At 45.3% G+C, this 57,671-nt stretch carries 58 protein-coding genes and 1 tRNA gene (2 of these 59 cut by a window edge); 14 read left to right on the forward strand and 45 right to left on the reverse strand.

Going from position 1 to position 57,671, the window contains the following annotated elements; genetic code table 11:
• Window positions 1–213 carry the 3' portion of a protein YvfG gene (yvfG, locus tag MY9_RS17230; protein ID WP_003219905.1) on the forward strand. The gene continues 6 nt to the left of window position 1, outside the view, so the window shows 213 of its 219 coding nt (coding positions 7–219); the start codon falls outside the window, past its left edge; the stop codon is at window positions 211–213.
• A gap of 9 nt (window positions 214–222) precedes the next feature.
• On the opposite strand, the gene MY9_RS17235 is transcribed toward yvfG, so the two are convergent.
• The 15 genes from MY9_RS17235 to MY9_RS17305 all read right to left on the reverse strand — a co-directional run bounded on the left by MY9_RS17235 (window position 223) and on the right by MY9_RS17305 (window position 15,963).
• Window positions 223–1,191, reverse strand: coding sequence for a polysaccharide pyruvyl transferase family protein (locus tag MY9_RS17235; protein WP_014665444.1), 969 nt, complete (start codon window positions 1,189–1,191; stop codon window positions 223–225).
• Window positions 1,170–2,336 (reverse strand): DegT/DnrJ/EryC1/StrS family aminotransferase, encoded by a 1,167-nt coding sequence (locus MY9_RS17240; RefSeq protein WP_014665445.1) that lies wholly within the window; start codon window positions 2,334–2,336, stop codon window positions 1,170–1,172. The genes MY9_RS17235 and MY9_RS17240 overlap by 22 nt, the downstream gene beginning before the upstream one ends.
• Before the next feature lie 4 nt (window positions 2,337–2,340).
• On the reverse strand, window positions 2,341–2,991 hold the full coding sequence (locus MY9_RS17245) for an acetyltransferase (protein ID WP_014665446.1): 651 nt from the start codon (window positions 2,989–2,991) through the stop codon (window positions 2,341–2,343).
• The gene (locus MY9_RS17250; protein ID WP_014480945.1) at window positions 2,988–3,596 is read right to left on the reverse strand and encodes a sugar transferase; all 609 of its coding nucleotides are present in this window, start codon (window positions 3,594–3,596) and stop codon (window positions 2,988–2,990) included. The genes MY9_RS17245 and MY9_RS17250 overlap by 4 nt, the downstream gene beginning before the upstream one ends.
• A complete protein-coding gene (locus MY9_RS17255) occupies window positions 3,593–5,110 on the reverse strand; it encodes an MATE family efflux transporter (protein WP_014665447.1) in 1,518 nt (505 codons plus the stop codon). The genes MY9_RS17250 and MY9_RS17255 overlap by 4 nt, the downstream gene beginning before the upstream one ends.
• Window positions 5,107–6,141 (reverse strand): glycosyltransferase, encoded by a 1,035-nt coding sequence (locus MY9_RS17260; protein WP_014665448.1) that lies wholly within the window; start codon window positions 6,139–6,141, stop codon window positions 5,107–5,109. Before MY9_RS17260 ends, MY9_RS17255 begins: the two co-directional genes overlap by 4 nt.
• Complete coding sequence (locus MY9_RS17265) at window positions 6,138–7,214, reverse strand: polysaccharide pyruvyl transferase family protein (protein WP_014665449.1); 1,077 nt, start codon at window positions 7,212–7,214, stop codon at window positions 6,138–6,140. The genes MY9_RS17260 and MY9_RS17265 overlap by 4 nt, the downstream gene beginning before the upstream one ends.
• A 4-nt stretch (window positions 7,215–7,218) precedes the next feature.
• On the reverse strand, window positions 7,219–8,253 hold the full coding sequence (locus tag MY9_RS17270) for a glycosyltransferase family 2 protein (RefSeq protein ID WP_014665450.1): 1,035 nt from the start codon (window positions 8,251–8,253) through the stop codon (window positions 7,219–7,221).
• A 24-nt stretch (window positions 8,254–8,277) separates the two neighbouring features.
• A complete protein-coding gene (gene epsG / locus MY9_RS17275; protein WP_014665451.1) occupies window positions 8,278–9,381 on the reverse strand; it encodes a biofilm exopolysaccharide biosynthesis protein EpsG in 1,104 nt (367 codons plus the stop codon).
• Window positions 9,378–10,532, reverse strand: coding sequence for a glycosyltransferase family 1 protein (locus tag MY9_RS17280; RefSeq protein ID WP_014665452.1), 1,155 nt, complete (start codon window positions 10,530–10,532; stop codon window positions 9,378–9,380). The genes epsG and MY9_RS17280 overlap by 4 nt, the downstream gene beginning before the upstream one ends.
• Window positions 10,525–11,361 carry a glycosyltransferase EpsE gene (gene epsE / locus MY9_RS17285; RefSeq protein ID WP_014665453.1) on the reverse strand — a complete coding sequence of 279 codons (837 nt, stop codon included), beginning with the start codon at window positions 11,359–11,361 and terminating at the stop codon, window positions 10,525–10,527. Before epsE ends, MY9_RS17280 begins: the two co-directional genes overlap by 8 nt.
• The gene (locus MY9_RS17290) at window positions 11,358–12,503 is read right to left on the reverse strand and encodes a glycosyltransferase family 4 protein (protein WP_014665454.1); all 1,146 of its coding nucleotides are present in this window, start codon (window positions 12,501–12,503) and stop codon (window positions 11,358–11,360) included. The genes epsE and MY9_RS17290 overlap by 4 nt, the downstream gene beginning before the upstream one ends.
• A gap of 11 nt (window positions 12,504–12,514) precedes the next feature.
• Complete coding sequence (locus MY9_RS17295) at window positions 12,515–14,335, reverse strand: polysaccharide biosynthesis protein (protein ID WP_187360230.1); 1,821 nt, start codon at window positions 14,333–14,335, stop codon at window positions 12,515–12,517.
• A gap of 234 nt (window positions 14,336–14,569) precedes the next feature.
• A complete protein-coding gene (gene epsB / locus MY9_RS17300) occupies window positions 14,570–15,253 on the reverse strand; it encodes a protein tyrosine kinase EpsB (protein ID WP_040081747.1) in 684 nt (227 codons plus the stop codon).
• A 5-nt stretch (window positions 15,254–15,258) separates the two neighbouring features.
• Complete coding sequence (locus MY9_RS17305) at window positions 15,259–15,963, reverse strand: YveK family protein (protein WP_014665456.1); 705 nt, start codon at window positions 15,961–15,963, stop codon at window positions 15,259–15,261.
• Between the two features lie 245 nt (window positions 15,964–16,208).
• On the opposite strand from MY9_RS17305, the gene slrR reads away from it, so the two are divergent.
• From slrR to MY9_RS17320, 3 genes are all read left to right on the forward strand, one after another.
• Window positions 16,209–16,667, forward strand: coding sequence for an HTH-type transcriptional regulator SlrR (gene slrR / locus MY9_RS17310; protein WP_014665457.1), 459 nt, complete (start codon window positions 16,209–16,211; stop codon window positions 16,665–16,667).
• A gap of 75 nt (window positions 16,668–16,742) precedes the next feature.
• Window positions 16,743–18,212 (forward strand): carboxylesterase/lipase family protein, encoded by a 1,470-nt coding sequence (locus MY9_RS17315; protein WP_014665458.1) that lies wholly within the window; start codon window positions 16,743–16,745, stop codon window positions 18,210–18,212.
• Window positions 18,213–18,214: 2 nt separating this feature from the next.
• Entirely contained in the window at window positions 18,215–18,406 is a 192-nt protein-coding gene (locus MY9_RS17320) for a hypothetical protein (RefSeq protein WP_014665459.1), read from the forward strand.
• Window positions 18,407–18,432: 26 nt separating this feature from the next.
• Here the strand turns inward: MY9_RS17320 and padC are convergent, their stop codons facing one another.
• The 4 genes from padC to MY9_RS17340 all read right to left on the reverse strand — a co-directional run bounded on the left by padC (window position 18,433) and on the right by MY9_RS17340 (window position 21,582).
• Window positions 18,433–18,918 (reverse strand): phenolic acid decarboxylase, encoded by a 486-nt coding sequence (padC, locus tag MY9_RS17325; protein ID WP_003219868.1) that lies wholly within the window; start codon window positions 18,916–18,918, stop codon window positions 18,433–18,435.
• Window positions 18,919–18,940: 22 nt separating this feature from the next.
• Window positions 18,941–19,396 (reverse strand): DUF3237 domain-containing protein, encoded by a 456-nt coding sequence (locus MY9_RS17330; RefSeq protein ID WP_014665460.1) that lies wholly within the window; start codon window positions 19,394–19,396, stop codon window positions 18,941–18,943.
• A gap of 131 nt (window positions 19,397–19,527) precedes the next feature.
• Window positions 19,528–20,211, reverse strand: coding sequence for a broad specificity amino-acid racemase RacX (gene racX, locus MY9_RS17335; protein ID WP_014665461.1), 684 nt, complete (start codon window positions 20,209–20,211; stop codon window positions 19,528–19,530).
• A gap of 15 nt (window positions 20,212–20,226) precedes the next feature.
• Entirely contained in the window at window positions 20,227–21,582 is a 1,356-nt protein-coding gene (locus MY9_RS17340) for a serine hydrolase (RefSeq protein WP_014665462.1), read from the reverse strand.
• 538 nt (window positions 21,583–22,120) lie between these two features.
• Between MY9_RS17340 and sacB the strand changes: the two genes are divergently transcribed.
• The 6 genes from sacB (at window position 22,121) to MY9_RS17370 (ending at window position 28,256) form a co-directional block, all read left to right on the forward strand.
• Window positions 22,121–23,539, forward strand: coding sequence for a levansucrase (gene sacB / locus MY9_RS17345; RefSeq protein WP_014665463.1), 1,419 nt, complete (start codon window positions 22,121–22,123; stop codon window positions 23,537–23,539).
• 79 nt (window positions 23,540–23,618) lie between these two features.
• Complete coding sequence (levB, locus tag MY9_RS17350; protein ID WP_014665464.1) at window positions 23,619–25,169, forward strand: 2,6-beta-fructan 6-levanbiohydrolase; 1,551 nt, start codon at window positions 23,619–23,621, stop codon at window positions 25,167–25,169.
• 107 nt (window positions 25,170–25,276) lie between these two features.
• Window positions 25,277–26,839 carry an aspartate/proton symporter AspP gene (aspP, locus tag MY9_RS17355; RefSeq protein WP_014665465.1) on the forward strand — a complete coding sequence of 521 codons (1,563 nt, stop codon included), beginning with the start codon at window positions 25,277–25,279 and terminating at the stop codon, window positions 26,837–26,839.
• Window positions 26,840–26,934: 95 nt separating this feature from the next.
• Window positions 26,935–27,519, forward strand: a complete 585-nt coding sequence (locus tag MY9_RS17360) for a TetR family transcriptional regulator (protein ID WP_014665467.1) — start codon at window positions 26,935–26,937, stop codon at window positions 27,517–27,519.
• An 81-nt stretch (window positions 27,520–27,600) separates the two neighbouring features.
• Window positions 27,601–27,936 (forward strand): QacE family quaternary ammonium compound efflux SMR transporter, encoded by a 336-nt coding sequence (locus MY9_RS17365; protein ID WP_014665468.1) that lies wholly within the window; start codon window positions 27,601–27,603, stop codon window positions 27,934–27,936.
• Window positions 27,936–28,256, forward strand: coding sequence for a QacE family quaternary ammonium compound efflux SMR transporter (locus MY9_RS17370; RefSeq protein WP_014665469.1), 321 nt, complete (start codon window positions 27,936–27,938; stop codon window positions 28,254–28,256). Before MY9_RS17365 ends, MY9_RS17370 begins: the two co-directional genes overlap by 1 nt.
• 35 nt (window positions 28,257–28,291) lie before the next feature.
• Here the strand turns inward: MY9_RS17370 and MY9_RS17375 are convergent, their stop codons facing one another.
• Both MY9_RS17375 and MY9_RS17380 read right to left on the reverse strand, forming a co-directional pair.
• Window positions 28,292–28,804: a DUF3231 family protein gene (locus MY9_RS17375; RefSeq protein ID WP_014665470.1), complete on the reverse strand. Its 513-nt coding sequence runs from the start codon at window positions 28,802–28,804 to the stop codon at window positions 28,292–28,294.
• A 148-nt stretch (window positions 28,805–28,952) separates the two neighbouring features.
• Window positions 28,953–29,028: transfer RNA gene (locus MY9_RS17380), tRNA-Arg, on the reverse strand.
• Between the two features lie 269 nt (window positions 29,029–29,297).
• Here MY9_RS17380 and clpP point away from each other — a divergent pair.
• The gene (gene clpP / locus MY9_RS17385) at window positions 29,298–29,888 is read left to right on the forward strand and encodes an ATP-dependent Clp endopeptidase proteolytic subunit ClpP (protein ID WP_014665471.1); all 591 of its coding nucleotides are present in this window, start codon (window positions 29,298–29,300) and stop codon (window positions 29,886–29,888) included.
• Window positions 29,889–29,933: 45 nt separating this feature from the next.
• On the opposite strand, the gene pgmB is transcribed toward clpP, so the two are convergent.
• From pgmB to MY9_RS17435, 10 genes are all read right to left on the reverse strand, one after another.
• Complete coding sequence (gene pgmB, locus MY9_RS17390; RefSeq protein ID WP_014665472.1) at window positions 29,934–30,608, reverse strand: beta-phosphoglucomutase; 675 nt, start codon at window positions 30,606–30,608, stop codon at window positions 29,934–29,936.
• Window positions 30,605–32,290 (reverse strand): oligo-1,6-glucosidase, encoded by a 1,686-nt coding sequence (gene malL / locus MY9_RS17395; RefSeq protein ID WP_014665473.1) that lies wholly within the window; start codon window positions 32,288–32,290, stop codon window positions 30,605–30,607. The genes pgmB and malL overlap by 4 nt, the downstream gene beginning before the upstream one ends.
• A complete protein-coding gene (locus MY9_RS17400) occupies window positions 32,283–34,556 on the reverse strand; it encodes a glycoside hydrolase family 65 protein (protein ID WP_040081737.1) in 2,274 nt (757 codons plus the stop codon). Before MY9_RS17400 ends, malL begins: the two co-directional genes overlap by 8 nt.
• Window positions 34,534–35,418 (reverse strand): DUF1189 domain-containing protein, encoded by an 885-nt coding sequence (locus tag MY9_RS17405; RefSeq protein ID WP_014665474.1) that lies wholly within the window; start codon window positions 35,416–35,418, stop codon window positions 34,534–34,536. Before MY9_RS17405 ends, MY9_RS17400 begins: the two co-directional genes overlap by 23 nt.
• A gap of 4 nt (window positions 35,419–35,422) precedes the next feature.
• A complete protein-coding gene (gene mdxG / locus MY9_RS17410) occupies window positions 35,423–36,259 on the reverse strand; it encodes a maltodextrin ABC transporter permease MdxG (RefSeq protein WP_014665475.1) in 837 nt (278 codons plus the stop codon).
• Window positions 36,260–37,567: a maltodextrin ABC transporter permease MdxF gene (gene mdxF / locus MY9_RS17415; protein ID WP_014665476.1), complete on the reverse strand. Its 1,308-nt coding sequence runs from the start codon at window positions 37,565–37,567 to the stop codon at window positions 36,260–36,262.
• A 38-nt stretch (window positions 37,568–37,605) separates the two neighbouring features.
• Window positions 37,606–38,859: a maltodextrin ABC transporter substrate-binding protein MdxE gene (gene mdxE / locus MY9_RS17420; protein WP_014665477.1), complete on the reverse strand. Its 1,254-nt coding sequence runs from the start codon at window positions 38,857–38,859 to the stop codon at window positions 37,606–37,608.
• A gap of 95 nt (window positions 38,860–38,954) precedes the next feature.
• Window positions 38,955–40,724 (reverse strand): maltogenic alpha-amylase, encoded by a 1,770-nt coding sequence (gene mdxD, locus MY9_RS17425; RefSeq protein WP_014665478.1) that lies wholly within the window; start codon window positions 40,722–40,724, stop codon window positions 38,955–38,957.
• Window positions 40,725–40,836: 112 nt separating this feature from the next.
• Window positions 40,837–41,787 (reverse strand): LacI family DNA-binding transcriptional regulator, encoded by a 951-nt coding sequence (locus MY9_RS17430; protein ID WP_014665479.1) that lies wholly within the window; start codon window positions 41,785–41,787, stop codon window positions 40,837–40,839.
• A 199-nt stretch (window positions 41,788–41,986) separates the two neighbouring features.
• Entirely contained in the window at window positions 41,987–42,562 is a 576-nt protein-coding gene (locus tag MY9_RS17435) for a TIGR00730 family Rossman fold protein (protein ID WP_014665480.1), read from the reverse strand.
• Between the two features lie 116 nt (window positions 42,563–42,678).
• Here MY9_RS17435 and MY9_RS17440 point away from each other — a divergent pair, with 116 nt between their 5' ends.
• On the forward strand, window positions 42,679–42,999 hold the full coding sequence (locus MY9_RS17440; RefSeq protein WP_041521427.1) for a MazG nucleotide pyrophosphohydrolase domain-containing protein: 321 nt from the start codon (window positions 42,679–42,681) through the stop codon (window positions 42,997–42,999).
• 27 nt (window positions 43,000–43,026) lie between these two features.
• Here the strand turns inward: MY9_RS17440 and MY9_RS17445 are convergent, their stop codons facing one another.
• Together MY9_RS17445 and MY9_RS17450 are read right to left on the reverse strand one after the other, a co-directional pair.
• The gene (locus tag MY9_RS17445; protein ID WP_014665482.1) at window positions 43,027–44,619 is read right to left on the reverse strand and encodes a SulP family inorganic anion transporter; all 1,593 of its coding nucleotides are present in this window, start codon (window positions 44,617–44,619) and stop codon (window positions 43,027–43,029) included.
• Between the two features lie 18 nt (window positions 44,620–44,637).
• A complete protein-coding gene (locus MY9_RS17450; RefSeq protein ID WP_014665483.1) occupies window positions 44,638–45,231 on the reverse strand; it encodes a beta-class carbonic anhydrase in 594 nt (197 codons plus the stop codon).
• Between the two features lie 382 nt (window positions 45,232–45,613).
• Between MY9_RS17450 and MY9_RS17455 the strand changes: the two genes are divergently transcribed.
• The gene (locus MY9_RS17455) at window positions 45,614–46,591 is read left to right on the forward strand and encodes a 2-hydroxyacid dehydrogenase (RefSeq protein WP_081483646.1); all 978 of its coding nucleotides are present in this window, start codon (window positions 45,614–45,616) and stop codon (window positions 46,589–46,591) included.
• 36 nt (window positions 46,592–46,627) lie between these two features.
• Here MY9_RS17455 and psdB read toward each other — a convergent pair whose 3' ends face one another.
• The 4 genes from psdB to psdR all read right to left on the reverse strand — a co-directional run bounded on the left by psdB (window position 46,628) and on the right by psdR (window position 51,182).
• A complete protein-coding gene (gene psdB, locus MY9_RS17460; RefSeq protein WP_014665485.1) occupies window positions 46,628–48,568 on the reverse strand; it encodes a lantibiotic ABC transporter permease PsdB in 1,941 nt (646 codons plus the stop codon).
• Window positions 48,543–49,322 (reverse strand): lantibiotic ABC transporter ATP-binding protein PsdA, encoded by a 780-nt coding sequence (gene psdA, locus MY9_RS17465; RefSeq protein WP_014665486.1) that lies wholly within the window; start codon window positions 49,320–49,322, stop codon window positions 48,543–48,545. The genes psdB and psdA overlap by 26 nt, the downstream gene beginning before the upstream one ends.
• Before the next feature lie 82 nt (window positions 49,323–49,404).
• Window positions 49,405–50,475: a two-component sensor histidine kinase PsdS gene (gene psdS / locus MY9_RS17470; protein ID WP_014665487.1), complete on the reverse strand. Its 1,071-nt coding sequence runs from the start codon at window positions 50,473–50,475 to the stop codon at window positions 49,405–49,407.
• Window positions 50,469–51,182, reverse strand: coding sequence for a two-component system response regulator PsdR (gene psdR / locus MY9_RS17475; RefSeq protein WP_014665488.1), 714 nt, complete (start codon window positions 51,180–51,182; stop codon window positions 50,469–50,471). Before psdR ends, psdS begins: the two co-directional genes overlap by 7 nt.
• 146 nt (window positions 51,183–51,328) lie before the next feature.
• Here psdR and MY9_RS17480 point away from each other — a divergent pair, with 146 nt between their 5' ends.
• A complete protein-coding gene (locus MY9_RS17480; protein WP_014665489.1) occupies window positions 51,329–51,538 on the forward strand; it encodes a hypothetical protein in 210 nt (69 codons plus the stop codon).
• Between the two features lie 35 nt (window positions 51,539–51,573).
• On the opposite strand, the gene MY9_RS17485 is transcribed toward MY9_RS17480, so the two are convergent.
• From MY9_RS17485 to cwlO, 8 genes are all read right to left on the reverse strand, one after another.
• Window positions 51,574–52,338 carry an arylamine N-acetyltransferase family protein gene (locus MY9_RS17485; RefSeq protein WP_080487939.1) on the reverse strand — a complete coding sequence of 255 codons (765 nt, stop codon included), beginning with the start codon at window positions 52,336–52,338 and terminating at the stop codon, window positions 51,574–51,576.
• Window positions 52,339–52,596 carry an HPr family phosphocarrier protein gene (locus MY9_RS17490; RefSeq protein ID WP_003219835.1) on the reverse strand — a complete coding sequence of 86 codons (258 nt, stop codon included), beginning with the start codon at window positions 52,594–52,596 and terminating at the stop codon, window positions 52,339–52,341.
• A 23-nt stretch (window positions 52,597–52,619) separates the two neighbouring features.
• Window positions 52,620–53,570 carry a DNA-binding protein WhiA gene (gene whiA / locus MY9_RS17495; protein WP_003243775.1) on the reverse strand — a complete coding sequence of 317 codons (951 nt, stop codon included), beginning with the start codon at window positions 53,568–53,570 and terminating at the stop codon, window positions 52,620–52,622.
• A gap of 22 nt (window positions 53,571–53,592) precedes the next feature.
• Window positions 53,593–54,546, reverse strand: a complete 954-nt coding sequence (gene mgfK / locus MY9_RS17500; RefSeq protein WP_040082505.1) for a gluconeogenesis morphogenetic factor — start codon at window positions 54,544–54,546, stop codon at window positions 53,593–53,595.
• 1 nt (window position 54,547) lies between these two features.
• A complete protein-coding gene (gene rapZ / locus MY9_RS17505; protein WP_003235371.1) occupies window positions 54,548–55,435 on the reverse strand; it encodes an RNase adapter RapZ in 888 nt (295 codons plus the stop codon).
• 24 nt (window positions 55,436–55,459) lie between these two features.
• Window positions 55,460–55,936, reverse strand: coding sequence for an 8-oxo-dGTP diphosphatase (locus MY9_RS17510; protein ID WP_080478281.1), 477 nt, complete (start codon window positions 55,934–55,936; stop codon window positions 55,460–55,462).
• Between the two features lie 318 nt (window positions 55,937–56,254).
• Entirely contained in the window at window positions 56,255–57,205 is a 951-nt protein-coding gene (trxB, locus tag MY9_RS17515; RefSeq protein ID WP_003228139.1) for a thioredoxin-disulfide reductase, read from the reverse strand.
• A 205-nt stretch (window positions 57,206–57,410) separates the two neighbouring features.
• Window positions 57,411–57,671 carry the 3' portion of a peptidoglycan DL-endopeptidase CwlO gene (gene cwlO, locus MY9_RS17520; RefSeq protein WP_014665493.1) on the reverse strand. 1,149 nt of this gene lie beyond the right edge of the window, so the window shows 261 of its 1,410 coding nt (coding positions 1,150–1,410); its start codon lies off the right edge, out of view; the stop codon is at window positions 57,411–57,413.

Here is a 57,671-nt window from a genome sequence, read left to right on the forward strand (position 1 = left end):
GAACTTTTTTCCGTCCCTTATTTTATTGAGAATTTAAAACAGCATATTGAAATGAATCAGTCTGAGGATAAAATCCACGCGATGAACAGCTACTACCGTTCCGTCGTCTCAACGCTCGTGCAAGACCAGCTGACGAAAAACGCTGTCGTCCTGAAACGGATTCAGCATTTAGATGAAGCATACAACAAAGTCAAACGTGGAGAATCAAAATAAACCTTCCGCTCACACGTGAGCAGGAAGGTTTTCCTTCTTTGAGGCGTCATGGATGAGCCGGGTGCTTGGCACTCCTTCCATCCAGGTATGAAAGTAATTGGCGTTTTTCCCATAGGAATTATCAATGACCGTGTTTTCTTTTTGAAGAAGAGAAGACAAGATGTGGCCGTGCAGCCTTGATGTTTCCACCGATTTGTAACGGCTGAAAAACCGAATGGCTTTTTTGACGATGTAATCCGAGTATTTTCCCCATATATACGCAATAGGCAAAGGGTTGCCCGCTTTTTTGTTCAGGACGTTGAGCGTTTGCAGAAAAGCGATCGTCCGGCGGTCTGAAGCTGACAGGACCGTGCGCCAGTCGTAGCTCTCCGCTTTTGCGTGTTCCTGAAGCTCCTGGTTTGCTTCATGATCTGTTCGGATAAATCTCAGCTTTTGATTAGACGGCTGCTGCGTGGGAATGACGGGAAACAGCTGATGAGCCATATCAGGCAGAAGCTGAATGTGATTTCTTGAAAAATAAGCCTGTGCCGTAGCATAGGAGGCTTTTTCCCTTGTCATGATGTGGAGATTCGCATGCTTAGAAAATATCTCCGCCGTCCGCTTGAGGTTGTCTTTGTTTTGAAAATAAATCGATTGCGGCAGGATCACAATTTTGTGGTTTGGATAGGTTTGGATAATTTTCTCTCTAAAGCCTTGATAATACGGATACAGATCCCCGAAGTTTCCGCCTCCCTGGCAGACGATGATAAGATTAGGGTCCAGCTTTCGCCCGACTGGAAAATTGTCGGGATTCCAGCGTTTTCTGACCCGAATCCCGTGTTCTTGAAAGAAGGCTTCTGTTCCTTTCATAATAAATAAATCCCCTACATTCCCATATAGAGGATAGTCCGCATATACGATCTCAGATTGTTTCGGAATGACGTCGAGCAGCCCGGACAATTTCTGTTTGAGGCTGATCATCGAATGCTTGCTGTCCATTTCTTCACCTCGGCATTTTGGAATAAGTGCAGTAGCACGTCAATGACCCGATCTTGCTCATCTTCTGTCATATTTGACCCGGATGGGAGACAGATCCCTTGCTTGAAAAGCTCTTCGCATACGCTTCCTGTATCTTCATGGGAATAAAACAAAGCAGGATCGAACAGCGGCTGGGTATGGAGCGGCTTCCACAGCGGACGGGCTTCAATGTTTTCTTCAGCAAGATGTTGAACTACGTCATAGGGGCTGAGCCCGTTATCAAGCGTGAGCGTGGTGAGCCAGCGATTGGATATGCCTGCTGCGTACTCCGGCATAAAGCGGACGCCGTCTAAGTGACCGAGCGCATTTTTGTATCTCGTGAAAATGGTCCTTCTTTTCTCTACGCGCTCATCCAGCACCTCAAGCTGAGCAATGCCGACACCGGCTAAAATATTGCTCAGCCTGTAATTATGCCCCATTTCACTGTGCTGATAATGAACAGCCGGCTCTCGAGCCTGCGACGCGAGAAATCTTGCTTTTTCCATTGCGGCTTCATCATTTGAAACGAGCATCCCTCCGCCTGATGTGGTGATGATTTTGTTCCCGTTAAATGAATAAATGCCGAAGCGCCCGAATGTCCCGCTTTGCTTCCCTTTGTAGACTGTTCCGAGAGATTCGGCTGCGTCCTCAATGACAGGAACTCCGTATGCATCACACAGGCTTACAATGTCATCCATTTTCGCGCTCTGCCCATATAGATTGACGGCAATAACGGCTTTTGGCAGAGTTCCGTTTCTTTTCGCTTCCTGCAATGCTCTTTCAAGGGCTTTCGGCGACATATTCCATGTGTCAGGCTCAGAATCAATAAAGACGGGCACCGCTTTTTCATATAAAATCGGATTGGCGGTTGCTACAAATGTGAAGGACTGGCAAAACACGCTTTCTCCTTCTTTTACGTCAAGCAAACGCAGCGCCAGATGAATCGCAGCCGTTCCAGAGCTGACCGCAGCTGCTGCTTTTACACCGACGCGTTCTGCCAGCTGTTCTTCAAATAAATTCACGAGCGGCCCAAGCGGCGCGATCCAGTTTGAGCGAAAGGCTTCCGAAATATAGTGCTGCTCCCTGCCGCTCATGTGAGGGGGAGATAAGTAGATTTTTTTATGCATAGAATCATCCTTTGTTTGATGTTTGAATGGAAGAAATGATGCGTGCCGGTGCCCCGGCCGCCGTTACCCTATCCGGTATGGAACGGATTACCGCAGAGCCGGCGCCGACAATGCTCCAAGCCCCGATTGTGATCTGCGGTATGACGGACGCACCGGTTCCAACGTGAGCGCCTTCCTGAACGGAAACCGCTCCTGACAGTGTGACACGCGGGGACAGATGAACGTAATCGCTGATTTGATTGTCATGCTCTGCCACTGCGCCCGTATTGATGATGCAGTGGGCGCCGATTCGCGCATCCGCCTGAATGATTGCGCCCGCCATAATCACTGTCCCTTCCCCGATAGCAGCCGATTTGCTGATAATGGCTGACGGGTGAATCAATGTAATAAAATCATCTTTCTTCAGTCCCAGTCGTTCAGTCAGCTGTTTTCTGACACTGTTATTTCCAACAGCAATCAAAAACAGCACATCGGGAATGAGCCTGCGCAATTCACTAATAGCTTCCGGCGGGCCTGTGTACCATTCTTTTCCGCCTTCGAACGTTTTGAATTTATCATCCAGCACCGCGGCTAAACGCGTATCTGCGCGGGCGTTAATCAGCTCTCTGATCACCTTTCCGTGTCCGCCGTCACCCACAATGGCCACGTTTTTCATGAGGACACATCTCCGCTTCCGGTAAACCGTTCCGCGGTCACATGATTGGTTTGCTGAATCCCTTCTGAAACAAGAACCTTTCGCACCGTCAAACATAGAATTTTCAAATCGAGAAAAAATGATCGGTTGTCAACGTACCAAACATCTAATTCAAATTTCTTTTCCCAGGAAATCGCGTTTCTGCCATTGATTTGCGCCCAGCCTGTGATACCCGGCTTCACCTCATGGCGCCGGGCCTGTTTTTCTGTATAAAGGGGCAGATAGTCCATCAAAAGCGGCCGCGGCCCGACAAGGCTGAGATCGCCCTTCAGAACATTCAGAAGCTGCGGAAGCTCATCAATGCTTAGCTTTCTGATCAGCCTGCCTGTTTTCGTCAGCCTAACTTCATCGGGCAGCAGATTTCCTTCACTGTCCCGTTCATCCGTCATTGTCCGGAACTTATACAGGGTGAACGGTTTGCCGTGCAGGCCCGGCCTTACTTGCTTAAAGAAGACAGGTGATCCTATTTTCAGCCTGACAACGGCGATGGTGAACAGAATGATCACACTCGTACAGCACAACAAAAAAATGGCGGCCGTCAGATCAAAAAGTCGTTTCAGGATCAAAGATTCACAGCTCCTTTCGTTTTTCGAAACCGTTTTAGTACCAGCTGTCTTTCCTCTTTTGTACAAACGAGCATAAAAGCGAAAACAGCGTAGCAGAAGCTGACTGTCACTCCCGTCGCTATCAGTGACGTCCAGCCGTCAATCTTCACAACAAATTGCATGGCCTTACAGACCGTCCAGGCAAACACAGCGGCTGAAAGAGGCCCGATGATGCCTTTAAAGAACACGTGCTTTTTACAGCCTGTAATGCGGGATACAAAAAGCGGCGTGAAGACGGCATTTTTTAAAATAAGGGAAATCGCCCCGGCCAATGTTATGCCGTACAGACCGAGATGAGCCGGCCCGCTCAGCGTGACGGCCAGCACCACATTCACTGCGCCTAACAGCAGGGTAACAATCGCCGGTGTTTTTTGTTGATTAAAAGCGGTCCAAATATAAAACAGCGGCATAAAGGCGAGGCTGATCACCAAGTATCCGGCATGAATAAATAAAAGCGGTGCTATCGACGAAAAGGACGGTCCGAGCCAGATTGTCAGAAAAGGCCCCGCCAACCCGCCCAATAAGGCAGCAGGAAGTGCAAGCAAAAGGCCATTCAGCCTCACTGCCTTATTGGCGTAATTCATCAATCCGTCCATATCGCCTTTTGAATAATATGAAGTCATGATAGGCGCAAACAGGGATGCGACCGTTCCTGCCAAGCTGCGCAAAAGCAGCGGAAACTGGATAATCGCCGCGTATTTCCCGGATGCGGACGCTCCAAGCATCAAATTGGCGGTTAACAGATCAATCTGCAAAAAAAGCAGGACGCCGATTTGATTGACGGAGCTCCATGCGCCCGCTTGAAACAGCTCCTTGCTTGTGCGGAATGAAAGATCCTTCATACGGAACGAAAACCATGGAATCAGCTTTTTAAAGAAATAGAAAGACAGCACAGACGCGATGACAGCACCAGCTAAAGCGGCAAGCTGGATCTGCCAGATTTTTGGCGCAAAGCATGCAAACAGGAGCAGCACAGACAGCACGCGTACAAGCATTTGCACCGCCTGAATGGAACTGGTGATGTAAAGGCGGTTGGCATAAAATGGTGCAGCCCCGAAACCAGCCGTCAGAAACGTTAAGATAAACAGCAGACTGCCGATCAAAATCGACACACGCACATCAGCCAAAAGCGCTTGCGGCACATTCATGACGCGGTCAACAAAAAAAGCCGAGCCCGCAAGCGGCAGCAAGAGAAGCAATGAAATCAAAACAGAGGCCGCTAAATAATTGCTGATATACGCATTTGCTTTCTCCCGCTCTCCCCTGTGGGCAGCAACAGAAAAGAAGCGAACGACAACCGAGCTGAGAGCCACGGTGATAATCGAAAAGTAATTAATCACATTTTGTGTCAAGTGAACAAAGCCGAACGCTTCCACACCGAGCGTTTTGACAATAAAAGGCGTCATCCAAACCGACAGGAAAACAGACAAGAGAAAAGCCGTGAGATTCGCGCTGAAGTTTATCGTGAATTTCATGCCTGCTTCGCACTGCCTTTCATCGTCCCCCGCTGCTCGAAAAACAGCTTGATGAGAAAAGTGAGCCGCCATTTACACAGTGCTAATATCAAACGCTCTCCTCTTAATAATTTCTCATGCTGAAACGGTGTATGTCTGACAGCCTGCCGCACCATGTCATAGGACAAAATCTGTCTGATCTTCTTTTTGATGTCTTTCGGCGAATTCGGAGAAGCACAGGCATTTGCCAAAAGCATCGGAAGCTGGTGCCTGCAAATGTACACATTCAAATCTTCTTGGCATGCGCCTGCTAAGCCATAGTGATTGTAGAATGCGATTTTAGCCTGATATTGTTTTTGAAGATGTTCATCCATCGCCGGCTTATAAGGAACTTCTGTCAGGCTGTTCGGGTTTTCACGATAAATGTAGAATCCTTCATCAAGCATTTTCACCCGCTCCGCTTCGCGAAAAGCGGACAAATTGAAGGGAGAGTCTTCAGCAAAACGGATGTCTTCCTCAAACATCAGGTTCGCCCTATCAAAAAGCTCACGGCGGTAAAGATAACGCCATACATACCAGATAAATCTCGTTTCGTGAGCATATTTAAGCCATTCAGTCATTTCTTTTTTTGTCAGCACGCGGTTTGCCTCGAGCTGCGGCGCCACATATGTCCGCCTGTCCGGTGACTGCTTGTAAAAACCGCATCCGGCGATGTCGAGCCGATTTTGCTCCGCTTCTTCAGCCAGTCTCTGGAACATGGCGGATGATACATAATCGTCTCCGTCGACAAAGCCGATGTAAGTGCCCCGCGCGGCCTTTATTCCCGTATTTCGCGCTGAACTAAGCCCGCCGTTTGCCTGATGAATGACCCGGATTCTCGCATCCCGTTTTGCATAGTCCTCTGCAATTTCGCCTGACCGATCCGGTGTTCCGTCATTCACGAGGATGATTTCAATATCAGAAAGCGTTTGGCAACGCAAAGAATCAATGCACTCCCCTATAAATGGTTCAACATTATACATCGGGACAATAATGCTGACGAGCGGGGTCATTGCGCTTCACCGCTGATTTTGTCACGCAGACCTTTAAAATACACATCTCTCGGAAAGCCGGCACGGGGTGTTTCTTTTGTTAAAAGCTCATTGACTGCGGCTGTTACACGCTCCGGCTCCGGATGTTCAATCAGCTTCATGAATGGGATGTCTTTGAGCCATTGATAGCCTTCCATCACCTTATGGTCAAAGGAGCGAATAACAACACACGGTGTTCCTGTCAGCGCGCAAAAAATCATGCCATGAAGCCTGTCTGTGACGACGGCTTCTGCGCTTTGCAGCTTAGACCACAGTGCTTCAAGCTCTTGTTCCCGTGTATCGCGGCTGACTCGGCGCCCAATCGTTGTCGTAAAGGATTTGATCTCGCCGAATTCCTCATATAGCGCAGCCTTGACCCGGATTCTCTGATCCTCCTGAAGCACGCTTTCCTGGTCCTCGCGCAAACACATATAAACCCCTTCGCGCTCTGCGGGGGCCTTGCTTCTGTCTAAATACAGCACCATATCCGGCTGCTTCAGAATTGTTTTTTCTTGAAAATGCTGTTTCATAAATTGATACGTTGTTTCATCCCGTGCCATCAGCAACAGGCCCGGGTGCGAATTATAAATTTTCTGTGCCCGCTTCAGCTCTTTGCGCCCTTTTTTCGTGTCGGAAAAATGAGCCGTTGCCGGAAGCTGGACAACCCGATAGTCATGAAATGTTTTAATGATGAAGCGGCGCGTCCACTCCTCATAACGGTATAAATCCCCCATGTTTCCGCCGCCGATGATAAAGACCATATCCTCCGGATGGCGCGAGCGGATCAGGTTTTTTGCTGATTTGTAAATGTCCTTCATATCGACCTCGATGATGTCAAAGTCCGGGTATTCTTGCTCAAGAAATGTCTTGCTGGCATAAGCAATTGCGTGATCTCCCAAATTATCATGTGACGGCAGCAGGGTCAGTATGATTTTTTTCTGATGTGCTGCGGCCTTTACCGGCTGGTCTGCCGCTCCCAGCCAATATTGGGACGGGTATTTGACCTTAAGCAGCAGCCATTCTGCAAAATTAATTTTCAACGATTGTAACGACATGTCCTCACCCTCTGTTTCTCATTTTGTACTCGATCACCCGCTGATACACAGCCGATGCCATCGCGACGAACGGAATCATTCTGTATTTCGCCATCAGAAGCAGGCATGACCGTTTTGCGTCAAAAGGCGCTGTTCCCGTTTTTGAAAGACTTTCTTGAAACACCGGGTCCGCGCATATCACGCCAACATTTCTAAGCTTTTCAAACAGCCGGCGGCTGCCGCTCGTTTTCCATTCATTCAGCATACAGATGCTGCTGTGAAGAACGATAAAGGTATCAAGCTCCTTGCGGTACTCCTCCAGTTTGTTGTTCTCCTGTAAAAACGCCGCATTCGCCTCATACAGCGCAAGCCCTGATTCAAACAGTTTTTTCTGATAGCGCTGCACAATGGAGGAAAGGTGAATTCGGTAATGATAGAGCGGCGCTTTTACATAGGATACCGAGCGGGCGAAAAAATGAGCCCTGAAGCTGAAAAACTGATCCTCGACATGCTCCAGCTCGCCTCGGAGCGGAAACGACAGCCGATGGGCTTCAATCATGCTTCTTCTGTACAGTTTGTTCCATGAAAACCCTCTGACCTTCCCTTCGAATAATGCCTTGATATAATGCTCCTTCGGCTGATCCTGATAGGTTTGGGCAATGTCTGAGTCCATGGTTTTGCCAGTGTCCTCAAACTCTGCGGCGTAATTGCAAATGACCAGATCAGTTTCATCGCCTGCTGCCCGGAGCATCTGCTCGCAATAATCAGGCTCGATCCAATCGTCTGAATCGATAAACGCGATAAATTCGCCGCGTGCAGCTTCAATGCCTTTATTCCGAACCGCACCGAGCCCCTGGTTTTCCTGATGAATCACCTTAAACCTGTTGTCCATTTTGGCGTATTCTTCCGCGATATCCGGGCTGGCGTCAGCTGAACCGTCATTGACGATGATGATTTCAATATTGTCCACTGTCTGGTTCCGCAGTGATTCGAGACACGTTCTGATATATGTTTCTGTGTTATAAACAGCGACTAACAGACTAACCGCAGGTGTTTCCATAATGACCGGCTCCTCGTGCATAAATTACCGGGAAAAAATCGTTCTGTAAGGCAGAACCGATGAATCAACCGGCATAAGCAAATAACTGTAAAGAAAATAACAAACAACGATAGCAATATAGATAAGAGCGTTCGATTTTTCATCAAATATCCTGACGAAATAAGGGACTAGGATCATTTGATACAGGCCGAAATAAATATTGAATCTGGCAAAAATCACGTCCTTTGTGGCCAAAAGGCCGAACAAAAAACCTAGCAGGCACAAATTGACGACAATATCAATTTGCGGCCACAGACTCCGCAGTCGTTCTTTATAGCAAAATGCAAGGAACAGCGGCAGAACCAAAACAGCGATTTTGATCACATTCATTCCATTTGTGTTTGTCATGAGCCATTTTTCATAATGGCTGTATGAGCTGTTTTCAAGTACAACGACAAACACAGAAATAAATTTTTGATATAAAAAGGTCATGCCGAGAAATAAAGCGGATAGGCCGAATATTGCCGGAGACCAGGCTTTTCTTCTGACAATAAAGTACACTGGAATCATAATCAGCGCGGACGAATGAAAGAGCGAGCTGACCAGCACAATCAGGAAATATCGCTTCCAGTTCCCGCTGATGATATAACGGAGCGCCCAAAACAAAACAGCTGCCACCATGTATTGCCTGATGCCGTTAAAAGACGCGTAATAATGAAAGGTTCCCAAAAATAAAAAGACACTCAGCTCAAACGGCCTGCCATAGTCGGCGAGTGTCTTCATAATAAAGCTATAGGTCACGACCGCAACCGTAATATACATGATTTGCGGATCTTCTGTGATAAAATTCATCAGCCAAAGGAGTGCGGTAAACCCCGGATCTGTCGCTGTTTTCGCTGTGCCGAAACCGAATATCTGCCACACATTTTGATAATCGCCCGCCAATTCGTACAGCAGCGTGTACGTCTGAAAATCCGTGCCAACTCGATAGCGGAGGCCTGACACGACCACAAGTGAAGCGAGCGGAATCCAGATCAAAAGCTTATTCGGCCGATACCCCGTGGCAAGCGAATCGTCACGGCCGCCGCACATTTTAGCGAACCAAGACCAAACAAAGACAATCCCCATATTGACGGCATATACAATCATCGGTTATTGTCCTTTTCCGTGCGGATGTTGTATACATTCAGCAGCGCTCCTACATTTTGCTGTGCATCGTAGCCAAGTTGGGCGAGTGTTTCCTTGATGAGCTCGCGCTTCGGCCTGCCTGCGGCGGCCGCTCTTGCAATGGTTTCAGCCCAAACGCTGATCGGCTCAGAGAGACTTAATCTTGTGACAAGCCCGAGCCCGGCGTCGACTTTTTCTGTAATGCTGTCTGAAATGATGCATGGAAGCCCCGATGCCTGCGCTTCCACAAGCACAACCGGCAAGCCTTCGTACAGAGACGGCATGACAAATACATCGAATGTACGCATCAATTCATGAATGCGGTCTTCAGTGCCTAAAAAGAGAACCTCTGACAACAGATCCTGCCGCCGCGCCTCCTCCTCTATCTCCCCTCGCAACGGCCCGTCTCCTGCGAGAACAAGCTGAAAGCGAACGCCTCTTTCTTTGAGATGTGCGGCAAGCTTCAGGAGAAACGCATGGTTTTTCACTTCATGAAACCGGGCCACATGGCCAATGATGAGCCGGTCAGCTGCAATACCGCGGGCTGTTTTTTCTTCATCAGCCGCCTGCCCATTTGGGGCGAACAGCTCAAGATCAATTCCGTTCGGAAGGAGGTGAACACGCTCCCGCTCCATGTTGGACTGTCCAAATAAAAACCTGCCCGCATCCTCTCCGCAGGCACACAGCGCTGTCGCATTCGCCAAGATGAGCCGCCTGAACACCATCAGCTGCAAGCGATCCTTCCAATTGAAGCCGGTCTTCCAAGACGTATTGTGGGAATGGCAGACCCTGATCGGCACTCCGGCGAGCCTTGCCGCAAGGGCGATAAAACCCGTTTGGAAATCTGTATGCGCATGAACGGCGCTGAACGGCCCGTTTTCTTTTATCGCGTTACTCACATTCCTCACAAATGTAAGGGGATTGCTTTGCCCAATGCTCGGGACATAAAAAAGCCGCCCGCCTAAGGATAAAATCTCTTCATCGTAAGCGCACGGATCATTTCGATACGTTAAAAAATCAAATTGTACTTTGCTTCTGTCCATTTTCCGATATAAATTCATCACCATGGTTTCCGCGCCGCCCCTGTTCATGCCGCTGAGAACATGGAGCACGCGTTTTTGGCCGCTATTCATGCTTGACAAGCCCTTCCTTTTGGTTCATTACTCTTTTTTTGTGGTAGCGATTCATCACGGCTGCGGGCATAAACGCGCGGATTAACGGTTTTGCGATATATATGTAATCAGATATAGGAAGCTTCAAGCGTCTGCACGCCTCATAGACAAGAATGGCATTGTCAATCGAATACGTAAATGACCGCCGTTTGAATGCATCGCTGTCTTCCCTCACTTTATACAAGGCTTCCTGAAGATTATAGCCCCTGAAGCCCTCTTCAAAAAAGCGAAGCCACAAATCGATATCCTCCATTCGTCTCGTCCTGCGCACCGATCGGTAGCCTTTCAGCGTGCGGTAGGCACTCGCTCTCATCATAATCGTGCCGTGGCAAAATGGGGTCCCTTTTGCCATGACGCCCGGCTCCGGAACAGAAGGCAGGATGCGGGTGCCTCTTACGCCAAATTCATCAAACACAAGCATGCCGGTGCCAACCACCTGATAGTGGCGGTGTTTTTCTAAAAACGCGACCTGCTTTTCCAGACGGCGCGGAAACGAAAGGTCATCTCCGTCCTGACGTGCGATATAATCGCCTGTCGCATGCGAAAGACAATGATTTAATGATGCGGCAAGCCGCTTGTTTGTTTTGTTTCGAATCAGTTTGATGCGGTCGCTATAATGAGCGGCATACTGCTTCGCGATGCGGAGCGTGCCGTCTGTTGACGCATCATCGCACAAAATCAGCTCCCAATTTTTATAGGATTGGCTGAGTATGGATTCTATGCTTTCTGCCAACGTGCGCTCGCAATTATAAATGCCCATAATGACAGAAACTTTCGGTCCTGAGTTCATACGCTTTTCTCCTTTGTATCCATATCCATGTACGCGGAATAAATATCTGCCATTTCTTCCACCGTTCGCGCCTCCGAAAAGCGCAAGGCTGTTTTTCGGCCTTCCTGTCCCAGCTTTCGGCAGAGTTCCGGCTTATGGTAAAGCTGTTCAATCCGGCGGGCAAAAGCAGCACTGTCACCGATTTTGACCAGAAAACCGTTTTCTCCGTCGCGGATGATTTCCCGATGCCCGCGGTTATCTGTGGCGATCGCCGGTTTTTCCGCCGCCATTCCCTCAAGCACATTCATGCCGAGGCCCTCTCTCATGCTGGATGCCACAGATACATCCGCAAGCTGAATCAGCTCATGTATGTCACGGCAAAAGCCATAAAAACGGATATTGGCGGAAGCGCCAAGCTTTTCAGCTAACGTTCGATACGTTTGTTCCATTGCCCCTTCCCCGGCAAACACAAGGCGGAGCGAAGGAATGTTTTCTTTCAGCAAGGCTGCGGCTTCAATTAACAGCTTCTGATTTTTGTTCACATTAAGCTCAGCCGGATAAACCAATATAAAATCATCTTCACGGAATCCGTGTTTTTCTCTGAGTCTTTGCTGCTCTTTCGGGCTAACAGGCCGGAAACGCTCAGTATTGACGCCAATGCCGTGAATTTTCTGCGTCCTTCCGCCCGGCCTTTGAAGTCCTTTCGCCCGTGTGTAATCCTCTTCATTGATCGTGATCAGGCAGTCCGTATATGCTGAAAGCCACTTTTCGACCGGATAGTATAGAAGCCAATTTTTCATCGGTGCCCCTTTGCAGAAGTGAAAGCCGTGCGCTGTGTACAGCACCTTCGTTCCGCACCGCCGCGCCTGCCGCGCCGCCAGCCTGGCGAGAACGCCGCCTACCGGTGTATGGCAATGAACCATGTCGTATTCATGGGTGTCGATCACTTTCTTCAGCTGCCTATAAACGGACAGATTCTGAAGGTGAAAAGGTGACCTGCGAATCGGGATGGAGAATTTCTCATCCACATACGGCAGCTTGGTTTGTCCGCTCGCGGCGACATGAACCTCCCAGCCCATTCGCTTGAACCATTTAAAATAAGGGAGGTGAAAGGCCTTAAAATGATAATCAACAGTCGCGCAAAACAATATCTTTTTCGTCATTTTCACTCCCCCTAATGAACACTGGCAGCCGTCATGTTGTCTGATGTATTGATTGCCGCAAACAGCCTCGCTCTCAGGTCGGCTTCCGACAGTTCAGTGAAATCCTCGATAAAGCGCATCAGCACCGGCCAGTCGCCGTCTACCGCTTTGCCGATATGAATTTTTGGAAAGACTTGTTCAGCGTGGACTTCATTTTTGTTCAGTAATTCTTCATACATTTTTTCGCCGGGACGAATGCCTGTGAATTCGATTGGAATCTGCTCTGTCGTGTAGCCTGACAAATGGATGAGGTTTTTGGCCAGATCCACAATCTTTACGGGCTCCCCCATATCGAGAACGAAAATCTGGCGCCCTTTCGCCAATACCCCAGCCTGAATCACAAGCCTTGATGCCTCGGGAATCGTCATGAAATAGCGGGTCATTGCCGGATGTGTTACTGTCACAGGGCCGCCTTTTTCAATTTGTTTTTTGAAAATCGGAATGACGCTGCCGCGGCTCCCGAGTACATTGCCGAAGCGGACAGCGACAAATTTGGTACTGCTGACTTTTCCAAGATTCATAATAATCATTTCCGCGAACCGTTTTGTCGCCCCCATTACATTGGCTGGGTTCACCGCTTTGTCTGATGAAATCAGCACGAATGTCTCAGTTCCCGACATATCGGCTGCTTCCGCGACATTTTTTGTTCCGATAATATTGTTTTTGACCGCCTCTTCAGGATTGTGTTCCATTAAAGGGACATGCTTATGGGCAGCTGCATGGTAGACAACATGCGGCTCGTACTTTTTCATCAAGGTAAACATTTTATCGCGGTCCTGCACATCAGCGATTTCCGTATGGAGCACAATGTGTTTGCCGAATCGTCCATTCAGCTCTGTATAAATCGAATGAATGCTGTTTTCCCCATGGCCGAGCAGAATGATTTCCTTAGGCAAAAACGCGCTGATCTGCCGGCAGATTTCCGAGCCGATTGATCCGCCCGCTCCCGTGACGAGAACTGTTTTTCCTTTGATGCGGTTTGAAATTTCGCTAGTGTCGAGGGTCACCGGCTTTCTGCCGAGCAGATCCTCAGCTTTTACATCTCTGATTTGTCCGGCAGTTCGTGTGCCGAGCAGCATTTCCTCAAAATGAGGCATAATTTTAATGCTTACTCCGGTTCGCACACATTCTTTATATAACACCTGAAGCTCATGGGTGCGGAGTGAAGGAATGGCAATAATAATATAGTTAATTTTGAGCTTTTGCACCGCAGGCATGATACTTTCTTTTCCGCCGATTACGGGCAGCCCCATGATTTCTAATTTATGTTTCGTTTGATCGTCATCAATAAAAGCAACAGGTATGATATCAGGTTCATCTTTCGAAAGCAGCTGCCTGACCATCAGAGTCCCACCCGAGCCCGCCCCGATAATCAGCGCGCGGGACGAGGCGCAGCGTTTTTTTCTAATGCTTTCGTTTAATACTCTGGATAAAATACGGGTCCCTCCAATGGACAAAAGCTGAAGCACCCAGCACGCGGTTAACAGACGAAAGAACATCGTATGATACACAGCATACTGAATGACGCCGGTCACAGCGGCGGAAAGCGTAATGCCTTTAAGCAGGACAAGCAGCTCGCCGAGCCCGGTGTATGTCCACACCTGTTTATACTGATTGAACAGGAAAGCACACACATGATAGCTGAGGAGCAAGCTGACAGCGGTAAGCAGTAATGCTCCGGAGTCATAAAATTGATAGGAATCTTTTAAAAATTGATATCCTGCAATAACTGAATTTAAAACGAGGTAAGTATCCAGCGCAATAATCATTGACAGTCTTCTCCGGTAACTCAACCTATTCCCCCCTAATTCTTTTATCGGTTTAGCTGCGGCGGTTTTCGTCTCTCCAAAACATCGGCAGCAGCTAAACCGACAACACGTCCTATGTATATATCAGATAAGTGGGCATTTAACCCATCCTCACGCCCCGCCAGCGACGACCAGCATCTAAGGCAGCAACTTCAGCTGCCCACAGCAGAGCCGAGTGCCTCCATTGATACAGGTCAGGAGACATCACCTTTCCAAAAACTAGTAGGAATAGTGTTCCGATTTTTTCATTTTCTTTTTGTTTAAAAGAGCGCCTAACAGCTTCGCATTGGATTGTTCCAGTGCATCTTTTGCTTTCAGGACGGTATCGGTTTTTGTTTTTCCGCTTAAAACGACGAGCACGCTGCCGTCTGTCTGATTTGCCAGAATCTGAGCATCGGCAACAGCCAAAAGCGGAGGGGAATCAAAGATGACGAGGCTGAATTGTTCATAGATGTCAGATATTAAATCTCCCATTGCTTTTGAAGACAGCAGTTCTGCCGGATTTGGCGGGGTCGGCCCGCTTGTCAGGATGTATAAGTTATCGATCGGCGTCTTTTGCACCGTCTCACTGAGTGAAGCATTACCGACCAGCACATTTGTCAGCCCGGTTACATTCTCAACCTGAAACGTCTGATTGATGGTCGGCTTTCTTAAATCGGCATCCACCAGCAGTACTTTCTTTTCCTGCTGCTGCGCAAAGACAGCTGCAAGATTCGCTGCACTGAACGATTTACCTTCACCAGGCACAGAGGAGGTGACGAGGATGGATCGCAAGTTGGTCTGGACAGATGAGAACTCAATGTTTGTCCGGATGGTGCGATATTGTTCCGCAACAACTGATTTATTGTGTAAAACAGATATTTGAGCCAAACCTCGCCTTGCTTTCTTTTTTCTAAAGATCACTCGCTTCACTCCCCGAAATGTTTTATCCCGCGATTCCGCCCTTTTTGAACATCAGGAACGGAGCCTAAGCATGGCAATCCGGTTCTCTCGCTGAGCTGCCGTGCGCTTTTGCACGTATCATCGAGAAAATGCAGAAAAAATGCCAGTGTAATGCCGCCCATGACAGCAGCGCCAAGAGCCATGACCATATTTCGCAGCCGGGCCGGCTTGATCATCGGGCTTTCCGAAGCCTTCGCCTCTGATAATATATGTACGCCTTGTACATTCATTCTTTCATCTACTGCTCTTTCAAACTTGTTCACTAATGTGTTCGCAATCTCAGCCGCTTTCGCCGGATCGTGATCCTGGACGGCAACGGTGATAATTTCTGATTCATTTTCACTGCTGGTGATTACTTTTCCTTTCAGCGAGGAAGCCGATTCAGATAGGTGCAATTCCGCCTTGACCTCTTCCATCAAGGCAGTGCTTTTCATAATCGATTGGAACGTGCTGCTATACTGAAGATTTCGCTGGATGTCACTGAGATTCGAGTTTTCTTCACCGTCTGATTCATGAATCAGCACCTGTGTCGACGCCTGATAGGTCGGTGAAATAACCTTAAATTGCACAAAACCCGTAATCAGGGTAACGCCGATTGTGATGAGCAGAATCAGCACGAATCTGTGTCTGACAATCGCATATAATTCTTTAAAACTCATATTCTCATTCATGTATTCATAGCCTTCAGCCTTCCCGCGGCTGGCTTCCCGCGCCCCTTTCTGTTAATGATTGGATTATAAAAGAAAATAGTATTATTTAAAAATTGCAAAATAAGCCAATAAGTTCTCTTTAGAGAACAAAATCATGATTTTCCTCTAATTTACTGCACTTCCCTTATTATTTTAAATTTTATAAAGAACGAATAATTCCTTATAATGAACAAAATAACGACAGGAATAGAGGAGAATTTCACATTATGATTGGAAGAATTATCCGTTTATACCGTAAAAGAAAAGGCTATTCTATTAATCAGCTGGCGGTTGAGTCAGGCGTATCCAAATCCTATTTAAGCAAGATTGAAAGAGGCGTTCACACGAATCCATCCGTTCAATTTTTAAAAAAAGTTTCGGCGACACTTGATGTGGAATTAACAGAATTATTTGACGCAGAAACCATGATGTATGAAAAAATCAGCGGCGGTGAAGAGGAGTGGCGCGTACATTTAGTGCAAGCCGTACAAGCCGGAATGGAAAAGGAAGAATTGTTCACTTTTACGAACAGACTCAAGAAAGAACAGCCTGAAACGGCTTCTTACCGCAACCGTAAACTGACGGAGTCCAATATAGAAGAATGGAAAGCGCTGATGGCGGAAGCAAGAGAAATCGGCTTGACTGTCCATGAAGTCAAATCCTTTTTAAAAACGATGGGAAGATGATGATCGGCTAGAGGGCTAACGTTCGCACCTTCAGGGTAAATCTGTTTATAATGGGTGAAAAAGGGAGAGGACACAATGACTCATCAAACAGTAACGACTCAATACGGCAAAGTAAAAGGCACAACGGAAAACGGCGTACATATATGGAAAGGCATCCCCTTTGCCAAACCGCCTGTCGGACAATTGCGTTTTAAAGCGCCTGAGCCGCCTGAAGTGTGGGAAGATGTGCTTGATGCTACAGCCTATGGCCCTGTTTGCCCGCAGCCGACTGATTTGCTTTCACTATCGTATGCTGAACTGCCGCGCCAGTCCGAGGATTGCTTGTATCTCAATGTATTTGCGCCTGACACTCCAAGTCAAAACCTGCCTGTCATGGTGTGGATTCACGGCGGCGCTTTTTATCTTGGAGCGGGCAGTGATCCATTGTATGACGGATCAAAACTTGCGGCGCAGGGAGAAGTCATTGTCGTTACACTGAACTATCGGCTGGGGCCGTTTGGCTTTTTGCACTTGTCTTCATTTGATGAGGCGTATTCCGATAACCTTGGGCTTTTAGACCAAGCCGCCGCACTGAAATGGGTGCGGGAGAATATCTCAGCGTTTGGCGGTGATCCCGATAACGTAACAGTATTTGGAGAATCCGCCGGCGGCATGAGCATTGCCGCGCTGCTCGCAATGCCGGCGGCAAAAGGCCTGCTCCAGAAAGCCATCATGGAAAGCGGCGCTTCTCGAACGATGACGAAAGAACAAGCGGCGAGCACCGCGGCAGCCTTGTTACAGATCCTTGGGATTAACGAGAGCCAACTGGATCAATTGCATACGGTTTCTGCAGAAGATTTGCTAAAAGCGGCGGATCAGCTTCGGATCGCAGAAAAAGAGAATATCTTTCATCTGTTTTTCCAGCCCGCCCTTGATCCGAAAACACTGCCTGCTGAACCAGAAAAAGCAATAGCAGAAGGGGCTGCTGCCGGCATTCCTCTATTAATCGGAACAACCCGTGATGAAGGATATTTATTTTTCACCCCTGATTCAGACGTTCATTCTCAGGAAACGCTTGATGCTGCACTCGAGTATTTATTAGGGCAGCCGCTGGCCAAGAAAGCCGCCGATCTGTATCCGCGTTCTCTGGAAAGCCAGATTCACATGATGACTGATTTGTTATTTTGGCGCCCGGCCGTTGCCTATGCATCCGCACAGTCCCACTACGCCCCGGTTTGGATGTACAGGTTCGATTGGCACTCGGAGCAGCCGCCGTACAATAAAGCGTTTCACGCATTAGAGCTTCCTTTTGTCTTTGGAAATCTGGATGGGTTGAAGCGGATGGCAAACGCGGAGGTTACGGATGAGGTGAAACAGCTTTCTCACACGATACAATCAGCATGGATCACGTTCGCTAAAACAGGAAACCCAAGCACCGAAGCTGTGAATTGGCCGGCGTATCACGAGGAAACGAGAGAGACGCTGATTTTCGATTCGGAGATTGTGATCAAAAACGATCCGGATTCTGAAAAAAGGCAGAAATTATTCCCTTCAAAAGGAGAATAAACATGAGGAAAACAGGATATATTGGTGCTGTCATTGTTGTGGCAGCTTGTATCATTATTTTATCGGCCGTGTTATGTTTACGGGACACAGCCTATTACCAGCCTATGCGCTGGACTGGCATCACACTGTTTTTCACGGGAATTATGATGGTTCCCACATACTCAGCAAAAAGAAAACCCGGAAAAGAGAAGTAAATCTCTTTTCCGGGTTTTGATGTTTCTTATAATTTTCCCGCGCGAATATCGTCTGTCATTCCTTCATAAGGAGCCTTCGAAATCACTTCTTCATTGTCGACTCCCTCATTTTTCAGAAATGTAATTTCCGCAAATTCAGGTACAACGTATTTTGGATACGTTTCATATTTTTCGCGTGATTCTTTCATCAAGTCAATGTGGTCATTTTGGTAGCACACTGTAATTTCAGGATGTTCATGCACCCATTTCGGGAAGAAAATAATGCCGTGCATGCGTTTTTCATTTGGCATAAAGTTTAATGAAACATCCGTACCAGTCGGCTCTGTCCAAGACACTTTATATACGCCTTCTGTCAGTTTGACAATATTCACTTCCTGATCCCGAACCCAGCGTCCGGCAACCATTCCGCTATGAATTCTATAATCAATTGTATGGTCGTTTTTAATATAAATCTCGTATTCCCATCCGTTTTCATACGTATAAATCATGTGGCTTCCGATAAAGTTTTCCATCTTTCACACTCTCCTTAGTCTTTTACTGTACTTCATAAATGTCTAGTCGAACGTAATCAGGGGTTCTTTCTGCGGAACCGATAAACAAGCGGTCATGCAGCCATTGATAGGCTTCACTGCCTGTTTCAAACGTCGGTACCGTACGAAAATAAACATGCTCCGGATCAATGATTTCCCCGGCTGCCGCTTGTTTTCGAAACGGCTCGCTGACTTGCCGTATTCCATTGTTTTCAATGTAAATCAGTTCATGATCTACTGTTTCGATTACATACCTGGCAGATAAATCGGTTCTGCCGTCAGCACGAATCATTTGCGAATCGGCGCCGCCCGGCAAAATACGTCCCTTTACTTTCCCGGTTATTGTTCCCGAACGAATCGAAATAAATCGTCTCAGCCCCAGGCCTGTCTCACCAATTGTGATAGGCGGATCAACCTTGATTTCTAAAGAGGCGAATGGTTTTAAAACCGGCTTCTTCAAGAGCACCACCTCACCTTCAGAAAAAAATCATGTAACTATTTACATGTTTACTTTAACACCATTGCAGTTAACTGTCAAACAATAGGAACATAAAAAAACAAGGACTGTTTGAAGACAGTCCTTGTCTGAAGCTAGCTTTGATACGCAAGATATGTGCTGACAGTGCTTTTTGCAAGACAGGCAGAGGAATCTATCATCGGAATCTCACTTTGAAAATGATCTAACACCGCATTTAAATCCGTGCAGGCTGAAATGATGATGTCTGCATGCTGACTGATTTCTTCATATAGCGTCTGCCACAATGCTTGTGTATGCTGCATATGATTTGGCTGTTTGATTGCGGCAATAAGCCGGTTCACAGCGTGCTGCCAATGGTCCTTGTGAACAACTTCTTGTCCATTTGCCTTCAGCCCATTTTGGTAGATGGCGGATTGGATGGTTGGCTCTGTTCCTAACACCACCGCTTTTTTTGCAAGATGCGGAATCTCTTTTATCGTTTCCTCAACGATATTTAACAAAGAAACCGACAATGACTGCTGAATCTCTTCATAGTAGACATGCGCCGTATTACAAGGCAGCGCAATGAAATCAACGCCTGTTTTCTCAAGCTTTACCGCTCCGTCGATAATCGCTTTCTTCATCTCATCATGGTCAATCGGACGATCTGCATAGAAGGGAGTCGGGCATGAATAGATCATCATGTGCGGATAGTCAATATCGTTTGAAGCCCCATACAGCTTCTGACAGTAATCAATCACCTTATCAATAAACGGCGAGGTCGATTTCGGCCCCATTCCGGCTAATATTCCGATCATCAAATTCATTCCTTTCTAATTCGTACGGACCGCTTCTTCCTCTGAGCCATCCTCATAGAGGATAAAGCTTTTCGCAGCATCCTCGCCTAACATAAACTCGACTTCAACAGACAATGCTCGCAGAAAAAAACGCGTTTCCGAGGAAGGGAATAACTCCAGTCTCAGCTGCCCGGTGATCTCCAAATAAAGCCGTTCATTCTCGGCTGTCACCTGTGCAGCCGTCCCATCCTGAAACAAGTAGCTGCCAACATAGCGGCTGTATATCGCCGTATCAATTGCTTTTTTCTTCTTATCAGCAGGACGTTCGGGGACCTCATATGGCTGGCCAAATAGAATATGTTCCGCCGCCTTCAGAATCGCTTGTTCATATTCAGTATCCTCTTCCTTATTACTCAAATAGATCAGCGTTTTACGATGATCGATATATCGGATCATCATCGTCGAATAGCCGGGCCATCCTCCGCTGTGGCTGACAACCCGCCCTTTTTCAGGACTGTTTTGCAGTACCCAGCCAAACCCATAATCAATTGTTTTTCCACTGTTGAGGCGCACTGGAGAAAACGCGGATTCCTTAGAAGCCTTGCTGATGAATTCGTCCTGGTATAAAGCCTGATCAAAACGAAATAAATCGCTTGTGACAGAGTTCACCGTCCCATCCCCTTGTATGCCATCAAGGTACACAACATAGTTCGTTTCCTCCAGGTCGTCTGGAAGGACGTATGTTTCGGAGTGTACATCATACACATATCCATATGCATAATGATCAATTCGCTCAGGCAAAAGCCTCCTGTTATACACTCTTGTTTCATTCATGCCGATCGGTGAAAAAATACTTGTTTTCATAAAATCCGCATAACTCATGCCAGATGCTTTTTCAATGATAACCGCCAGCAGAACATACCCTGTATTGCTGTACAGCCAGCCTTCATTCGGTTCAAAATAACCGGGCAGCCCCTCATTCATCAGCATATCGACAATATCCTGATTCACCGCAATCTTGTTTTGATCCCAATTGGCAAAAAACCAACCTATATAATCAGGAAGCCCCGACGTATGGTTCAATAAATGCCGAATCGTTACGCCCTGATACGGAAAGCCAGGCAGCCAGCGACCCACTTGGTCTTCATAGCTGAGAATCCCCTTCTCCTCCAGCAAGATGATTCCCAAAGCTGTAAAAGGCTTCGACAGAGACGCTAACTCAAACAAAGAGTTGGTTTGCAACGGGCGTTTTTCCGTCATTTCCGCATAACCAAAAGAGTGATGATATAAAATATCGCCACCCTCCGCAGCCAGAACCGTCCCGTTAAACTGATGTTTTTCGCCTAATGTCTCAAATAACGTCTGAAGATGCTTTCTTTTATTCTGCTTCATTTCTCCACCTCCCATAGCTTTGTACGTTACCAGGCTATGAACGTTTCAAATATTTTGAAATATCCCTCAGTTAGAGATCCTTTTTAATCGATCACGTATACACGCTGTATACTTTTATTTAGTGGAATGAAATCTTGTGCAATTTTCTGAATGATTATAAAAAAGGCAACTTTATGCCTATGCGACAGAGGCAATAAAAAATGCAGAGAACGAAAAGAAATTGATAGATATTTTAGTTCCTTAGACCTGTAATCTTTACATCCGTTTATGTTTTTCTATCAAACAAAAGAGGAAAATAGACCAGTTGCAATCCAAACGAGAGTCTAATAGAATGAGGTCGAAAAGTAAATCACGCAGGTTTGTTACTGATAAAGCAGGCAAGACCTAAAATGTGTAAAGGGCAAAGTGTATACTTTGGCGTCACCCCTTACATATTTTAGGTCTTTTTTATTGTGCGTAACTGACTTGCCAACTTCAAACAGGAGGGCTGGAAGAAGCAGACCGCTAACACAGTACATACAAAAAGGAGACATGAACGATGAACATCAAAAAGTTTGCAAAACAAGCAACGGTACTAACCTTTACTACTGCACTGCTGGCAGGAGGCGCGACTCAAGCGTTTGCGAAAGAAGCAACTCAAAAACCATATAAAGAAACTTACGGCATTTCCCATATTACACGCCATGATATGCTGCAAATCCCTGAACAGCAAAAAAATGAAAAATATCAAGTGCCTGAATTCGATTCGTCCACAATTAAAAACATCTCTTCTGCAAAAGGCCTTGACGTTTGGGACAGCTGGCCATTGCAAAACGCTGACGGCACAGTCGCAAACTATCACGGCTACCACATCGTCTTTGCATTAGCCGGAGATCCTAAAAATGCGGATGACACATCTATCTACATGTTCTATCAAAAAGTCGGCGAAACTTCTATTGACAGCTGGAAAAACGCTGGCCGCGTCTTCAAAGACAGCGACAAATTCGATGCAAATGATTCAATCCTGAAAGAACAAACACAAGAATGGTCTGGCTCAGCGACATTCACATCTGACGGTCACATCCGTTTGTTCTACACTGACTTTTCCGGTACACATTACGGCAAACAAACACTGACAACTGCACAAGTTAACGTATCAACATCAGACAACTCTTTGAACATCAACGGTGTAGAGGATCATAAATCAATCTTTGACGGCGATGGCAAAACGTATCAAAATGTACAGCAGTTCATCGATGAAGGCAACTACAGCTCAGGCGATAACCATACGCTGAGAGACCCTCACTACGTAGAAGATAAAGGCCACAAATACTTAGTATTTGAAGCAAACACTGGAACTGAAGATGGCTACCAAGGCGAAGAATCTTTATTTAACAAAGCATACTATGGCAAAAGCACATCGTTCTTCCGTCAAGAAAGTCAAAAACTTCTGCAAAGTGATAAAAAGCGCACTGCTGAATTAGCTAACGGCGCACTCGGCATGATTGAGCTAAACGATGACTACACACTGAAAAAAGTGATGAAACCGCTAATTGCATCTAACACAGTAACAGATGAAATTGAACGTGCAAACGTCTTTAAAATGAACGGCAAATGGTATCTGTTCACTGACTCCCGCGGATCAAAAATGACAATTGACGGCATCACGTCTAACGATATTTACATGCTTGGCTATGTTTCTAATTCTTTAACTGGCCCATACAAGCCGCTGAACAAAACTGGCCTTGTGTTAAAAATGGATCTTGATCCTAACGATGTAACCTTTACTTACTCACACTTCGCTGTACCTCAAGCGAAAGGAAACAATGTCGTGATTACAAGCTACATGACAAACAGAGGATTCTACGCAGACAAACAATCAACGTTTGCGCCAAGCTTCCTGCTGAACATCAAAGGCAAGAAAACATCTGTTGTGAAAAACAGCATCCTTGAACAAGGACAATTAACAGTTAACTAATAAAAACGCAAAAGAAAATGCCGATATCCTATTGGCATTTTCTTTTATTTCTTATCAACATCATAAAGGTGAATCCCATATGAACTATAAAAAAGCAGGCAAATGGCTAACCGTATTCCTGAGCTTTTTAGGAATATTGCTGTTTATCGACTTATTTCCAAAAGAAGGACATGACCAAAAAACAAAATCAACACAGAAGCCGGACTACCGGGCGGCATATCATTTTACGACGCCGGATAAATGGAAAAATGACCCTCAAAAACCGATCTATTTTGATGGCAAGTATCATTATTTCTATCTATATAACCGGGATTACCCAAAAGGCAACGGCACAGAATGGCGCCATGCCGTCTCAGAGGATTTGGTGCACTGGACCGATGAAGGCGTGGCGATTCCGAAATATACAAACCCGGACGGTGATATTTGGACCGGTTCCATCGTGGTGGATAAAGAGAACACAGCCGGCTTCGGGAAAAATGCGCTTGTCGCGATTGTGACACAGCCCTCAGCCAAAGACAAAAAACAGGAACAATATTTGTGGTACAGCACAGACAAAGGAAAATCATTCAAATTCTACAGTGGCAACCCCGTTATGCCTAATCCGGGCACAGACGATTTTAGAGATCCGAAAGTGATATGGGATGACCAGGATAACAAATGGGTCATGGTCATGGCTGAAGGATCAAAAATCGGCTTTTATGAATCCGATAATCTTAAGGACTGGCATTACACAAGCGGATTCTTCCCAGAGCAGGCGGGAATGGTCGAATGTCCTGACCTCTACATGATGCGGGCAAGCGACGGAACGAATAAATGGGTTCTCGGTGCGAGCGCGAACGGTAAACCGTGGGGCAAACCAAATACGTACGCCTACTGGACCGGAAGCTTCGACGGAAAAGAATTCACAGCGGATCAGACTGAAGCCCAATGGCTTGACTATGGTTTTGACTGGTACGGCGGTGTGACGTTCGAAGACAGCAAAAGCACAGATCCATCAGAAAAGCGGTATGCGCTTGCCTGGATGAACAATTGGGATTATGCCAACAACACCCCGACAATGAAGAACGGCTTTAACGGCACAGATTCTGTCATACGCGAACTCCGGCTGCAAGAGCAGGACGGAACATACAGCCTCGTCTCACAGCCGATTGAAGCTTTGGAGCAGCTGACTGTTTCAACTGACAAAATAGAGGATCAGGATGTGAACGGATCAAAAACATTGCCGATAACAGGTGATACGTACCAGCTTGATACGGATCTTTCTTGGTCAGAGCTAAAGAATGCAGGCGTCAGGCTCAGAGAATCTGAAGACCAAAAACGCCATATTGATGTCGGCATTTTCGCTGAAGGCGGCTATGCATATGTCAATAGAGCAGCCACAAATCAGCCTGACAAAAGCAATACCTATGTCGAAAGCAAAGCTCCTTATGATGGAAGCAAACGTAAGGTGCATTTGAAAATACTTGTTGATAAAACAACGATAGAAGTATTTGTTGGCGACGGGAAAACCGTTTTTTCAAATGAAGTCTTCCCAAAGCCTGAAGATAAAGGCATTACTCTTTTTTCTGATGGCGGCACAGCCTCCTTCAAAAATATAACAGTGAAACACTTTGATTCAATTCATGAATAAAAACAGGTGCAGCGCAGGCTGCACCTGTTTTTTTATTAAGGGCGGTATTCTCTGTTACATATTGGGCATTGTAAGGAATATAAGGCTGGTTTCGAAGGAGGAAGCGAATGTCTAAACAAGGAAATTTTCAGAAATCAATGTCTCTGTTTGATCTGATTTTAATTGGGATGGGAGCCATCTTTGGATCAGCGTGGCTGTTCGCTGTCAGTAATGTCGCTTCAAAAGCTGGGCCCTCCGGCGCTTTTTCCTGGATCCTCGGAGGAGCCATTATTTTGTTAATCGGGCTCGTATATGCAGAGCTCGGAGCCGCTCTGCCCCGTACCGGAGGCATCATTCGATACCCCGTTTATTCACATGGCCACCTTGTCGGCTATTTAATTTCGTTTGTCACGATTGTCGCTTACACAAGCTTGATTTCCATTGAAGTGACCGCTGTGCGCCAGTATGTGGCTTATTGGTTTCCCGGCCTGACCATTAAAGGATCTGATTCACCGACCATTTCCGGCTGGATCTTGCAGTTTGCCTTATTATGCTTGTTTTTCCTGCTGAACTATTGGAGCGTCAAAACCTTCGCTAAGGCGAATTTCATCATATCGATTTTTAAATATGTCGTGCCAATTACCATCATTATCGTGCTGATCTTTCATTTTCAGCCGGAGAACTTATCCGTTGAAGGATTTGCACCGTTTGGATTTACAGGTATTCAGGCCGCCATCTCGACAGGCGGTGTGATGTTTGCGTATCTCGGCCTGCATCCGATTGTATCTGTCGCAGGTGAAGTGCAAAATCCAAAGCGCAATATCCCGATCGCTTTAATCATTTGCATCATCGTTTCAACCATCATTTACACTGTCTTGCAGGTCACCTTTATTGGGGCAATTCCGACAGAAACGCTGAAAAATGGCTGGCCGGCAATAGGCCGTGAGTTCTCATTGCCGTTTAAGGATATTGCGGTCATGCTCGGGTTAGGCTGGCTTGCAACGCTTGTCATTTTAGACGCCATTCTGTCTCCCGGGGGAAACGGAAATATTTTTATGAATACGACATCTCGGCTCGTTTACGCCTGGGCGCGCAACGGGACATTATTTGGCATATTCTCAAAGGTCAATAAAGAAACGGGGACACCGCGCGCTTCACTTTGGCTTTCGTTTGCCCTGTCCATTTTCTGGACACTTCCCTTTCCTTCGTGGAACGCGCTCGTCAATGTCTGTTCAGTCGCGCTCATTCTTTCATATGCGATTGCACCTATTTCTTCTGCTGCGCTGAGGGTTAACGCGAAGGACTTAGACAGGCCGTTTTATTTAAAAGGAATGAGCATTATCGGTCCGCTTTCCTTTATATTTACAGCGTTTATCGTGTACTGGTCAGGATGGAGAACAGTCTCCTGGCTGCTCGGTTCACAGCTCGTGATGTTTTTGATCTATCTCTGTTTCAGCAAATATACGCCTAAAGAAGATGTCAGCCTCGCTCAGCAGCTGAAATCAGCCTGGTGGCTTATCGGGTTTTATATTATGATGCTGATCTTTTCCTACATCGGTTCTTTCGGACATGGTTTAGGGATCATCAGCAATCCCATCGACCTCATTTTAGTCGCGATCGGCTCACTGGCGATTTATTACTGGGCCAAGTATACCGGGCTCCCAAAAGCCGCCATTGATTATGATAAATAAAGAAGCAAGAGGTTTTCTTGCTTCTTTATTCTTTACAAACACATATACACGCGATAAAATGAATGAGAGTCAGTCATTTCTAGGAGGTGTTCCTCTTGCCAAAACAAACATCGGGCAAATATGAAAAAATTCTGCAGGCAGCCATAGAAGTCATTTCTGAAAAAGGCCTGGATAAGGCTTCTATTTCTGATATTGTCAAAAAGGCCGGCACTGCACAAGGAACATTCTATTTGTATTTCTCATCTAAAAATGCCCTCATACCGGCTATTGCAGAAAATCTTCTCACCCATACACTTGATCAAATCAAAGGCAGGCTGCATGGGGACGAGGATTTTTGGACCGTTTTAGATATATTAATTGATGAGACATTTCTCATTACAGAACGCCATAAGGATATTATTGTCCTCTGTTATTCCGGGCTTGCGATCGACCACTCCATGGAAAAATGGGAAACGATCTATCAGCCTTATTATTCCTGGCTTGAAAAAATCATCAATAAGGCCATTGCAAACCATGAGATAACGGAAGGAATCAATTCAAAATGGACGGCCAGAACGATTATCAACTTGGTCGAGAACACTGCGGAACGATTCTATATCGGATTTGAACAAGATGAAAATGTTGAAGTGTATAAAAAAGAAATCTTTACTTTCTTAAAACGAAGTTTAGGTACTGCTTAAAAAATGACTGGGTAACACCGCTCATTTTTTAACGCCCTAAAAATGACTGACGTTCATTCATAAATTAGAGAGGTGTTTCATTTGAATTGGGTTCTTGTTTTGATTGCAGGACTTTTAGAAGTTGTTTGGGCCTCTTCCCTCAAACATGCCGATTCGCTTTTGGATTGGGTCATCATTTTTATCTTGATCGCGATCAGCTTTCTCCTGTTGATCCGCTCTTATCGAAAAATCCCCATGGCCGCGGCGTACACTGTGTTTGTCGGAATCGGAACCGTCGGAACATATATGACCGGAATTGTTCTGGGCGAATCCTTCTCAGCAGCCCAGATGTTCTTTTTAGCTTTGTTGCTGGCTGGCATTTTAGGAATGAAATTATTTACGAAAGAAAGCAAATCTCAGCCGGGAGGTGAACAATAATGGCATGGTTTTTATTAGTGATTGCCGGCATAGAAGAAATTATAGCTGCCGTTGCCATGAAATATATTGATGGGACAAGAAAAAAATGGCCGATCATTGTGATGACGCTTGGATTCGGCTTATCCTTTTACTGCCTGTCCCAAGCGATGATCGTCCTGCCTGCCGGAGTCGCTTATGCCGTCTGGACCGGCATTGGCAGCATTGGCGTTTCGGCGATCGGGCTCATTTGGTTTAAGGAGCGGTTTCAGCTCTCACAGGTGATTTCTCTTTGCCTTATCCTAGCCGGAGTTATCGGCTTGCGTCTTACGTCTTCTTCATAAAATAAAGGCATATACAGCTGTATATGCCTTTGCCATTAAGCGTCGTGATGTTTTTGAAGATGAAGCGGCGGCGGGATGAGCCAGCCTTTGTTTTTTAGCAGCCTTAAGTATTTTGCGCCGGTTGCCGCTTTTGATATATGAAATTGCCCAAACATCATGGCAATATCCTCACGAATCGATTGCCCCATCATTTTGCTGCATGTCACAAGACCTGCAGCATTTTCCGCTGCCGCGGAGGCCGCCACATCCGGATCGAGAAACCGTGCACCAGGCGGAATATCGTTAAGATCTGCTGTCGGCGGTTCAGGAGAAGCCGGCGGCAGCGCCACCCCGTTTTCTTTCAGGATCGTGCTGACCTGTTTGATTTCATCTTGGCATTTCTCAATAGACTCACGAAGCAGCTTCTTCAGGTCGTCATCACCGACATGATTCAATAGCATCTGGTAATTGCCGACCATTTTATTGCCCGCCATCACATAACTCCACAAGCCGAATATCTCACCATAATGCATCGGTTCATCCTGCGGGTTTCCGCTTAAAATACCCATGTTCATCCTCCTCGCAAATTCAATATCGCACATCTCATAAACTGCCCGAGAGGAGGAAAATATATGTTGCAGCAAGAAAGATTTATGAAACAAAAAAGACAAGAGCGGCAAAATGCCAAACCCTTGTCTTTCCTGTTGTTCTATTGGACGCGCTCGGAGGGATTCGAACCCCCGACAGACGTGGTACCGGAAACCACCGCTCTATCCAACTGAGCTACGAGCGCATATGGACTGCGTTATGAGAACGTCAGCACAACTAATTATACGATAATTCCATTCAAATAACAACCCTCTATTTCGAGACACCACTTTTAAAATAGACACAGCATCTTAATTGGCAATTTGACATAAGATGGTTTGAACCCCTGTATTTTTGGGGAAAATGGGAAAAAGAGACGACTTTGCATATCAGGCCAGCTTTTTGTTTGACCTTTATTGACCAAAAATGTATCATGTAACTACATACTTACCTAAAAGGTGAAGGAGGAGCATTATGAATTTAATACCTACAGTCATTGAACAAACGAACCGCGGGGAAAGAGCGTATGACATTTATTCTCGTCTATTAAAGGATCGTATCATCATGCTTGGATCTGCGATTGATGACAACGTTGCGAACTCCATCGTGTCACAGCTTTTATTCTTAGCAGCAGAAGACCCTGAAAAAGAAATTTCTCTTTACATCAACAGCCCGGGCGGCTCTATTACAGCCGGTATGGCGATCTATGATACCATGCAGTTTATTAAACCGAAAGTATCTACAATTTGTATCGGTATGGCTGCGTCAATGGGCGCGTTCCTGCTTGCAGCCGGTGAAAAAGGCAAACGCTATGCGCTTCCAAACAGTGAAGTCATGATTCACCAGCCTCTTGGCGGTGCGCAAGGTCAAGCGACAGAAATTGAAATTGCCGCGAAACGCATTCTCTTGCTTCGCGACAAATTAAACAAAGTCCTTGCTGAACGTACTGGCCAGCCGCTTGAAGTAATCGAGCGCGACACAGACCGTGATAACTTCAAGTCTGCTGAAGAAGCGCTTGAATACGGCCTGATTGACAAAATTTTGACTCACACAGAAGACAAATAGTCACAACAAAACCTGCAGGAGCTGCGTCTCTTGCAGGTTTTTTATTTAAACACTTTTGATTCTATACTGCTCCCATTCCCCGTGTAACAGCTCAAGTGTCAGATCACTCGTCTGCCTCACAACCAGGTCAGCACCAATCATCGACTGTTCTTGACCGACTCCAACCGCAAACATCCCTGCGGATTTGATTGCGGAAATGCCTGCTTCTGCGTCTTCTATTGCCGCGCAATCAGCCGGGGAAACATCGAGCAGCGCTGCAGCTGTTAAAAAGATTTCAGGATCGGGCTTCCCCTTCGCAAGAGCTGCCGGGTCAACAATGGCATCAAAATCATCAATAATTGCCAAATGTCTTAAAATCTCGGGGGCATTGCGGCTAGAGGATGCTAACCCGATTTTTATATTTTCGTTTTTTAATTGACATAGAAGCCTGCCGATCCCCGGCAAAAGATCTTCCGGCGTCAATTTGCTGATCAGCGTTTGATAATATTGATTCTTTTGATGCATGAGTTCTTGTTTCTCAGCATTTGTATACTTTTTTTCCGCTCCGCCAAAAATAAGTATCCTTTCAAGTGACGCTTCTCGGCTGATTCCTTTTAGCCTTTCATTCATGTCTCTGTCAAAGGGGATATCGATTTGTTCTGCGATGTGCTTCCAAGCAAGAAAATGATATTCAGCTGTATCTGTTATCACTCCGTCTAAATCAAAAATGACAGCTCTCATATGCTAATGCCCATCACAGCTTCATAAGGTTTGAGGCTAATACTTTTCAAGTCAGCCGGCTCCTGCGGATAGTTCGAAATCAACACTTTCCAACGCTCATGAATCAGTTCCGGAGGCGCTTCGAACAGCGCCTTTTCTTCCGACAAATTCACAACGACGAGAAGCTTTTCCCCTTGATATTCTCGGAGGTAAGAAAAAACTTGCGGATCATTTTCCTGCAGCAGCTGATAATCGCCATATATGATGATCTTATATTGCTTTCGTAATTGAATGAGCTTCTGATAGTAATAGAAAATGGAATCTTGATCTTCCAAGGACTCTTTCACATTGATAGCTTGATAGCGGGAATTTACCGGTATCCACGGGGCTCCGGCTGTGAATCCCGCATGTTTTCCAGCATCCCACTGCATCGGTGTTCTCGCATGATCCCGTCCTTTTGTCATCACGGCTTTGAGAAACTCTTTTTCTGACATCGTTTTGTTTTCAACGACTAGCTCACGAATTGCATTTTTTATTTCAAGATCATCATACATCTCCAGCGGCATATCGCTGTTAACCATACCGATTTCTTCTCCCTGGTAAATAAACGGCGTTCCTTTCATGCCGTGCAGAACGGTTGCAAATGCCTTCGCACATTCCTTACGCAGCTTCCCGTCATTGCCCCAGCGGGAAATAACCCTCGGTTGGTCATGGTTTTCAAAATACAGGGTATTCCAGCCGACATTCATTAACCCGGTCTGCCACCTTGTCATCGTCTTTTTTAAGGCAACCAAATCGAACGGTTTGATCTGCCATTTCCCATTTGGCGAGTTTTGTTCTGTATCAATATCCATATGTTCAAATGTAAAGATCATATTCAGCTCTTGCCTGCTTGCGTCTGTATATTTTTTCGCCTCTTCAATATCAGAGCCGTTTGCCTCTCCGACCGTCATGCAGTCGTAATGAGAAAGCACTTCCCTGTTCATTTCTTGAATAAACTCATGAAGACGGGGGCCGTTAGAATGATAACGGCCGACGATATAGCTGCGGGTGTGATCCGTTTCGTAGTCCGGAAAATCGGTGTATTTGGAAATGGAGCCGATCACATCCATTCGCCAGCCGTCAACGCCTTTATCCATCCAGAATCTCATTACATCATAAACTTCCCGGCGAACGGCGTCATTTTCCCAATTTAAATCAGGCTGTTTTTTCGAAAAGTAGTGCAAATAATACTGTCCTGTCCTTTCATCGTATGTCCACGCCGAGCCTGAAAAGATCGATCCCCAATTATTCGGCTCTGAGCCGTCCGGTTTAGGATCTTTCCAAAAATAATAATCCCGGTAAGGATTGTCCTTCGATTTACGGCTTTCAGCAAACCAGGCATGTTCATCCGACGTGTGGTTCACAACCAAATCCATGACGATTTTCATTCCGCGTTTATGCACTTCATCTATCAGCTGAAACATATCTTCATTTGTCCCAAACTTTTCGTACATGTTTTTGTAGTCACTGATATCGTAGCCGTTGTCATCCTGCGGGGAATCAAACACCGGGGAGAGCCAGATGACATCCGCCCCGAGATTTTTGATGTAATCCAGCTTTTGAATCACACCTTGCAAATCCCCGAATCCATCTCCATTGGCATCATAAAAACTGCGCGGGTAAATTTGATAAACGACAGCTTCTTTCCACCATTCACTCATTAGGGATTCTCCTTTCACATCGTCCCTTTAGGACAACCGGTTCCGCATAAACTTTCATATGCAGCGGCTCGCCTTTTACAAGCTCAAACACGGCGCTCCTTTCGTCAACCGTCACATTGAGTAATCGGTTTCGATAATTGATGTTGAATGAATAGCCGTCCCATTCCTTCGGCAAAAACGGATGAAATGACAGCGTCTCATTCGCGGTGCGCATGCCCGCAAAACCGTGAACAATTGCCAGCCAGCTTCCCGTCATTGAAGTAATATGCAAGCCTTCTTCCGTATCATGATTGTAATTATCAAGATCAAGCCTTGCTGTGCGCTTATATAATTCGAGCGCTTTTTGTTCCAGCCTGAGTTCGGCTGCGAGAATCGCATGGACAGATGGCGATAGGCTTGATTCATGAACAGTCATCGGTTCATAAAATTCAAAGTGTCGCCGTTTTTCTTCCATTGTAAAACGGTCATTAAAAAAATACATGCCTTGGAGAACATCTGCCTGCTTAATAAAATTGGAGCGGAGAATTTTGTCCCATGACCAATTCTGATAAAGAGGCCGATCAGCTGGATCTAATTCATCAACTGTTTGCAGGTCTTTGTCCAAGAATGTGTCATGCTGAACGAAAATCTGCAGTTCTTCACTATACGGATAGTACATGTGCTGGATGATTTCTCTCCAGACGCTCAATTCTTCTTCCTGTATATCAAGAAGGCGGCGTTTCTCCGCTGAGATACTTTCGAGACTTTCTAATGTATACTCCAACGTCCAAGCCGCAATGACATTTGTATACCAATTGTTGTTAACGTTGTTTTCATATTCATTCGGCCCTGTGACGCCATGGATCATATACTTGTTTTTTCGTTTCGAGAAGTGAACGCGGTCGGCCCAGAATCTGCTGACTGCCACAAGAACGTCTATCCCATATTTCTCCATATAGCCGCGGTCGCCTGTATAATTGATATAATTGTAGATTGCATAGCAGATCGCGCCATTGCGGTGAATTTCTTCAAAGGTGATCTCCCATTCGTTGTGGCATTCATCCCCTGTAAACGTCACCATCGGATAAAGGGCCCCCTTCATCCCCAATTTTTCGGCGTTTCGTTTAGCAGGCTCCAACTGATGATAGCGGTACAAAAGCAGGTTTTTCGTCACCTCTGGCTCGGCTGTCGCCAAATACATCGGAACAGCGTAAGCCTCTGTGTCCCAATAGGCGGCACCTCCATATTTCTCGCCAGTAAATCCTTTCGGCCCGATATTCAAACGGGCATCGCCCCCGTAGTATGTCGAGAATAACTGAAAGATATTGTAGCGGATTCCTTGCTGAAGCTCCTCATCCCCTTTAATCTCAATGTCCGCTTTTGACCATCTTTCCTTCCATTGATCAGTGTGCCTCCGTTTTGCTTCTTCGTAACCGTTCTCAACAGCATTCGCCAAAAGCTCCTTAGCTTTCGTTAACAATTCTTCTTCCCGAAAATCACGGGAAGTCGTGACGATAATAAACTTTTTCAAAGATGCCTTCGTTTGGTAGCTGTAGCGATTCTCAACATACATCCCGGCTGTTTGAGAGCTTTCACTGACAAAGCCATCTGTCACGTTTGCCATTGCGGCTAAAACAGTAAAACGCGGTGTTCTAAATGGATTTTCGATCGTTTTTGCCGCTAAATAGCCGCTGTGGGAATCAGCCCCTTTCACTTCTTCCTGCCAAAACTGTTCTTGGTAGTTAGAATCTTCATTTGCCACATTTCCATCCAGGTATGGAACAAGCGTAATGACAGCATCTCCCGTCAGGCACTCCGCTTCATAATGAATCGCGCAAAGTTCTTTTACAGCAAGGCTAAGAAATCGCTCCGAGCTGATTCTGACGGTTTTATCCTGAATGCGGACAACAGCGCTTCGCCGCAGAATCCCCTCTTTCATATTGAGTTCCACCTCAAATGATTCGATTTGATTTTGATAGAGATCAATTTTTTCACCGTCAACATATAAGCCTATGCCCATAAAGTTCATCGCATTGATTACTTTACCGAAATATTCCGGATACCCGTTTTTCCACCAGCCTACTCGCGTTTTGTCAGGGAACCACACGCCTGCAATATATGTGCCTTGGTGACTGTCGCCTGAATATCCTTCTTCAAAATTCCCTCTGACCCCCATATAGCCGTTGGCAAGAGACGTCAGGCTTTCCAGCAGCCGCATGTGCTCCTTTTGAAATGTATTTGTTTTGATTTTCCATTCATCAATCTCAAATAACCGCTGATTTATCATCATTTCCTCCCGAATGTAAGTTTCCATTATCACGGCGGGTTTTTGTCAAATATCTAAATGCCAAAGTGATCATCAAAGTGACGCCGCACGAATGGATCATCAATACAGTAATTAAGTCAAAATGAACCAGGCCGATAGCAGCTGCCGCAAATGCCGGCAGTGCTGAAGCGCAAATCGCTATAGATGCCGCTTCCTTGAATGACGCAATAGAGACCATGTTTGATCTTTTTGTGATCCAAAGGCCTCCGGCAAGAACAACCGTTACAAACAGCTGGATCATAACAATCACCGCATATGCCAGGAGCATAATCATCGGCTTATACTGCGCCAACCACAATGTATCGATCAAAACCTCTACATCATGGGCGTTTGGATTCTCGAGCTTAACGTCCATTTTTGCATAGCCAACAGAAAACCCTGCTCCGTTTTGATCGGTCATTACCAGTCGATCAGGCTGAAATACGATGGCGTTGTCAAATCCCTTCACTTTCAATCGCCCATTTTCACCGCTTGTCTCATATTCATGCTTCATATCGACCGCCATCACATTCTGCCCATCTTCAATCCTCTCAGAGCTCTTCACGCCTGTTAGTTTTCCGTTTCTGATTTGAACACCTTGTAATTGATCAGCAAATGTATCATTCACCTTTTGAATCGCTGACGGCACGAAAGATGCAACGCTGAAACGATCCATTTTCAGAAACGAAACTGTCAACGGTGCCATCAAGGAGGCCGTTACAAACATAAAGAGAAAAGAGAGCTGCAGCCAGCTGAAGGTATTCCCCCAGCGGCAAACACCTGATGGAGATGCAACCGCCTTCAGGCAGCGGATGATAAAGCTTTTATTCTCCAGATTCTTCATTGAATTACCCCTTTGTTCCGCCGGCTGTCAAACCGGACACAAAGTTCTTTTGGAGAAAAAAGAATAGAACGCATATCGGCAGTGCGGCAAGGATGGCACCAGCCGCAAATAGAGCGACTTTTTGCTGCTGCGGATTTGAAATAAAGGACTGCAGCCCTACAGCAATGGTCAGCCTTTCCGGTGAGCGAAGCAAAAACTTTGCCAGCAAATAATCGCCAAACGGTGCCATAAACGCCCAAAGCGCTTGCACCGCGAGCATTGGCTTAACAAGCGGCAGAACGATTGAAGCGAAAATCCTCAGATGGCCCGCTCCGTCAATTCGCGCGGCTTCATCAATTTCTCTCGGCACAGTATCAAAATAACCTTTCATCAGCCACGTGTTCATCGGTATTCCGCCGCCGATATAGATGGCTGTCAAAAACCAGTATTGATCGAGTGCGCCTATCAGCATCGCCAAGACATAAAAAGCAGTCAGCGCTGCCATCGTTGGCACCATTTGAACGATTAAAAAGAATATCAGGCTCTTTTTTCTGCCTGCAAACCGATAGCGGCTGTACGAATACCCGGCAAGCGTCACGATTGTAACCTGCAAAACCATAACCGATAGCGCGATGACAAGTGTATTGCTGTACCAATTGAGATAAAGCGTTTCGTCAAATAGCCGCTTAAAATGATCCAATGTCCAAGCCCCCGAAAAATCGAGCTGAAAAGCCGCCGAATTCCCCACACGGAAGGCTGATGATGCCGTAATCAGCAACGGATATATAATGACAATACTTAAAAGCGTTAAAAACAAATACGTACAGATTCTACTAAGGAATCTGGCAGTTCTCGCGTTCACCTACATAACCTCCTCATTGCCAAAAGCATTCGATTTTTTGAAAGCAATCAGTGAAATTCCAATGACAATGAAAGAAATTAACAGTGTCACAGCCGCCGCAACAGAATATTGGGGTGATGTGCCTGTTGTCAGTTTATAAATCCACGAAATTAAGATATCGGTCGACCCGGCCCCGGCTCCCGCACTGCCTGGCCCTCCCTCATTAAATAAGTAGATGATCGAGAAATTATTGAAATTAAACGTATACTGAGTAATCATCACGGGTGCTGTCGCAAATAAAATCATCGGAAATGTAATATGCCGAAAACGCTGAATAAAAGTGGCCCCGTCAATCTTTGCCGCTTCATATAATTCACCTGGAATCGCCTGAAGCACTCCCGTTACCATGACATAAATATATGGAAAGCCGAGCCACGTCTGAATCATAATGAGGGCTGTCTTTGTCCAGAAAGGATCGGTCTTCCACGCGATCGCAGGCAGCTCAACAAACGGCAGATGATTGAATAGTGGAATCACCTGTGCATTCACCGCTCCTATGCTGTCGTTAAACATGTTGGAAAAACTCATGATTGTAATAAACGCCGGAACAGCCCATGGAAATAAGAAAATCATTCGAAATATCCGCTTGCCTTTGATAAAATCCTGATTGACGAAAAGGGCGGTCACAATACCTAAAATGATTTGCAGCGTTGTTGCGCAAATGGTCCAGATGACCGTCCAGCCGAGTACATTTACAAATGTTTCACGATAGGAGCCGAGGAAAAAAATATTCAAGAAATTCTTGAAACCGACCCAGTCAATCAGATGATTAGGCGGTATATGATAAAAATCATAGTTTGTACATGCAACAAACAGAGTCACCAAAACCGGAAAGATAATCACAAATACCATCATGATATATGCCGGCAGTGTAAAGAGATATGGAAACCCTTTATCACCGGCATAACTGAGCATATCCTTGGCCGATGTATTGATCTCCAAACCCGCCGCTTTCATTGCGGCGGTCTTACGCGAATCATGCATATTAAAGATATAGAACATGAGGAAAATCACCGTCACGATCAATTGCAGCGTGCCTTCAATCAGCATAAACAGCGAGTGGTCTTCACCGGCAACACTTCCCAATGTCATCAATCCGGTTAGCGCCTGAATACCGAAAACGCATAATTCAAAAGCAAACAAGCCTGTGATGGCAAGAAATAAGAGCCCCTTTGACAACTGCTGATTCGCAATCTGCCCAAGTCCTGGAATGATCGATAAAAGCCCTGCCTTTCGTTTTTGCTTTGCAAGTGTGTGATGTTTATTCATTTTTCCGCCCTCTATTCTCCGGACGCTATCCCGCCGTTTTATTTCACATACTTTTCTTTAATATTTTCCTTTATGGTGTTTACAGCATCATCCGCTGCTGTTTGTGTGGATTTTTTTCCTGAAGCTGCATCAAAAATCAAACTTTCCGCTCCTGTCCATACCTCAGCCATTTCTGGAATATTTGGAGTCGGCGTTGCTGTTTCATATTGTTTAATCACAGCTGACGTCAGTTCATTCTTTTGCTCATCGGCTTTCTTCCTTGCAGCAGTGTTGGCTGGAACTTCGTTTGTATCCTCATAAAAAGCGTAAGCATTGGCATCATTTGTAGCATACTCAATCCATTTTTCAGCCAACTCGGGTTCTTTTGTATATTTCGAGGCAACCCAGCCCTTCCCGCCGGCAAAAGGGGCGTATTCTTCTCCATTTGGCAATGTCGGAATGGGAGCTGCTCCGTAGTTCAATTTAGCTTCTTTATAGTTGGCAGCTGACCACGGTCCGCCAATGATCGCAGCCGCTTTGCCTTCTAAAAACATCTGTTGAATAAAGTCGTCTGCGCTTGAATTGTCTTGCATTCCTTTCGGCCAATAGGTTTTAAACCATTTCTCTGCATATTTCGCCGCTTCCACAGCCCCTTTGTTGTTCAGGCCGATGTCCCCGGAATCTGTGCCGTTTTTTCCAAATACATATCCGCCGTATCCAGCCAATAAGCCGTACGACATATAAAAGTCAGTCCATTTTGCTAAAAATCCGGTTGATTTTCCTTTTTCCGAAGCAAACGCGAATCGAGGATCCTCCATTAACTTTTCAAGGTCTTTAAATGTTTTGGGTGCTGTTTTTAAAAGATCTTTGTTGTAATACAAAATAAGTGTCTCAATGACTAGCGGCATTCCGTACACTTTGCCGTCAACTGTCACCTGCTGCATTTCTTTCTCTCCAAAGCTCTTTGTATGAGAGGGCTTAATGTCGAGCAAATGCCCCTGCTGTCCCAAACCGCCGATCCGGTCATATGCAGCAAGCATAACATCAGGCGCGTTACCCGCCGGGCCATCAAGAGGAAGCGCTTCCAACTGTTCGAACATTTGCTTTTCAACAATTTTGACTGTGACATCATTCTCTTTTTCAAACTTTGCTTTGATGCTTTCAATGTATTCTTTATACGTTTCCTCGACAGACACAGTCAGCACCTTTTTGCCATCAGCGCTTGCTGGATTTTTTGAACTTGAGCAGGCGGCAAGGCTGATTGCCAGAAATGATGCCGCCAATATGGCGAACCCCTTTTTAAAAAGAATCATCTCTTTTCCCCCTTCTATTTACGAAACTATAACAATTGTATTGTCCTGCAGAAAGCGGTTACAACAACTTTCGATTTGTTACCGATAACAGAATGTTATACTGGGGCGACAGCACTCAAAATCAAAAATTCCCCCGGCTGAACGGCAATGACATCGTGATGATGAAGCGGCTGCTCTGTCCATGCATCGCAGATTTTCTTATTCCTTTCAATATTCAAATCTCGTAAACTGACGTGTTGAACCGCATTCCCCTGATTAAAGAAATAAATCAGTATTTTTTCATCGAGAGTCCGCGAAAAGCTCATAAAATCATTTTTGTCATCCAGCAGCTTCCACTCAAGATGTCCTTCAGTCAACAAAGTGTTTTCCTGCTTGCGTAAAGCAATTAACCGTTTCATAAATCGCAGCATGTCCTGGTTTTGCTTTTCCGTTTCCCAAACCATACATTTCCGGCATAATGGATCATTTTCACCGTCCAGCCCGATTTCCGTTCCGTAATAGATGCATGGTGAGCCTGTCTGGGCAAACATAAAGGCCAGCAACGCGCGAGCTTTCTTCTCATCATTGCGGCATCTGGTCAAAAGGCGCTTTGTATCATGGCTATCCAGTAAATTAAACATCACCTCATTGGCCTGCTTCATCCCATTCATCAAATGTGCATTGATACGGTGGGCCATACGTGAGGCTGGGATCGTCTGGTCAGCAAAGTATTCATTCATAGGTTCTGTAAAAGGGTAGTTCATCACCGCATGAAATTCATCCCCTCTAAGCCAGGGTTCGGCAGAATGCCAGATCTCACCTAAAATATAAACATCAGGCTTTTCTGCTGATACAGCCTTCCTGAATGTCTTCCAAAAAACATGATCCACTTCATTTGCGACATCCAAACGCCAGCCGTCAATGTCAAATTCCCGAATCCAGTACAAAGCAATATCAAGCAAATATTTCTGCACCTCGGGATTGGCCGTGTTTAGCTTCGGCATATCAGCTGTAAAAGCAAACCTGTCATAATTGTCTTCTGTGACAGGAAAAGAGTGAATATGGAACCAGTCTTTATAGCGGGATTGAGCTCCGTTTTTGAGGACATCCTGCCATTGCGGAGATGCGCTTCCTATATGGTTAAAAACCGCATCTAGCATAATTCTCATCCCCCGCTGATGAAGCTGGCTGACCAATGTACGAAAAAGCTCGGGATCCCCAAAATGAGTATCAATAGAAAAGTAATCCAGCGTGTCGTATTTATGATTAGAAGGCGCGGAAAAGATCGGCGTCAGATAAATGCCGTTCACCCCTAAATCCTCTAAATAATCAAGCTTGTCAACAATCCCTTGCAAATCTCCTCCAAAAAAATCATTGACGCCCGGGTCCTTGCTCCCCCACGGCAATGCATTCTTCGGTGACAAGTCTTCTCGTCCATTTGCAAACCGCTCCGGAAAAATTTGATACCAAACCGTTGACTTAACCCATTCAGGCGCTTGAAATGTATCAGCCTCATGAACAAATGGAAATTTAAAATAATAATGGATCGTCTCCAATGTTTTTTCGTTATAAGGGCATACACCCGAGCTTCCGAAAAAGATATCTTCATGATCGTCTGTTACAACAAACGCATATTGTAAACGCCTAAATGGCGGCACCACTTCAGCAAACCAATAGTCATGCACGTCTGTTGCAGCAATTTTCTTCATCGGCTGCTCGTTTGCAGACCAGCTGCCGTCGTTGTACTCATAGGGATCACCCCAAATGACTCGAATGTGATCTGCATCATCTTTTTTCGTCCGAATCTTGATATGCACTGTCCGCCCATCATAAGAATAAGCATCAGTACTGAATGGCTGATGGTGAATCGCTGCATATTCCATCATGTTTCCCCCTTTGATTTCCGTGTTATTGAAGCCGGCTCATAGTTTGAAAGTATCATGACGGAATAGCAGGAACAATCCTTTTCCCCCTGTTACCGATAACAGAATAAGGCGCTTACAGCGTTGATTCTCGTACAATTAACTCTGGTTCAAAAAATAGGCTTCCTTGAGCAGCACCGTCTTCATTCATTTTTTTCAGCAACATTTTCGCACAGGCTTCTCCCATTTCAACAACAGGCTGTCTGACCGTAGTCAACCGCGGTGAGGAGATGCGATCAAGAAACACACCGTCATTCCCGGTAACCGCCACATCTTCTGGAATTCGCTTTCCAAGCGATTGTGCCGCACGAATGACGCCGAGCGCGATTCGATCAGATGCGCAGACAAATGCCGCCTGATTGTCCATGGATGTCAGCAGTTCTCTTGCAAGGCCTTCACTTTTCGTAGAACTGTTGTCGACCCGAAACATATTCGTCTTTTTAAAGCTTTTATTCATCGCCCGTATATACCCCTGTTCTCTTGCACGTTCGAAAGGCTCATCTAAATCAATGCCAAAAAAGACCACCTCCCGCTCACCCAGCCCCATCACATGTCGGGTTGCCATAAAAGTGCCTTTCTCGTTATTCACATCGATAAAGTCATAGCCCATTTCATTTTGCCCGAATACGACGAGCGGCTTCTCAAACGCTTTTATTACACCTTCAAAATCAGTCCTTCTCAAGCCGGTGGCAATAATGCCGTCACATTGGCCAATATTGAGAGAATTTCTTGTCACAAGCTGGAGAGCATAGTGATTGCGATCCAGCTCCCTGCTGATACCGGTCAGCAGGTTCATGTAATATGGTTCTGTCGTATCCATTTCCTCAAGAATCAATAGTTTCACAACCTGTGTTCTGTTTTGCACGAGCGCTCTTGCCGCATAATTAGGGATGTAATTCAGCTCTCTCATCGCAGAATGAACAAGCTTTTTCAATTCATCTGTCACCGTCTCAGGGTGATTGATCACTCGTGATACCGTCATTTTCGAAACATTAGCTTTTTTTGCCACATCTGACAACGTTGCCATCTTCATCCCCTCCTTATCTGTGCTTATTATCCAAACTAGTGAAAAAGTCCTCTTTTACTGCTAAATATACCATGCAGGCAAAAGAGAAATAAAAAAGAGATTTCCTTCTGGAAACCTCACATTGTTAAAAAACTCGGTTTTTAATACATTCTCTGCCCGGCAATTAGACCAAATACGTCCTTCACAATAAAGGATCTTTTTAAATTTCCGTCCACTTTTTCTCTAAAATCGGATAAGAATAATTCTGCATTTGCTCAATTAACTCATCCGGCCGTGATGAGCTGTGAATCAGCTTTAGGTGCGATTCGTTAGAAAACCCTTCTTGTATGCTGTATTTCACCATTTTCATCATCGGTTCAAAATATCCATTTACATTGTACAGTCCGATTGGTTTTTGGTGGATGCCGATCTGCGCCCAGCAAAGCACTTCAAATAATTCTTCATATGTACCGAACCCTCCCGGCATCGAGATAAAGCCGTCCGCCAGTTCGCTCATTTTGGCCTTTCGTTCATGCATCCCGTTTACTTCAATCAGCTCAGTCAGGTTTTGATGAACAACCTCCCCGCTGAACAAACCGCTCGGCATGACCCCGATTGCAGTTCCGCCGTTTTCCATAATCGCGTCAGCAATCGTGCCCATCAAGCCTACGCGGGAGCCCCCATAGACAAGCCCGATTCCCTGCTCAGCCATGTACGTGCCAAGCTCTGCCGCTTTTCTTTTATACGCTTCATTTCCCCCTGGGTTTGACCCTGCAAATACACAAATGGTTTTCATCTTGTCATCTCCGCATCTATATATCGTGTTAAATATCCCGAAAGACACTATATATTGTCCCATCTTCATGTGATAATATCAATATGAAATACATAAAGAATGCAGGAGTGATGATGTTGCAGCTGGCTGATGCAGAAAAATGGATGAAAGAGTTTTACGAAAAAAGAGGCTGGACAGAATACGGGCCGTTTATTCGGGTCGGCTTTTTAATGGAGGAAGCCGGAGAACTGGCCCGGGCTGTGAGGGCGTATGAAATTGGCAGAGACCGGCCGGATGAGAAAGAATCGTCACGCGCCGAGAAAAAACGAGAATTGATCGAAGAAATGGGAGATGTCATCGGAAATATCGCCATTCTTGCTGATATGTATGGTGTCTCTTTAGAAGACGTCATGAAGTCCCACCAAGAAAAACTGACAAAACGATTTGAGCATGCATAAAAAAAGCGGCCGCAATAGCCGCTTTTTTTAACCTGTGATTTCATCATGGTGATCAAAGAAATGCTGTTTTCCTATTTTGTGAAAAAGGCCTGTTTTATGCAGCAGCTCCTTCGGCTGCGATTGTAATCCTACAATCATCAGCTTTCCATTGTGGCGCTTAATTCGATTCATAATGTTCCCTAGCACCGCTTCAGCTGACGTATCCATATAGTGCACCTTATTCATGAGCAGGATGAGGGTTTTCGGTTTTTTCTGTACATGCTCCAGCAATGACGATTCAAGGGAATCAATTGATCCGAAAAACAGCGGCCCTTCTATTGCATACATGCTGACAGATGGATCTTCTCTCTTCGCCAGAACAGGATGCGATTCCTGATTGTGGATGCGGGTCGCTTCGCTCATTCTTCTGATAAAGAACACGAATGCAAGCAGCAATCCGGTTGCCACACCGATGATTAAGTCAAACAGAACCGTGAGGGCGAAGGTCGCCGCCAAAATAAAGGAATCAGCGTTTTTCAGTCTCAGCATATTTGCGACTTCCTTGCGCTCACTCATATTCCACGCGACCACCATGAGAATCGGTGCCATACTGGCAAGCGGCACATGGGAGGCATAAGGCGCGAATACAAGCAGGACAAGGAGAACGACTACACCGTGAACGACGCCGGAAACAGGGGAAACCGCTCCGTTTTTTATATTGGTCGCCGTTCTCGCAATCGCTCCTGTAGCCGGGATTCCGCCAAACAAGGGCGCTGCCATATTCGCAATCCCCTGGCCGACAAGCTCTTTGTTGCTGTCATGCTTTGAGCCCTTCATGTTATCAGCGACCATTGCCGACAAAATCGACTCAAGTCCTCCAAGAAGCGCGATGACAAGCGCTGCCGGAAACAGCATGACCATTTTATCCAGAGTAAGCTCAGGAAACTGAAATTCAGGCAAATGGCGGGGGATTTCTCCATAAGTTGACCCAATCGTTGCCATGCGGTCAGGGAAAAAGACAACCGCGACCACTGTGGAAATAAGAAGCGCCAACAAAGCGCCCGGCACTTTAGGCATCACCTTGGCGGATACAAGCAAAATGACAAGCCCGATCACAGCTGTCAAAATGGCATACACGTTAAAGGTGCCGAGCTGCTGCACAATTTCAAACATGTTGTGATGAAAGTTCTCATGTTTTTCAACATTTCTCAATCCGAGAAAATTAGCGATTTGTTCTGTAAAGATTAACACGGCAATTCCGGCTGTAAAACCGATGATAACGGGTTTTGGCACGAATTTCATTATTTTTCCGAGCTTAAACAGCCCGAACAGCACCAGCATCACTCCTGCCATAAACCCCGCAATCAGCAGATTTTCCAAGCCATACTGCATGATAATGCCGAATAAAATTGGGACAAAGGCGCCCGTCGGACCGCCAATTTGATATTTGGATCCTCCAAACAAAGAAATACAAATCCCAGCTATAACAACAGTGTACAGCCCATATTCAGGCTCGACTCCCGAGGCAATGGCAAACGCCATCCCTAATGGAATTGCCACGACACCTACTACGATACCTGCAATTAAATCTTTCTGAAATTTCTGCAAATTGTATCCCTTGAATCTCCCTGAGAATCGCATATTTTGCTATAACCTCCCTTATAAATGTGTGTTTATGAGCTCAGTTTCATAACCGTTAATGACCACATCTAGTTTTCCTGTTTCAGGATGAATGACAAGCCCGTGTACCGGCACCTTTTTCGGTAGCAACGGATGGTTCTTGATCAGATTCACACTGTGGGAAACGCTTTCTTCCACGCTGTGAAAGCCGGTCAGCCACGTTTTCAAATCAAGTCCGGCGCTCGTCAGCAAATTCAGGCAGCTATCCTCTACTCCGCGTTCCTTTGCTTTCTCAAGAATTGAGGAAGCATTCAGTCCTGACATTCCGCATTCATGGTGGCCGATAATGCATACCTCTTCAGCCTGCAATTCATAAATCGCCACCAGTATGCTTCTCATCACGCTTCCAAATGGGTGAGAAACGATGGCTCCCGCGTTTTTTACAATTTTAGCATCACCGTTTCTAAGCCCCATTGCTTGCGGAAGAAGTTCTGTAAGCCTTGTATCCATACAAGTGACAATGACGAGCTTTTTTGAAGGAAACTTAGTCGTTTTGTACGGTTCATACTTCTTCTCTCTGACAAACCGCTGATTGTGTTCCAAAATTGATGTTAAAGAAACCATTTGATTCATCTCCCATCCATATGTTTTTGCAAGCCTTCTTCCCCAGCTTACAGTAAGGAATTATAGCATAGGAATTCACTGCGAAAAGGCTTTCAAAAAAAGACACTATAATTGGACTGTAGAATCAAAACATAAACATTTATATCTTTCAAAGATAATAAAATTTATATTTATTGAATCCTATAATCTGGCTCCAACTCGATATTGATGATTTGTCTGACAAAAAATATAGGTGAATTCTGATAATTAAAAAACTTTTTTAAGCGGATTTAGCTGTCCGATCTCCATTTTAAGTTCAAAAGAACCAGAAATTGAAATAGACGCAGCCATATTTTTAACATTTATTTATTTCCGATATAATAAAATGGACAACAGCAATAAAGGGGGAGCCTTGTTGAAACCATTTGTATTTATCACAAAACCGATTCCTGAAGAGATTGAAGCATTCATCGGTGAACATTGCCGTTATGAAGTATGGCAGGAGGATACGCTTCCGAGTGATGTGCTATTTGAGAAATTAAAAGATGCGGAAGGGCTTTTAACGTCAGGAACGTCCGGACCGTCAATCAATCGTGAATTGCTGGAACACGCGCCTAAGCTCAAAGTGGTCAGCAACCAATCAGTAGGCTACGATAACTTCGATATAGAAGCAATGAAAGAAAGAGGAGTCGTCGGCACTCATACACCTTATACACTGGATGACACAGTAGCAGATCTGGCCTTTTCTTTGATTCTGTCTTCTGCCAGACGTGTTGCCGAACTGGACCGTTTTGTCAGAGCGGGAAAATGGGGAACCGTTGAAGAGGAAGCGCTTTTCGGCATTGACGTTCATCATCAAACGTTAGGCATTATCGGCATGGGCAGAATTGGCGAACAAGCAGCGAGACGCGCCAAATTTGGTTTTGATATGGAAGTGCTTTATCATAACCGCCATCGCAAACAAGAAACGGAAGACAGCATCGGCGTTAAGTACGCTGAGCTTGATACATTGCTGGAGCAATCTGATTTTATTCTGCTCATTACGCCGCTAACAGATGAAACGTACCATATGATAGGCGAACGTGAATTTAAGATGATGAAGGATTCAGCAATTTTCGTCAATATTTCCCGGGGAAAGACAGTTGATGAAAAAGCGCTGATTCGCGCCCTTCAGGAAGGCTGGATCAGAGGAGCCGGCTTAGACGTATACGAAAAAGAGCCTGTTACCCAAGATAACCCGCTCCTCCAGCTGGATAACGTTACGCTGCTTCCGCACATTGGTTCAGCAACAGCAAAAGTGCGCTTCAACATGTGCAAACAGGCCGCCGAAAATATGATCGCAGCTATTCAAGGACAAACACCGAAAAATCTTACAAGAGAATTTCAATAAATCAAAAATCCGGTCTGACACAGACCGGATTTTATATTACATACGCTGAAGAACAGCACGCTTATAAATATGGCGGGTAACGATATAATAAACAGCCTGGAACACAAAATAAATGAAGATGACAATTACAGCCTCAAAAAATAAGTTGGAATTCAGCATATTGCTTAACGCTGCATACGCAAAGCCGGCGTGAATTGTGCCCGCAATAAATGGGATGAAGAACAAAAATCCAATTTGTTTTCCAAGGATCGAGTGAATCTCTCTGTCTGTAATTCCCATTCTCTTTAATGCTAAACCTTGCACTCTTGTATCTTCTATTTCTGTAAACATCCGCAAATACAGCATGCTTCCTTGCACGATAAAAAACAGCACGCTGACAAACAGACCAATAAACAGCATTAACGCAACTCCCTGCTTCACGATTTGATAGCTTGGAGCACGCGTTTGAAAATCAGATATATGTTCTTTCGGCACCATGTTTTCAAGCTTTTCAGAGACATCCACCGTCTCCTGCCAATGCTCAAGCTCATAACCTACCACTCTCATCTGTTCCTTCAGCGGCACATTCTGTGACAGACTGTCAAAGCTCTTTTCGCTGACAACCAATAAACGGCTGACTCCATCGACTGACATCAATATCCCTTTGTTTTGCTGCTTTTTCATTGTGTAGGAAAGTATCTTTCCTGACTTCATATGAAATGCCGCTGTTTTCCCTTCTCCAAATGTGTCTTTCACCATCATTTGAAAAGGAACATTAATAAATGCTTCGTTTTCTTGTAAATGAATAACTGGAAACCCTTTTTCCTTTGCGACTAGATTATAGATATTTGCTGGAATCAGCAAGGCTTCCGTTTCTGTTTTCTTGTTTCCATACGGCAAATCTGATTGGAAAGTGACCGGAATCCCTGTTGTATCCACCTTATACTTGATAACAGCATGAGCTTTTTTCAATGTATGCTCAGCCGTCTCAGGCTTCATGACCTGAAATCGCGACGCGTCTTTTTCCACCCAGGAAACAGACTGAGGAATGCTTTGCTCCTCCTGCGTTTGTAAATCGGAATAAAACATATAGATGACACCTGTAGCTGTGAGTATGACCGCCGTAATGACAGAGGTTAAAAACAGCATGCGTGCATGATCCTTCAGCCTGAATATCATGTTGGAACGCACAATGATATTCGTGCCTTTATAGAAGCTTTGTTTCTTTCGGTACAGCATGCGGAAGAACGCCACACTGCTTTGGGTAAAAAAGAAATACGTCCCGATTAATACTAAAATCAAAATTGGAAAGACACGAAACATCATATCGATCGCATTGGCTGTTGCAGATAAGTAATAACCGCTGCCAAGACAAAGCAAAGACAGCACAGTGAGCCATTTCGAATAGACCGGCAGGCTTTTCGGCTTTTGGGCCGATTTAATCAGTTCAATGATTTCCAGCTTCCGAATCCGCCCCAGTGATAAAATGAGCAGCGTCTGAAACAGGATGAGAAAGCCGACAGCTGTCATCACAAACGCTTTCGGTACAATGGCAAACGAAATCGGCACCTTCACGCTGAGCATCCATGTCATGATCATAAAAAACAGTTTTGAAAATAAAAGACCTGCTCCAATGCCGGCCGCAATCGCTGCAAGAGAAATGAGTGATTGCTCATAATAAATCATTTTGCGAAGCTGCTGCTTTGATGTGCCAAACAGCGTCAGCAGGCCAAACTCTTTCTTTCTTGCCTGCAAAAAAGCCGAATTGGAATATGTGATGAAAAATATACAAAACACAATGATGACGACAAGAGCTGCACTCAAGCATGTTTTGACAAGGCTTCCGCCATATATATTGTCTTCATTGACATCAGGATGAAAAATAAAAGATGTGAAGACAAAAAACACTGAAACGGCAAACACACAGCTTAAAAAGTAGGCGACATATCGTTGCAGATTCCCAAGAATGTTTTTACGGGCGATGGTTCTCAAATTCATGAAAATCGCCTCCCAACACACTCAAGGTATCCAATATACTTTGATAAAACACCTGCCTGTTTGTTCCTCTGTGAATCTCTGAAAAGAAACGTCCGTCTTTAATAAACACAATCCGTTTACAGAAGCTTGCCGCTGTGGCATCATGCGTAACCAATAAAATCGTCGCTTCCTTTTCTTCATTCAGCTGAGCCAGTGTGTTCATCACTTGCTTTGCCGATTTTGAGTCGAGGTTTCCTGTCGGTTCATCTGCAAGAATGAGGGCCGGATTGTGAATAATCGCTCTGGCACAAGCTGCCCGCTGCTGCTGCCCGCCCGACACCTCGTATGTCCGGTGGTCAAGAATATGCTTGATTTGCAGCGTATCAGCCAGTTCATCCAAACGGGCTTCCATTTCTTTCAGCTTTACCTTATCCAATGCGAGCGGCAAGAGAATATTTTCACGTATCGTCAGCGTATCAAGCAGATTAAAGTCCTGAAAGACAAAGCCTAGTTCTCTTCTGCGAAACATAGCTAAGTCCTGGTCCTTTAACGTTTTCGGCTGAATGCCGTTGATCATCATCTCGCCCTGCGTCGGCTTATCAATGGTAGCCAGCAAATTCAGGAGCGTGGTTTTTCCGCTTCCAGACGGCCCCATAATCCCGACAAATTCTCCTTTTGCCACACTGAGATCAAAGCCGCTGAGCGCTTGATATGAGATTGTCCCTTTATTTGAATAGTACGTTTTCGATAGGTTCGTTGTTTGCAACACGTTCATGTTCTGCTCCTCCTTTTTCTTTATTATAAAAAGGAAGTCAGCATCCTCCCATCGAACTTTCTTGCAATTCCGCTCCCCAACCTTACAATGCTGTCACATTCACGAGGGTGTCACTTGAAAACACGATGGTCATCACAGTGCCAGCTCCTTCTTTTGATTCCGCATACAGCTTATGGCCGAGACGGCTGCACACCTGTTTTGCTAAATAAAGGCCCATTCCAGTTGCCTCTTTCATGGTTCGTCCGTTTTCTCCGGTAAAAAACGCGTCAAAAATCCGCGGCAGATCCTGCGGCGGTATGCCGATTCCTTCGTCGGCAACCGACAATCGTGTCTCATGTCCCTGTGTTTCAATCCGGATTGTAATAGGGTCTCCCACACCTTGCTTTGAATATTTTAAAGCGTTGAAAAGGATTTGCTCGACAACAAAGGAAAGCCACTTTTGATCACTGGAAATCTGAACGGCATTTGGCGGCACATGTAATGTTGGAAAAAGGCGCCGTTTAATAAACTGACGTTTTTCCTGATTAATCAGTGAACGAACCATTTCTGCCAAATCAAAGGTTTGCGGTTTTACATCAAAGGAAAATTCCTCCAGCCGAGCCGTTTGCAGCATCATATCAAGACCGTGGCGAAATCTCTCATTCTCATCCTCCAGCTCCTCTAAAAACGTCGGAAAAGAGGGTGCGGTTCCGCTTTTTCCTTCCTGAATCATTAAGGAAATGACGGATACCGGTGTTTTCATATGGTGGACCCATTGATTGGTGAAGGTATAATGCTGCTTTTGCTGATTGATATATTGTGAGAACCTGCTTTCGTATTGCTGTCCGAGTGCGTTGATCATTTTCGTCCAAAGCGCTTGCTCTCCTGTTCTTGGCTTTCGGGCTTTCAAAGACTGTCCGATGTCATTTGCAGCAGACGCTTGTTCTGCAAGCTTTTTGACATAGGTAAGAAAGGAAAATTGCCGAACGTAATCAGCTGCAAAACCTGCGGCTAAAAGAGCACCGGGCAAAATCCATATATACACCATATTTTCTTTAGATGGTTCTGCGCCGCTCTCTATGATGCTTAAATACGCAATCAGCATGCTGGCCCCTATCCCTAATAATGAAAATAGTATAATGGCGAAACGGTCGATGAGATACGTCTTTAACACTCCGCTTCATCCTTCCGATTGACTTGAAATTGATAGCCTTGTCCTCTGATTGTTGAAATACAATCTTTCAGTCCGGCATTCTCCAGTTTTCTCCGCAGCCGGTTGACATTGACCGTTAACGTGTTGTCATCGACAAAATCAACGTCATCCCATAACGCCTCCAATAGCACATCACGGGAGACAATTTTTTTGTGCTCCCTTACAAAAATCGAGAGAAGCTGGAATTCTTTTTGGGAAAACAAAATCCGGACGCTGTTCCACTCCGCTTCATTCTGATCAGGATAAATCGTCAGCCCGCCAAGTTCCACTATTCTTGATTCCTGCGGCAAAGAGGGCGAATATTCACCATATGTGCGGCGCAGGACGCTTTTGATTTTGGCCATCACTACCTCTAGATGGAACGGCTTTGTGATATAATCATCGCCGCCATTTTCAATCGCCATTACCTGATTCAGCTCATCGGTCCGTGCTGATATAAAGATAATCGGCGCATTAGAAATCGTACGTATTTGCCTGCACCAATAAAACCCGTCAAAAAAAGGCAGGTTGATGTCAAGCAGGACAAGATCAGGCTTCATTTCTGCAAATTCCAATTTTATATCATTCAGCTGTTCAGCAATTTTTACTTCATATCCGTATTTTTGAAGATGACCGCCCAGCAAAGAAGCAATCCGCTCATCATCTTCCACAAGCAAAATCTGATACACGTTGATCCCCCTTATATGTACATCACGATGATTTTTCTAGAAGATTCCAAAATTATTATAGCATGTGCAGAATAGTAAATCGGTCTTTTTCTTTTCGATATGATAGAATGGTATAGGTAAAATTTTCATAATAGGCAGGTGTCGTGATGAAGAAAATCATGCTGTTTCTGGCCATTACGTCAATTCTTTCAGCATGTCAGCCCAACTATACCGGGAAATACATAGAAATTGGGGATACACTAACTGACTATACCAAAGAGTGCTTTAAAGAGAATGAGATTCCTTATAAATACGAAAAGGGAAAACTGTATATCCCTGAAGACGCATTTGATACAGCAATCTACACTTGCTCATAAGAAAAAGCTTGCAGATAACCTGCAAGCTTTTTACGTTACAAAAAATGAGTATTTAATTTCTCTTCAAATTCTGAAGGGCCGATATCCCTTTTTTGAATGTCACCGCCGTTTTCATGAATCGTGAAATGGCGGTCTGACATGACCATCCTTCCGCTCGGTGTCAGCTTTGAGGCAAGCGGTGATTTGTTAAAAGGAGATTTTTCATGAGAGTGAATCATGTCCTTCATGTTATCTAAATCACAGAGATCGCTCTCTTCAAGGGTAAAGGCGTACCCAATTTGCCAGCCTTCTCCTTTGTCCATCAGCAGCACATGGCTGCCCATTTCTGTCTCTTCTTTTTTGATTCGGAATGACCCGACTGGTGACTGTACCGTTTCTCCGGAAATCGGTATCGGCTGAAGCGCCAGGTTGATGCCGAAACCAATATCAACGAGGTAATCGCCGTTTTCCGCAGACAGCAATACAGCAGCATGCGTCCCTTCTAGCGCCCATCCCTCTTGATTGCCTGCATAAACCGTTCCTCGAATGAGCTTCACATGAAACCCGGCCTCACGCAAGACAAAATAAAGGAAACCATTTAAATCGTAGCATAGGCCGCCGTGCTGTTCTTTGACCAGGCGGCGCCATAGATCTTCTTTTGTTACCCTATAATTCTCTTTTGCAAGTACGGCGCGGTTTTCAAATGGAAAACGGTATGCCATTGCTTTGAGAAAAAGGGGAAGATCGCCGAAGCTGACATGGTCTTTCTCCCAGCCGATTTTCTGAAAGCAGTCTTTTAGAAAGTCACTCATTTTTATCACCTAAACTTCTTCTTGAACGTAAGCAGCCAGCTTCTCCAGCGCCTCTTGTTCATCTTCTCCCTGGGCAATCAAGGTAACCTCAGTGCCTGTGCTTACCGCCAGGCTCATCAGCCCCATGATGCTTTTGGCGTTTACTTTTTTCCCATCCTTCTCAAGAAACACATCTGACGTAAACCGGTTTGCTTCTTGTACAAACAAAGCAGCAGGACGTGCTTGCAGTCCTGTCTTTAATCGAACTTCCACTTTCTGTTGAACCATAAGATCTCCCCTTTTCTTTACGGTTATTTTAAAGTGACGGTTTGCCCTGTCCGCAGCTGTTCTGCGATTTCGTCAAGTTTTCTCAGCCTGTGATTGATCCCTGACTTGCTGATTTTCCCGCTTGCTACCATTTCCCCCAGCTCTTTCAGCGTCACTTCCTGATAGTCAATCCGCAGCTGCGCGATTTCCCGAAGTTTTTCAGGAAGCGCCTCCAGGCCGATTCTTTCATCGATGTATTTAATATTTTCCACCTGTCTCAGCGAAGCGCCGATCGTTTTGTTTAGGTTGGCTGTTTCACAATTGACGAGGCGGTTGACCGAATTTCTCATGTCCCGAACGATTCTGACATCCTCAAATCGCAGAAGCGAGTTGTGAGCGCCGATTACGTTCAGAAACTCTGTAATCTTTTCAGCCTCTTTTAAATAGGTGATGTAGCCTTTTTTCCGTTCAAGCGTTTTGCTGTTTAACTGAAACTCATTTAACAGGTCACATAATGAATCGTTATGCTCCTTATAAAGAGAGAAGATTTCTAAATGATACGAGGAGGTTTCCGGGTTATTGACCGAACCTCCTGCCAAAAATGCTCCTCTCATATAAGAACGCTTGCAGCATCTCTTTTTGACCAGCTCTTTCGAAATACTTCGTTCAAACACAAAATTCTCCCCGAGTATTTTTAAATCCTCTAAGATCGCTTTTGCATTTTCTGAAAAACGCACAATATAGACGTTGTTCTTTTTCAGCCGCATTTTCTTTCTGACCAGCAGCTCGACCGACACGTCATATTGTTTTTTCAGCAATGTATAGATGCGGCGGGCAATCGCCGCGTTTTCGGTTTGAACATCGAGTACGAGATGGCGGTTTGTAAATGATAAAGCTCCATTCATCCGGATGAGTGCAGACAGCTCGGCGTTAATGCAGCAGTCTTTCACTTCCAGATTGGTTAATTCTTTTTTTGTTTCTGATGCAAATGACATATAGCCACCTCATTTCAAGGCTTCATTCTTTCAGTAAATCAACAAGAAGAGAGGCCACTTTATGTGTATCGTGACGAATTACGTCATTTTTATACGTTACGATTTGGTCTCTGATGACTTCAAGCCCCATCGCTTTCAGCTCATCGATATCAAAATCAACAGGACGTGCGGATTCCATTTCGTACTTACGCTTTATTTCGTCGGGAATGTCTTCACTGTTCACTAATATCGTATCAATAAAACCGCAGCCCATATGCTGATTGAGCGCTTTCACATGATCAGCAGCGGTGTAATGGAGCGTTTCACCGGGCTGAGTCATCACGTTGCAAATGTATACTTTTTTCGCCGGTGCCTTTATCACTTCTTCCCCGATTTTTGGGACGAGCAAATTGGGAAGAATGCTTGTATAGAGGCTTCCCGGGCCAATAATAATCAAATCCGCTTCCCTGATCACGTCTATCGTTTCCGGCAGCGGGTCAATCTGTTCAGGCGTGAGAAAAACACGCTTAATGCGCTGTCCGTATGCCGGAATCGTTGACTCGCCTGAGACCACGCGGCCGTCCTCCATCTCAGCATGCAAAACAACACTGGTATTTGCAGCCGGCAAAACCTTCCCTCTTACATTCAGCACCTTGCTCATTTCTGTGACAGCGTGAAAAAAATCACCGGTTATATTTGTCATCGCTGCCAAAATCAAATTCCCGAGAGAATGGCCTGTTAAGTCATTCCCTTTATTGAAGCGGTGCTGAAAAAGATCTTCAACAAGCGGCTCCACATCGGATAAAGCGGCAAGCACATTTCTGATGTCTCCGGGAGGCGGAATTTTCAGTTCATTCCGCAGACGGCCAGAGCTTCCCCCATCATCGGCAACTGTTACAATGGCCGTGATGTCAACGGGTTTATGCTTTAGGCCCCGAAGCAATACAGAAAGGCCTGTACCGCCGCCAAAGATTGCGATTTTCGGTTTTTGTCCCATCTTATTTCCGGCTTCTCTTTTCAATGTCCCGGTGAGTAACATGAGTATAGTAATCCTTTTTGAAATAATCAGCTAGATTCTCGGCAAGTGTCACAGAGCGGTGCTGGCCCCCTGTGCAGCCGATCGCAATGACGACCTGGCTTTTTCCTTCTCTTTTGTAAGATGGAAGCATAAAGCTCAGCAGATCAATTAATTTCTCATTGAACTTTTGCGTTTCATTCCACTTCATGACGTAAGAGGAAACCTCTTCATCCTTGCCAGTCAGCGGCCGCATGCTTTCGATATAGTACGGATTCGGCAAAAATCTGACATCAAAGACGAGATCTGCGTCAATCGGGATACCGTATTTAAAACCAAATGACATCACATTTACGGTAAATGTCTCTCCTTGGTTTGAGGCAAAGTGCTTTACAATTTTTTCGCGTAAATCACGCGGCTTCATGTCAGATGTATCGTAAATGATCTGAGAGCGGCCTTTTAATTCCTCAAGCAGCTCTCGTTCCAGCGCAATGCCTTCAAGCGGCAGGCCAGTCGCTGCAAGTGGATGCGAGCGTCTCGTTTCTTTATATCTCGTGACGAGAATGGAATCCTTCGCGTCCAGGAATAAAATTCGCGGTGTGATCCACGGATTCTCGGCCATTTCATCCAGCGCTTCAATCAGCCGGTCAAAAAATTCGCGGCCGCGCAGATCCATCACGAGCGCAACTTTGCTCATTTTCGAATTTGATTCCTTCATCAGCTCTAAAAACTTCGGAAGCAATGAAGGCGGAAGATTATCGACGCAGAAATAGCCGAGATCTTCAAAGCTTTGAATGGCGACAGTTTTCCCCGCTCCCGACATTCCGGTTATAATGACAAGCTGAATATCATGTGATTCACTAACACTCATCTTTCTCCCCCCTGACTTGTCTTTCTATTTGATGTGCTGCGGGTCTAAACGATAACTGAGCAGCTCAAAGTCCGGTGTATACGTAAATGTGCCGTGCAGCAGCCCTTGTCCCTTCATCATAAAATCAAGGATATGGCCGTCTCCAGGGGCCATAGGCAGGCTCTGAATGTCATTGACATCGTGCCACTGCAGTTTGCCTTCCTCTGATTCTGATACATTTTGTCCTGTATAAGAATCAGCGACAAACGTAAACATCATCCACTCGGAGACAATGTGGTCACCGTCTTTAATAATAAAGGTAAAAACGCCTTTTAATTGAGGATTTATGATATAGATACCAGTCTCTTCTCTGTACTCTCTGATGACGGAGTCTCTGACTGATTCTCCGCTCTCCATCTTGCCGCCCGGCGCGACCCACCAGCCGCGTCTCGGCTTTTGCAGCAGAAGAACTTTGTCATCCGTCTGAAGCACACAATTTGTCACTCTTTGCAAGTACGTCACCTAACCTTCGTCCTGTCATCGTCTCTTTATTATACCGCTTCAAGATGCCTCCCACAATGAAGAGACATTGACAATCTTTTCTTCTATTTTACAGCATATTCTTTCGTTAATTCAGATGATTTTGCTGTAATTGGCATTCATCTTTTATTTTTGGACAAAAAAAGGACACGGATAACTGGAGAATCCGTGCCAAAAAAGTGTATTCATTATAAAAAGGGGGTCAATTACTTTATTAATCATAACCGAAAAGCATTACACATGTGTTACAGCGGAATTAAAACCCAGTAACGTAATGTGAAACTCGTATGACAGCCCTTTTTATTTTAAGGTTTTCAGCGTTTCTTGGAGCTCTTCAACATAATGCTGAACGCTTTGTGCCGCAATGCTTCCGTCTCCTGTAGCCGTTACGATTTGGCGCAGTGATTTTTCGCGAATGTCTCCGGCAGCAAAAATCCCTTCAACCTTAGTTTCCATGCGGTCGTTTGTTTCGATGTAGCCTTCTTCATTCGTAATGCCCAGGTTTTCAAACGGTTTAGATAGAGGAAGCATGCCGATGTAAATGAATACGCCATCTGTTTTGAATTCACTTTCTTCACCGGTTACCGTATCGACAAGCGTTACGTTACCGACTTTGCCGTTTTCCTCATGAATTTCTTTCACGGTTTTGTTCCATAGGAAGTCAACTTTTTCATTATCAAATGCTCTCGCTTGAAGAATGCTTTGCGCACGGAGTTTATCACGTCTATGAACGATCGTTACTTTGGAAGCGAAACGTGTCAGGTACACACCTTCTTCAACAGCAGAATCTCCGCCGCCGACAACAACAAGCTCTTTGCCTTTAAAGAAAGCCCCGTCACATACCGCGCAATAAGATACACCGCGTCCGCCCAATTCCTTCTCGCCAGGCACACCGATTTTTTTATACTCCGCACCTGCAGCAATAATGACGGCACGCGCTTTATATTCTTTTGAACCGGCTTTGACCACTTTGTACTCTTTGCCGTCAACGACTTCTTTAATATCGCCATAAGCGTATTCAGCACCAAATTTTTTCGCGTGTTCAAACATTTTGTTAGAAAGCTCAGGCCCAAGGATACTTTCGAATCCAGGATAGTTTTCTACATCTTCCGTATTGGCCATTTGTCCGCCGGGAATTCCTCTTTCAATCATTAATGTTGATAAATTCGCTCTTGATGTGTATACAGCGGCCGTCATCCCAGCAGGGCCCGCGCCGATTATAATCACGTCATAAATTTTTTCTTCTGACACACTATTCACTCCTTAAACCATCTTTTCAAGTTTGGGCTCTTTCTTATAAGATAAGAATCCCCATCAAACGTATTCCTTACCCATATCCTATAAAATCTCATGGTGATACGCTATTTTTTTGCTCAACACGATTAAATGTATTCGAAAAGGGTATATGTTAATAAAGAAAGAGCCTTCTGTTTATAGAAGGCCCTTGTCATATTTATTATTGAACAACACGTCTTACAACGCCTTTAAATGCTGCTTTCCAGTAAGGATTGCTCATAGAGTCAACAGATACGCCATGAGATGTATTGTCGTTTAGGAAAGTACCGTTTCCTAAGTAGATTCCTACGTGTCCGTTTGTTTTGTAAGTGTCAAAGAACACAAGGTCCCCGCGTTTCATTTCAGACGCGCTGACAGCTTGTCCTCTGCCAACTAACGTATCAGTTGTTGTTCCGCCTACAGGTCCAAGGTTAACACCTGC

It is taken from the genome of Bacillus sp. JS, from assembly GCF_000259365.1.
Taxonomy (GTDB): domain Bacteria; phylum Bacillota; class Bacilli; order Bacillales; family Bacillaceae; genus Bacillus; species Bacillus stercoris.

Coding starts and splice junctions, on each gene's coding strand:
- MY9_RS17450 (WP_014665483.1), bottom strand. CDS start 45,231: ATGAATCAAATGGTTTCTTTAACATCAATTTTGGAACACAATCAGCGG.
- epsE (WP_014665453.1), bottom strand. CDS start 11,361: ATGAACTCAGGACCGAAAGTTTCTGTCATTATGGGCATTTATAATTGC.
- MY9_RS17280 (WP_014665452.1), bottom strand. CDS start 10,532: ATGAATAGCGGCCAAAAACGCGTGCTCCATGTTCTCAGCGGCATGAAC.
- levB (WP_014665464.1), top strand. CDS start 23,619: ATGAACTATAAAAAAGCAGGCAAATGGCTAACCGTATTCCTGAGCTTT.
- MY9_RS17490 (WP_003219835.1), bottom strand. CDS start 52,596: ATGGTTCAACAGAAAGTGGAAGTTCGATTAAAGACAGGACTGCAAGCA.
- racX (WP_014665461.1), bottom strand. CDS start 20,211: ATGATCGGAATATTAGCCGGAATGGGGCCGAAATCGACCTCGCCGTTT.
- psdB (WP_014665485.1), bottom strand. CDS start 48,568: ATGAATTTGAGAACCATCGCCCGTAAAAACATTCTTGGGAATCTGCAA.
- MY9_RS17375 (WP_014665470.1), bottom strand. CDS start 28,804: ATGGGTATTTTAAGCGGAAACCCGCAGGATGAACCGATGCATTATGGT.
- MY9_RS17430 (WP_014665479.1), bottom strand. CDS start 41,787: ATGGCAACGTTGTCAGATGTGGCAAAAAAAGCTAATGTTTCGAAAATG.
- MY9_RS17340 (WP_014665462.1), bottom strand. CDS start 21,582: ATGAAGCAGAATAAAAGAAAGCATCTTCAGACGTTATTTGAGACATTA.
- pgmB (WP_014665472.1), bottom strand. CDS start 30,608: ATGAGAGCTGTCATTTTTGATTTAGACGGAGTGATAACAGATACAGCT.
- malL (WP_014665473.1), bottom strand. CDS start 32,290: ATGAGTGAATGGTGGAAAGAAGCTGTCGTTTATCAAATTTACCCGCGC.
- MY9_RS17270 (WP_014665450.1), bottom strand. CDS start 8,253: ATGGAAACACCTGCGGTTAGTCTGTTAGTCGCTGTTTATAACACAGAA.
- mdxD (WP_014665478.1), bottom strand. CDS start 40,724: ATGATGGAATATGCAGCGATTCACCATCAGCCATTCAGTACTGATGCT.
- MY9_RS17255 (WP_014665447.1), bottom strand. CDS start 5,110: ATGAAATTCACGATAAACTTCAGCGCGAATCTCACGGCTTTTCTCTTG.
- MY9_RS17260 (WP_014665448.1), bottom strand. CDS start 6,141: ATGACCCCGCTCGTCAGCATTATTGTCCCGATGTATAATGTTGAACCA.
- mgfK (WP_040082505.1), bottom strand. CDS start 54,546: ATGGGACAAAAACCGAAAATCGCAATCTTTGGCGGCGGTACAGGCCTT.
- MY9_RS17315 (WP_014665458.1), top strand. CDS start 16,743: ATGACTCATCAAACAGTAACGACTCAATACGGCAAAGTAAAAGGCACA.
- sacB (WP_014665463.1), top strand. CDS start 22,121: ATGAACATCAAAAAGTTTGCAAAACAAGCAACGGTACTAACCTTTACT.
- clpP (WP_014665471.1), top strand. CDS start 29,298: ATGAATTTAATACCTACAGTCATTGAACAAACGAACCGCGGGGAAAGA.
- mdxF (WP_014665476.1), bottom strand. CDS start 37,567: ATGAATAAACATCACACACTTGCAAAGCAAAAACGAAAGGCAGGGCTT.
- MY9_RS17445 (WP_014665482.1), bottom strand. CDS start 44,619: ATGCGATTCTCAGGGAGATTCAAGGGATACAATTTGCAGAAATTTCAG.
- mdxE (WP_014665477.1), bottom strand. CDS start 38,859: ATGATTCTTTTTAAAAAGGGGTTCGCCATATTGGCGGCATCATTTCTG.
- aspP (WP_014665465.1), top strand. CDS start 25,277: ATGTCTAAACAAGGAAATTTTCAGAAATCAATGTCTCTGTTTGATCTG.
- MY9_RS17235 (WP_014665444.1), bottom strand. CDS start 1,191: ATGGACAGCAAGCATTCGATGATCAGCCTCAAACAGAAATTGTCCGGG.
- MY9_RS17370 (WP_014665469.1), top strand. CDS start 27,936: ATGGCATGGTTTTTATTAGTGATTGCCGGCATAGAAGAAATTATAGCT.
- MY9_RS17480 (WP_014665489.1), top strand. CDS start 51,329: ATGAAGAAAATCATGCTGTTTCTGGCCATTACGTCAATTCTTTCAGCA.
- epsG (WP_014665451.1), bottom strand. CDS start 9,381: ATGATTGTATATGCCGTCAATATGGGGATTGTCTTTGTTTGGTCTTGG.
- whiA (WP_003243775.1), bottom strand. CDS start 53,570: ATGTCATTTGCATCAGAAACAAAAAAAGAATTAACCAATCTGGAAGTG.
- MY9_RS17240 (WP_014665445.1), bottom strand. CDS start 2,336: ATGCATAAAAAAATCTACTTATCTCCCCCTCACATGAGCGGCAGGGAG.
- rapZ (WP_003235371.1), bottom strand. CDS start 55,435: ATGAGTGTTAGTGAATCACATGATATTCAGCTTGTCATTATAACCGGA.
- MY9_RS17405 (WP_014665474.1), bottom strand. CDS start 35,418: ATGAAGAATCTGGAGAATAAAAGCTTTATCATCCGCTGCCTGAAGGCG.
- MY9_RS17320 (WP_014665459.1), top strand. CDS start 18,215: ATGAGGAAAACAGGATATATTGGTGCTGTCATTGTTGTGGCAGCTTGT.
- MY9_RS17245 (WP_014665446.1), bottom strand. CDS start 2,991: ATGAAAAACGTGGCCATTGTGGGTGACGGCGGACACGGAAAGGTGATC.
- psdA (WP_014665486.1), bottom strand. CDS start 49,322: ATGAACGTGTTGCAAACAACGAACCTATCGAAAACGTACTATTCAAAT.
- MY9_RS17290 (WP_014665454.1), bottom strand. CDS start 12,503: ATGACGAAAAAGATATTGTTTTGCGCGACTGTTGATTATCATTTTAAG.
- MY9_RS17435 (WP_014665480.1), bottom strand. CDS start 42,562: ATGAAAACCATTTGTGTATTTGCAGGGTCAAACCCAGGGGGAAATGAA.
- padC (WP_003219868.1), bottom strand. CDS start 18,918: ATGGAAAACTTTATCGGAAGCCACATGATTTATACGTATGAAAACGGA.
- MY9_RS17265 (WP_014665449.1), bottom strand. CDS start 7,214: ATGTCGTTACAATCGTTGAAAATTAATTTTGCAGAATGGCTGCTGCTT.
- MY9_RS17400 (WP_040081737.1), bottom strand. CDS start 34,556: ATGATAAATCAGCGGTTATTTGAGATTGATGAATGGAAAATCAAAACA.
- MY9_RS17305 (WP_014665456.1), bottom strand. CDS start 15,963: ATGAATGAGAATATGAGTTTTAAAGAATTATATGCGATTGTCAGACAC.
- slrR (WP_014665457.1), top strand. CDS start 16,209: ATGATTGGAAGAATTATCCGTTTATACCGTAAAAGAAAAGGCTATTCT.